The 57,671-nt window shown below is 33.4% G+C and carries 56 protein-coding genes, 3 tRNA genes and 1 pseudogene (1 of these 60 running past the window's edge); 34 read left to right on the forward strand and 26 right to left on the reverse strand.

Annotated features, from left to right (window positions below):
* The first annotated feature begins 195 nt into the window (after positions 1 to 195).
* Positions 196 to 627: a GNAT family N-acetyltransferase gene (locus R6X41_RS16560; RefSeq protein WP_318501475.1), complete on the forward strand. Its 432-nt coding sequence runs from the start codon at positions 196 to 198 to the stop codon at positions 625 to 627.
* A gap of 50 nt (positions 628 to 677) precedes the next feature.
* Positions 678 to 750: transfer RNA gene (locus tag R6X41_RS16565), tRNA-Gly, on the forward strand.
* Positions 751 to 784: 34 nt separating this feature from the next.
* Here R6X41_RS16565 and pepE read toward each other — a convergent pair.
* Positions 785 to 1,492 (reverse strand): dipeptidase PepE, encoded by a 708-nt coding sequence (pepE, locus tag R6X41_RS16570; RefSeq protein ID WP_318501476.1) that lies wholly within the window; start codon positions 1,490 to 1,492, stop codon positions 785 to 787.
* Between the two features lie 111 nt (positions 1,493 to 1,603).
* Here pepE and R6X41_RS16575 point away from each other — a divergent pair, with 111 nt between their 5' ends.
* The 7 genes from R6X41_RS16575 to R6X41_RS16605 all read left to right on the forward strand — a co-directional run bounded on the left by R6X41_RS16575 (position 1,604) and on the right by R6X41_RS16605 (position 8,023).
* The gene (locus tag R6X41_RS16575; RefSeq protein ID WP_318501477.1) at positions 1,604 to 2,395 is read left to right on the forward strand and encodes a carboxypeptidase-like regulatory domain-containing protein; all 792 of its coding nucleotides are present in this window, start codon (positions 1,604 to 1,606) and stop codon (positions 2,393 to 2,395) included.
* Position 2,396: 1 nt separating this feature from the next.
* Positions 2,397 to 3,170: a peptidase associated/transthyretin-like domain-containing protein gene (locus tag R6X41_RS16580; protein ID WP_318501478.1), complete on the forward strand. Its 774-nt coding sequence runs from the start codon at positions 2,397 to 2,399 to the stop codon at positions 3,168 to 3,170.
* Between the two features lies 1 nt (position 3,171).
* Complete coding sequence (locus R6X41_RS16585; protein WP_318501479.1) at positions 3,172 to 3,972, forward strand: carboxypeptidase-like regulatory domain-containing protein; 801 nt, start codon at positions 3,172 to 3,174, stop codon at positions 3,970 to 3,972.
* A 1-nt stretch (position 3,973) separates the two neighbouring features.
* Positions 3,974 to 4,726, forward strand: a complete 753-nt coding sequence (locus tag R6X41_RS16590; protein WP_318501480.1) for a carboxypeptidase-like regulatory domain-containing protein — start codon at positions 3,974 to 3,976, stop codon at positions 4,724 to 4,726.
* 59 nt (positions 4,727 to 4,785) lie between these two features.
* The gene (locus tag R6X41_RS16595) at positions 4,786 to 5,289 is read left to right on the forward strand and encodes a DUF6702 family protein (RefSeq protein WP_318501481.1); all 504 of its coding nucleotides are present in this window, start codon (positions 4,786 to 4,788) and stop codon (positions 5,287 to 5,289) included.
* 59 nt (positions 5,290 to 5,348) lie between these two features.
* A complete protein-coding gene (locus tag R6X41_RS16600; protein ID WP_318501482.1) occupies positions 5,349 to 7,655 on the forward strand; it encodes a M1 family metallopeptidase in 2,307 nt (768 codons plus the stop codon).
* 80 nt (positions 7,656 to 7,735) lie between these two features.
* Positions 7,736 to 8,023, forward strand: a complete 288-nt coding sequence (locus R6X41_RS16605; protein ID WP_318501483.1) for a Sec-independent protein translocase subunit TatA/TatB — start codon at positions 7,736 to 7,738, stop codon at positions 8,021 to 8,023.
* On the opposite strand, the gene R6X41_RS16610 is transcribed toward R6X41_RS16605, so the two are convergent.
* The 5 genes from R6X41_RS16610 to R6X41_RS16630 form a co-directional block, all read right to left on the reverse strand.
* Positions 8,024 to 8,665: an O-methyltransferase gene (locus R6X41_RS16610; RefSeq protein ID WP_318501484.1), complete on the reverse strand. Its 642-nt coding sequence runs from the start codon at positions 8,663 to 8,665 to the stop codon at positions 8,024 to 8,026.
* 196 nt (positions 8,666 to 8,861) lie between these two features.
* Complete coding sequence (locus R6X41_RS16615; protein ID WP_318501485.1) at positions 8,862 to 9,311, reverse strand: hypothetical protein; 450 nt, start codon at positions 9,309 to 9,311, stop codon at positions 8,862 to 8,864.
* 1 nt (position 9,312) lies between these two features.
* A complete protein-coding gene (locus R6X41_RS16620; protein WP_318501486.1) occupies positions 9,313 to 10,095 on the reverse strand; it encodes an SDR family oxidoreductase in 783 nt (260 codons plus the stop codon).
* 246 nt (positions 10,096 to 10,341) lie between these two features.
* Positions 10,342 to 11,007 carry a peptide-methionine (S)-S-oxide reductase MsrA gene (gene msrA / locus R6X41_RS16625; protein WP_318501487.1) on the reverse strand — a complete coding sequence of 222 codons (666 nt, stop codon included), beginning with the start codon at positions 11,005 to 11,007 and terminating at the stop codon, positions 10,342 to 10,344.
* A 112-nt stretch (positions 11,008 to 11,119) separates the two neighbouring features.
* Positions 11,120 to 12,262, reverse strand: a complete 1,143-nt coding sequence (locus tag R6X41_RS16630; RefSeq protein WP_318501488.1) for an acyl-CoA dehydrogenase — start codon at positions 12,260 to 12,262, stop codon at positions 11,120 to 11,122.
* Between the two features lie 94 nt (positions 12,263 to 12,356).
* Between R6X41_RS16630 and R6X41_RS16635 the strand changes: the two genes are divergently transcribed.
* From R6X41_RS16635 to R6X41_RS16670, 8 genes are all read left to right on the forward strand, one after another.
* Complete coding sequence (locus R6X41_RS16635; protein ID WP_318501489.1) at positions 12,357 to 13,427, forward strand: anhydro-N-acetylmuramic acid kinase; 1,071 nt, start codon at positions 12,357 to 12,359, stop codon at positions 13,425 to 13,427.
* A gap of 64 nt (positions 13,428 to 13,491) precedes the next feature.
* A complete protein-coding gene (locus R6X41_RS16640; RefSeq protein WP_318501490.1) occupies positions 13,492 to 14,718 on the forward strand; it encodes a Glu/Leu/Phe/Val dehydrogenase dimerization domain-containing protein in 1,227 nt (408 codons plus the stop codon).
* Positions 14,719 to 14,959: 241 nt separating this feature from the next.
* Positions 14,960 to 15,661: a MotA/TolQ/ExbB proton channel family protein gene (locus R6X41_RS16645; RefSeq protein ID WP_318501491.1), complete on the forward strand. Its 702-nt coding sequence runs from the start codon at positions 14,960 to 14,962 to the stop codon at positions 15,659 to 15,661.
* Position 15,662: 1 nt separating this feature from the next.
* The gene (locus R6X41_RS16650; RefSeq protein ID WP_318501492.1) at positions 15,663 to 16,058 is read left to right on the forward strand and encodes an ExbD/TolR family protein; all 396 of its coding nucleotides are present in this window, start codon (positions 15,663 to 15,665) and stop codon (positions 16,056 to 16,058) included.
* Between the two features lies 1 nt (position 16,059).
* Positions 16,060 to 16,944, forward strand: coding sequence for an energy transducer TonB (locus tag R6X41_RS16655; RefSeq protein ID WP_318501493.1), 885 nt, complete (start codon positions 16,060 to 16,062; stop codon positions 16,942 to 16,944).
* Between the two features lie 3 nt (positions 16,945 to 16,947).
* On the forward strand, positions 16,948 to 18,165 hold the full coding sequence (locus R6X41_RS16660; protein WP_318501494.1) for a bifunctional folylpolyglutamate synthase/dihydrofolate synthase: 1,218 nt from the start codon (positions 16,948 to 16,950) through the stop codon (positions 18,163 to 18,165).
* A 64-nt stretch (positions 18,166 to 18,229) separates the two neighbouring features.
* Positions 18,230 to 18,304, forward strand: a tRNA-Val gene (locus R6X41_RS16665).
* Between the two features lie 86 nt (positions 18,305 to 18,390).
* A tRNA-Val gene (locus tag R6X41_RS16670) sits at positions 18,391 to 18,465 on the forward strand.
* Between the two features lie 67 nt (positions 18,466 to 18,532).
* Here the strand turns inward: R6X41_RS16670 and R6X41_RS16675 are convergent.
* Entirely contained in the window at positions 18,533 to 19,816 is a 1,284-nt protein-coding gene (locus R6X41_RS16675) for a UDP-N-acetylmuramoyl-tripeptide--D-alanyl-D-alanine ligase (protein WP_318501495.1), read from the reverse strand.
* A 67-nt stretch (positions 19,817 to 19,883) separates the two neighbouring features.
* Positions 19,884 to 21,560, reverse strand: a complete 1,677-nt coding sequence (gldJ, locus tag R6X41_RS16680) for a gliding motility lipoprotein GldJ (protein WP_318501496.1) — start codon at positions 21,558 to 21,560, stop codon at positions 19,884 to 19,886.
* Between the two features lie 264 nt (positions 21,561 to 21,824).
* On the opposite strand from gldJ, the gene porU reads away from it, so the two are divergent.
* The 8 genes from porU (at position 21,825) to ctlX (ending at position 32,782) form a co-directional block, all read left to right on the forward strand.
* Positions 21,825 to 25,700, forward strand: coding sequence for a type IX secretion system sortase PorU (gene porU / locus R6X41_RS16685; protein ID WP_318501497.1), 3,876 nt, complete (start codon positions 21,825 to 21,827; stop codon positions 25,698 to 25,700).
* A 33-nt stretch (positions 25,701 to 25,733) separates the two neighbouring features.
* Positions 25,734 to 26,993 carry a type IX secretion system outer membrane channel protein PorV gene (gene porV, locus R6X41_RS16690; RefSeq protein ID WP_318501498.1) on the forward strand — a complete coding sequence of 420 codons (1,260 nt, stop codon included), beginning with the start codon at positions 25,734 to 25,736 and terminating at the stop codon, positions 26,991 to 26,993.
* A 108-nt stretch (positions 26,994 to 27,101) separates the two neighbouring features.
* Positions 27,102 to 27,584 (forward strand): cytidine deaminase, encoded by a 483-nt coding sequence (gene cdd / locus R6X41_RS16695; protein ID WP_318501499.1) that lies wholly within the window; start codon positions 27,102 to 27,104, stop codon positions 27,582 to 27,584.
* An 88-nt stretch (positions 27,585 to 27,672) separates the two neighbouring features.
* Positions 27,673 to 28,671 (forward strand): pyruvate dehydrogenase (acetyl-transferring) E1 component subunit alpha, encoded by a 999-nt coding sequence (gene pdhA, locus R6X41_RS16700; RefSeq protein WP_318501500.1) that lies wholly within the window; start codon positions 27,673 to 27,675, stop codon positions 28,669 to 28,671.
* 3 nt (positions 28,672 to 28,674) lie between these two features.
* The gene (locus R6X41_RS16705) at positions 28,675 to 30,291 is read left to right on the forward strand and encodes a dihydrolipoyl dehydrogenase family protein (protein WP_318501501.1); all 1,617 of its coding nucleotides are present in this window, start codon (positions 28,675 to 28,677) and stop codon (positions 30,289 to 30,291) included.
* Positions 30,292 to 30,458: 167 nt separating this feature from the next.
* Complete coding sequence (locus R6X41_RS16710) at positions 30,459 to 31,139, forward strand: SDR family NAD(P)-dependent oxidoreductase (RefSeq protein ID WP_318501502.1); 681 nt, start codon at positions 30,459 to 30,461, stop codon at positions 31,137 to 31,139.
* 2 nt (positions 31,140 to 31,141) lie between these two features.
* Complete coding sequence (locus R6X41_RS16715) at positions 31,142 to 31,789, forward strand: HAD family hydrolase (protein ID WP_318501503.1); 648 nt, start codon at positions 31,142 to 31,144, stop codon at positions 31,787 to 31,789.
* 57 nt (positions 31,790 to 31,846) lie between these two features.
* Positions 31,847 to 32,782: a citrulline utilization hydrolase CtlX gene (gene ctlX, locus R6X41_RS16720; RefSeq protein WP_318501504.1), complete on the forward strand. Its 936-nt coding sequence runs from the start codon at positions 31,847 to 31,849 to the stop codon at positions 32,780 to 32,782.
* Here ctlX and R6X41_RS16725 read toward each other — a convergent pair.
* On the reverse strand, positions 32,768 to 34,861 hold the full coding sequence (locus R6X41_RS16725) for a tetratricopeptide repeat-containing sensor histidine kinase (protein ID WP_318501505.1): 2,094 nt from the start codon (positions 34,859 to 34,861) through the stop codon (positions 32,768 to 32,770). The two genes, ctlX and R6X41_RS16725, sit on opposite strands and share 15 nt — an antisense overlap.
* A 488-nt stretch (positions 34,862 to 35,349) precedes the next feature.
* On the opposite strand from R6X41_RS16725, the gene argS reads away from it, so the two are divergent.
* Both argS and R6X41_RS16735 read left to right on the forward strand, forming a co-directional pair.
* Complete coding sequence (gene argS / locus R6X41_RS16730; protein ID WP_318501506.1) at positions 35,350 to 37,128, forward strand: arginine--tRNA ligase; 1,779 nt, start codon at positions 35,350 to 35,352, stop codon at positions 37,126 to 37,128.
* Between the two features lie 32 nt (positions 37,129 to 37,160).
* Positions 37,161 to 37,886 (forward strand): ion transporter, encoded by a 726-nt coding sequence (locus R6X41_RS16735; protein WP_318501507.1) that lies wholly within the window; start codon positions 37,161 to 37,163, stop codon positions 37,884 to 37,886.
* Here R6X41_RS16735 and R6X41_RS16740 read toward each other — a convergent pair.
* From R6X41_RS16740 to R6X41_RS16800, 13 genes and pseudogenes are all read right to left on the reverse strand, one after another.
* Positions 37,883 to 38,932, reverse strand: coding sequence for a DUF481 domain-containing protein (locus R6X41_RS16740; RefSeq protein ID WP_318501508.1), 1,050 nt, complete (start codon positions 38,930 to 38,932; stop codon positions 37,883 to 37,885). The two genes, R6X41_RS16735 and R6X41_RS16740, sit on opposite strands and share 4 nt — an antisense overlap.
* A 578-nt stretch (positions 38,933 to 39,510) precedes the next feature.
* Positions 39,511 to 41,034, reverse strand: a complete 1,524-nt coding sequence (locus tag R6X41_RS16745) for a carbon-nitrogen hydrolase family protein (RefSeq protein ID WP_318501509.1) — start codon at positions 41,032 to 41,034, stop codon at positions 39,511 to 39,513.
* 76 nt (positions 41,035 to 41,110) lie between these two features.
* Positions 41,111 to 41,563 carry a tRNA (cytidine(34)-2'-O)-methyltransferase gene (locus R6X41_RS16750; RefSeq protein WP_318501510.1) on the reverse strand — a complete coding sequence of 151 codons (453 nt, stop codon included), beginning with the start codon at positions 41,561 to 41,563 and terminating at the stop codon, positions 41,111 to 41,113.
* A 309-nt stretch (positions 41,564 to 41,872) separates the two neighbouring features.
* Positions 41,873 to 42,637, reverse strand: coding sequence for a tryptophan synthase subunit alpha (gene trpA, locus R6X41_RS16755; protein WP_318501511.1), 765 nt, complete (start codon positions 42,635 to 42,637; stop codon positions 41,873 to 41,875).
* 53 nt (positions 42,638 to 42,690) lie between these two features.
* On the reverse strand, positions 42,691 to 42,975 hold the full coding sequence (locus R6X41_RS16760) for a GIY-YIG nuclease family protein (RefSeq protein WP_318501512.1): 285 nt from the start codon (positions 42,973 to 42,975) through the stop codon (positions 42,691 to 42,693).
* 44 nt (positions 42,976 to 43,019) lie between these two features.
* Positions 43,020 to 44,201, reverse strand: coding sequence for a tryptophan synthase subunit beta (gene trpB, locus R6X41_RS16765; protein ID WP_318501536.1), 1,182 nt, complete (start codon positions 44,199 to 44,201; stop codon positions 43,020 to 43,022).
* A 42-nt stretch (positions 44,202 to 44,243) separates the two neighbouring features.
* Positions 44,244 to 44,843: pseudogene (locus R6X41_RS16770) on the reverse strand (phosphoribosylanthranilate isomerase); the annotation flags it as partial.
* A 2-nt stretch (positions 44,844 to 44,845) separates the two neighbouring features.
* Positions 44,846 to 45,631 carry an indole-3-glycerol phosphate synthase TrpC gene (gene trpC, locus R6X41_RS16775; RefSeq protein WP_318501513.1) on the reverse strand — a complete coding sequence of 262 codons (786 nt, stop codon included), beginning with the start codon at positions 45,629 to 45,631 and terminating at the stop codon, positions 44,846 to 44,848.
* Between the two features lie 4 nt (positions 45,632 to 45,635).
* Entirely contained in the window at positions 45,636 to 46,628 is a 993-nt protein-coding gene (trpD, locus tag R6X41_RS16780; protein WP_318501514.1) for an anthranilate phosphoribosyltransferase, read from the reverse strand.
* A gap of 2 nt (positions 46,629 to 46,630) precedes the next feature.
* Positions 46,631 to 47,197: an anthranilate synthase component II gene (locus R6X41_RS16785; protein WP_318501515.1), complete on the reverse strand. Its 567-nt coding sequence runs from the start codon at positions 47,195 to 47,197 to the stop codon at positions 46,631 to 46,633.
* Between the two features lie 23 nt (positions 47,198 to 47,220).
* A complete protein-coding gene (locus tag R6X41_RS16790; RefSeq protein WP_318501516.1) occupies positions 47,221 to 48,624 on the reverse strand; it encodes an anthranilate synthase component I family protein in 1,404 nt (467 codons plus the stop codon).
* A gap of 296 nt (positions 48,625 to 48,920) precedes the next feature.
* Positions 48,921 to 49,487, reverse strand: coding sequence for a YceI family protein (locus R6X41_RS16795; protein WP_318501517.1), 567 nt, complete (start codon positions 49,485 to 49,487; stop codon positions 48,921 to 48,923).
* Positions 49,488 to 49,614: 127 nt separating this feature from the next.
* The gene (locus R6X41_RS16800) at positions 49,615 to 50,070 is read right to left on the reverse strand and encodes a MarR family winged helix-turn-helix transcriptional regulator (RefSeq protein ID WP_318501518.1); all 456 of its coding nucleotides are present in this window, start codon (positions 50,068 to 50,070) and stop codon (positions 49,615 to 49,617) included.
* A gap of 113 nt (positions 50,071 to 50,183) precedes the next feature.
* Here R6X41_RS16800 and R6X41_RS16805 point away from each other — a divergent pair, with 113 nt between their 5' ends.
* The 7 genes from R6X41_RS16805 (at position 50,184) to R6X41_RS16835 (ending at position 54,694) form a co-directional block, all read left to right on the forward strand.
* Positions 50,184 to 50,720 carry a TlpA family protein disulfide reductase gene (locus R6X41_RS16805; protein WP_318501519.1) on the forward strand — a complete coding sequence of 179 codons (537 nt, stop codon included), beginning with the start codon at positions 50,184 to 50,186 and terminating at the stop codon, positions 50,718 to 50,720.
* Between the two features lie 298 nt (positions 50,721 to 51,018).
* On the forward strand, positions 51,019 to 51,333 hold the full coding sequence (locus R6X41_RS16810) for a rhodanese-like domain-containing protein (RefSeq protein WP_318501520.1): 315 nt from the start codon (positions 51,019 to 51,021) through the stop codon (positions 51,331 to 51,333).
* A gap of 10 nt (positions 51,334 to 51,343) precedes the next feature.
* Positions 51,344 to 51,736: a rhodanese-like domain-containing protein gene (locus tag R6X41_RS16815; protein WP_318501521.1), complete on the forward strand. Its 393-nt coding sequence runs from the start codon at positions 51,344 to 51,346 to the stop codon at positions 51,734 to 51,736.
* Between the two features lie 163 nt (positions 51,737 to 51,899).
* Positions 51,900 to 52,463, forward strand: coding sequence for a TetR/AcrR family transcriptional regulator (locus R6X41_RS16820; protein ID WP_318501522.1), 564 nt, complete (start codon positions 51,900 to 51,902; stop codon positions 52,461 to 52,463).
* Positions 52,464 to 52,522: 59 nt separating this feature from the next.
* Positions 52,523 to 53,086 carry a carboxymuconolactone decarboxylase family protein gene (locus R6X41_RS16825; protein WP_318501523.1) on the forward strand — a complete coding sequence of 188 codons (564 nt, stop codon included), beginning with the start codon at positions 52,523 to 52,525 and terminating at the stop codon, positions 53,084 to 53,086.
* Positions 53,087 to 53,154: 68 nt separating this feature from the next.
* Positions 53,155 to 53,814 (forward strand): DsbA family oxidoreductase, encoded by a 660-nt coding sequence (locus R6X41_RS16830; RefSeq protein ID WP_318501524.1) that lies wholly within the window; start codon positions 53,155 to 53,157, stop codon positions 53,812 to 53,814.
* 184 nt (positions 53,815 to 53,998) lie between these two features.
* Positions 53,999 to 54,694, forward strand: coding sequence for a haloacid dehalogenase type II (locus R6X41_RS16835; RefSeq protein ID WP_318501525.1), 696 nt, complete (start codon positions 53,999 to 54,001; stop codon positions 54,692 to 54,694).
* A 138-nt stretch (positions 54,695 to 54,832) separates the two neighbouring features.
* On the opposite strand, the gene R6X41_RS16840 is transcribed toward R6X41_RS16835, so the two are convergent.
* The 4 genes from R6X41_RS16840 to cysS all read right to left on the reverse strand — a co-directional run.
* A complete protein-coding gene (locus R6X41_RS16840; protein WP_318501526.1) occupies positions 54,833 to 55,324 on the reverse strand; it encodes a DUF192 domain-containing protein in 492 nt (163 codons plus the stop codon).
* A 12-nt stretch (positions 55,325 to 55,336) separates the two neighbouring features.
* The gene (gene lgt / locus R6X41_RS16845; protein ID WP_318501527.1) at positions 55,337 to 56,263 is read right to left on the reverse strand and encodes a prolipoprotein diacylglyceryl transferase; all 927 of its coding nucleotides are present in this window, start codon (positions 56,261 to 56,263) and stop codon (positions 55,337 to 55,339) included.
* A 102-nt stretch (positions 56,264 to 56,365) separates the two neighbouring features.
* Positions 56,366 to 56,587: a membrane protein insertion efficiency factor YidD gene (yidD, locus tag R6X41_RS16850; protein WP_318501528.1), complete on the reverse strand. Its 222-nt coding sequence runs from the start codon at positions 56,585 to 56,587 to the stop codon at positions 56,366 to 56,368.
* Positions 56,588 to 56,635: 48 nt separating this feature from the next.
* Positions 56,636 to 57,671, reverse strand: the 3' portion of a protein-coding gene (cysS, locus tag R6X41_RS16855; RefSeq protein WP_318501529.1) for a cysteine--tRNA ligase. The gene runs 449 nt beyond the window's last position; only the last 1,036 of its 1,485 coding nucleotides appear in the window; the start codon falls outside the window, past its right edge; it ends in the stop codon at positions 56,636 to 56,638.

The raw sequence follows: 57,671 nt of genomic DNA on the forward strand, positions 1-57,671 counted from the left end.
AGGTAAACCCCCTGCAAATAATTATATGCAAGGGGTTCTATTTTGAAAAAACACAAAAATTAATGGTTAAACCAGTAAAATGGTTAAAATTAGTGCGCCTTAATTTTATTTAGGACAGGATTGGTTTCAGTTATTAGATTCATAATTCAAACTTAATTATTTTTGCGCATCATTTTAAAAACTCAATAATAAAAAATGGATATTGAACTAAGTTTTCGACAACTTCAGAGGGATGAATTATCAGAAATTATTCCATTAATGCAAAAATTCACACAAAATAAACATTCAGATGAACTTTTATTTGAACGTTTTTCAGAAATGTTTGAACAAAATTATGAGTGTATTGGGGTATTTGATATGGATATTTTGATAGGAATTTGTGGCTTATGGTTCTCTACTAGACATTATGTAGGAAAAAGTGTGGAAATAGATCATGTATTTATTGATGATACGTATAGAAGTAAAGGTGTTGGTAAACAGTTTTTTACATGGATTTATGACTATGCCAAGAGTAAAGGTTGCGAAGCAGCGGAGCTTAATACCTATGTTCAAAACCATCCTTCACACAAATTTTACTACAATGAAGGCTTCAATATATTGGGATATCATTTTTTAAAAAAAATGTAAATTTTTCTTGGATACTATTAATTAATATCTGTATATTTGCACCCGGTAATGCGAGAGTAGCTCAGTTGGTAGAGCGTCAGCCTTCCAAGCTGAATGTCGCCGGTTCGAACCCGGTCTCTCGCTCAAAGAGCTTCATAGAAATATGAAGCTCTTTTTTTTATCTTAAATTTTGTAATTCACTTCCGGTTTCCAATTCATAAGGCGCAAGATTATGTTTAAATATTCTAGCCGATAATTTCCCCTTTAAGATAATAGAATCCCCTTTTACTTGTAGCCAACTTCCTTCTCTTATTCCTACAACAGGTTGTGTATTATAGCACATAAATTCTTTTATTCTAGTTTCCCGTGTTTCTCCCATATGTTCACTACTGTTATCCGGATCTAAATAATGCGGATTTAGATTAAATGGCACTAATCCTAAAGTTTTAAAACTTGGTGGGTATACAATAGGCATGTCGTTAGTTGTATTCATGGTTAAACCGCAAATATTACTTCCTGCACTTGTTCCTAAATATGGAGTTCCGTTCTTAACCGCTTCTGTAATTGCTTGTATGCCTTTAATTTTGTATAGTTTATTTACTAATACAAAAGTATTGCCACCACCCACAAAAATAGCTTCAGCTTGCGCTATGGCTTCTGTTGGGTTTTTAAAGTTATGTATGCCTTCAACCTTTATATTAATTTTAGAAAAAGCATCTTTGGCCTTATTGGTATATTCGTCATGCGATATTCCGCTAGGTCTTGCGTATGGAATAAATAACACTGTTTTTACATCTTTAAAATGCAATTGTAATTCTTCTAAAATATACTCTAAGTAGCCACTACCAAAAATAGTAGATGTACTTGCTATAATCATATTTTTCATCGTCGGTAATTTATTGTAAATTTAGGTAATAGATGGTTTTAACAAAAATTTAAATGCCATGAATAAATTCATAAGTAGATAAGTCGTTAACTTTAATAAAAATTCACCTATATGAAAAAACTATTACTATTTCTTTTCCTAATAACTACTGTAGCGACATTAAAAGCTCAAAGTATTAATCGTGTAGAAATTTCTGGACGTATAATAGTGGTCGACACAGATGAAATTGAAGGCGTTACTGTTTATAATACATCGTCTAATATCGGAACGATAACAGACGAAAATGGAGAGTTTAAAATCAAAGCGGCTTTATTAGATGTTATTGAGATTTCTGCACTTCAATTTAATACTATTCAAGTTAAAATTGATTTAGAAATTATAAACTCGAAACAAGTTACTGTGTTTTTAGTAGAACATATTAATCGCTTAAATGAGGTTGTAATTATGCCTTACGGGTTAACAGGAGTTTTACATAAAGATTTAGATAAAATACAAACGTTCACTCCAGATATGGATGGCTTAATTATGGGGGTTGACGATATTTCTACATATGAATTTGCGGCCGATTATCATACTGCTGCAGATATGAATATTTTAAATCAAGGTGAATATTATAATGGTATGGACATGGTAGCGATTACGAATACCTTTTTAAAACCATTATTTAAAAAGAAAGTATCTAAAACCGATAAAATTATTAAAGATACAGATACCAATCTCGGACTCCGTGGTATTTATTCGCATGGCTTCCTATCTGATAATTTTAATATTCCTGGACCTCAAGTCGATGCGTTTATTAATTATATAGATCTAGAAATGGATTCTAAATTTCTGGATGAAGGACAAGAAATAGAATTATTAGAATATCTTTCAAAACAAAGCTCAGTCTTTTTAGCTAAATAAAGTGCAGTATTTAAAGTGGATATTATTTGTGACATGTAATGTGCTTTTATATGCGAAAGTAAATGCGCAAACCGTTACAATAAAAGGAGAAGTTACAGGCGCAGACGACATAGAGAATATTCACGTTATAAATAAAACATCCAAAACGTTTACAATAACAAACAATGTTGGCCAATTCGAAATTTCCGCAAAACTAAAAGATACTTTAGTATTTTCTTCAATTCAATACACAGGATTAGAAGTTATTATAGATGCTACTGTTATTATAAATAAAACAATTACGGTAAACCTCGAAGAATACGTAAATACTCTAGACGAAGTTATTGTAGGGAAGGTATTAACCGGAAATTTAATGCTAGATATAGGAAGTAATGAGATTACACCAGATATTAATTTTTACGATGTTGGTATAAGTGGTTTTACAGGAACAAGGAAAACTCAGACAGAACGGCGTCTGCAAGAGGCTACAGGAGGTGGTTTACTGGCTATAAATCCAATTATTAATGCTATTTCTGGTCGTTCAAAAATGATGAAAATGCATGTGGAGTTAGAACGTAACGACCAACTTATAACTAAAATAAGACCTAATCTTTCTGAGGATTTTTTTAGCGACCACCCTTTAAGTGAATTTAAACAGATGGATTTTTGGTATTTCTGTTCTGAAGACCAAAATTTTAAAATACGCTGTGAAAATAAGGGTAATATTGAAATTTTAAATTTTCTTAATGAAAAGTATGCTGAATACATTAAGAGTTCAAATATTACACCAAATTAAAATGAAAATAGAATTCATGATATGCTGTTGTATTGTAGGTTGTGTCTCTCAAGTAAAAGCTCAAAATCTTGAACTCATTTCTGGGGTCATATCAGGAGATGATGACGTTGAAAACATTCACGTTATAAATAAAACATCTAAGCGCTTTACTGTTACAAATGCTAAAGGAGCATTCTTTATAGAAGCCAAACTTAATGACACCATTGTATTTACAGCTGTTCAATATACAACTAAAGAGATTATTGTAAAGGCACCTAACCTTTTAAGCAAAACGATGTATGTTTTTTTAAGTGAAGACATTAATGTGCTAAGTGAAGTGGTTGTAGGCAAGGTTTTAACCGGAGACTTATTACTGGATATAGGAAATTTCGAAACCACTCGGGACATTAATTTTTACGATGTTGGTATTCCTGGATATACTGGGAAAAGAAAAACTCAAGAAGAACGACGCCTATTTACAGCTGGGGAATTTAAGCCAATCATGTTATTAGGACTGCTTGGAGGTTCACTTCCAATAGATCCAATATTAAATGCAATTTCTGGACGGACTAAAATGTTAAAGTCGCGTATAGAGTTAGAAGAAAACGAAGCGCTTGTAAAAAAAATAAAACATAACCTTTCAGATGATTTTTTTAGCGACCACCCTTTAAGTGAATTTAAACAGATGGATTTCTGGTATTTCTGTATAGATGATCCTGATTTTAAGGTTCGTTGTTATAGAAAAAGTGATATTGAAATTCTAGCGTTTCTAAAAGAAAAGTATCTTCAGTATATAGATAACTCAAATTCGACTTCAAATTAAAATGAAAATACATTTCATATTATGTTGTTTTTTAGGTAGTGTGTCACTCGTTAAGGCTCAAACCCTTGAAACCATTTCGGGAACGGTAACGGGAGAAGATGATATTGAAAACATTCACGTTATAAATAAAACATCTAAGCGGTTTACAATTACGGATGCAAAAGGTGTATTCTCCATAGAAGCTAAGATTAAAGACACCATTGCGTTTACAGCTATTCAATATACAACTACAGAAGTTGTTGTAGATGCTACTATACTTTTAAATAAAACTATTCATGTTTTTTTAAATGAAGAAATTAATGAGCTAAGCGAAGTGATTGTTGGTAATATTTTAACCGGAAATCTAATGATGGATATTGGTAATACGACAGTAATTCCTGATATTAATTTTTACGATGTTGGCATTCCTGGTTATATGGGAAAAAGGAAAACCCAAGCAGAACGCCGTTTAAGTGAAGCTAAATCTGGACTTTTAAACACGGTAGTAAATGGAATATCTGGACGGACTAAAATACTCAAAGTACATGTTGAATTAGAACGTAACGACAAATTCATCAATGAGATAAGACAACGTCTTTCCGACGATTTTTTTAGCGAACATGATTTGGTAGACTCTAAACGAAAAGATTTTTTTTATTTCTGTTCTGAAGCTCCAGAATTTAAAGACCGATGTGAAGGAAAAAATGATGTAGAGATTTTAGACTTCTTAAATGAAAAGTACGTGCAATACATAAAGAATTTAAATTCAGAATAAATCTTATAATGTATAAGAAAGCGGCTAATTTAATTACATTTATCACCTAAATTACGAAGATGAAAGCCCTTAATTATTATTTCTTAATGTTTTTAGTGCCATTATTGGCCTTTACCACAGTCCATAAATATTACGTTAGTATTACAGAAATACATTACGTTAAAGAGAAGCAATCTGTGCAAATTATAACTCGGATCTTTATTGACGATATAGAAAAACTAATGCGTCAACGTTTTGATGAATCTATAACCTTAGCAGGGAAAAACGAATCCGAAAAAGCAGATTTCTATTTAGAGAAATATCTCAAAGAAAAGATTCAAATTAAAATAAATGGAGAGAATGTAAATATACAATTTATAGGAAAAGAGTACGACGACGATATTGCTGTGTGTTATATTGAAATTCCTAATGTAGATAATATATCAGAATTCGAAATTAAAAATCATGTGTTGTACGATGTTTTCGAAGAACAACAAAATGTAGTGAGATTGGATATAAATGGTAAGAAAAAAACTTTTATTCTCATAGCTGAGAACGATAAAGGATTGTTAAAATTAGATTAAACTTCGGTATAAAGTTTAAAAGTATTATTTTTCAAACAAAAATTACCAAACTATACCCTATGAGAAAACTAAAGTACCTATTCCTTTCGGTTGTATTTCTATCTGCAAGCGTCATGGCACAAGACCAAAAACAACCAGAACGTAAGCCTGGGCATGTTAACACTAATAAGTTCAGACAGTTAAACGAAGAGTTTGCTACGCCTAATATGTTTAGAACAGCATCTGGAGCACCAGGTCCATCTTATTATCAGCAACAAGCCGATTATAAAATGGATATTACGCTAGATGATGAGAACGCAAAATTATCGGGTTTTGAAACTATTACGTATTCAAACAACTCTCCAGACGTTTTAAATTATTTATGGGTACAATTAGATCAAAATGTACGTGCTAAAGATTCAAAATCGCCATTAATTGAAGGAGGAGGCTATTCGTCGGCTCAACAACCTGAAAGTTTTGTTTCTAATTATATGAAAGAATCTTTTGATGGAGGTTTTAATATTGAAGAAATAAAAGATACAAATGGTAAAGCATTACCGCACATGATTAATAGAACGATGATGCGTGTAGAGTTAACCGAACCTTTAAAACCTGGAGAGAAATTTTCATTCTCTATTAAATGGTGGTACAATATAAACGATCACGTAGATGGTCGTGGACGTTCTGGATATGAGTATTTTCCTGAAGATGGAAACAGAGCTTATGTAATTGCTCAATTTTATCCAAGAATGGCCGTTTATAACGATGTTGAAGGATGGCAAAATTCTCAATTCTGGGGACGTGATGAATTCGCATTACCTTTCGGAAATTTTGAAGTGAACATTACAGTTCCTGCAGATCATATTTTAGATGGTACAGGAGTGTTAGTAAATAGAAAAGAAGTGTTTTCTAAAGATATGATGAAGCGTTACGAAAAGGCTGAAAAATCTTACGACAAACCTGTTATAATTGTTACACAAGAAGAAGCTGAAGCTGCAGAAAAACAGTTTAGTAAAGACACAAAAACATGGAAGTTACATGCAGAGAATGTACGTGACTTTGGTTTTGCAACGTCAAGAAAATTTATTTGGGATATGATGGCTGTTAAAATTGGTGATAAAAACATCATGGCAGTGTCAATGTATCCAAAAGAAGGAAATCCTTTATGGGAACAATGGTCTACAAGAACTGTTGCAAGTACATTAAAATCGTACTCAAGAATGACTTTCGATTACCCTTACCCTAAAGCAATTTCTGTGCATGCAAAAAATCAAGGTATGGAATACCCAATGATTTGCTGGAATTATGGACGTCCAGATAAAAACGGAAAATATAGCGATAGAGTAAAATTTGGAATGATGAGTGTTATTATTCACGAAGTAGGACACAACTTCTTTCCTATGATTGTAAATAGTGACGAACGCCAATGGACTTGGATGGACGAAGGTTTAAATACATTTACACAATATGTTGCAGAGCAAGATTTTGGTAAAGAATACCCAAGTGCATTATCCCCAGGACAAACAGCATATCCTTCTAGAAGAGGCCCTGCAGCTAAAATAGTACCTTATATGGGAGGAGATCAAGATTTTATTGCTCCAATCATGACTAAAGGTTTAAATACATACCAGTTTGGTAACAATGCATATGGAAAACCAGCAACGGCGCTGAATATTTTAAGAGAAACCGTTATGGGACCCGAGCTTTTCGATTATTCGTATAGAGAATATGCAAACAGATGGATGTTTAAACACCCAACTCCAGAAGATTTCTTTAGAACTATGGAAGATGCTTCTGCATTCGACTTAGATTGGTTTTGGAGAGGTTGGTTTTACACTACAGATTATGTAGATATAGGAGTGAAAAGTGTTAAAAAATACTATGTATCTTCAGAGATTAATGAAGAAACAAAAGAACAGGCAAAACGCTACGGTATAGAAGTTAGCGATTTACCACCATTAGTATATATGGTTGAAGAAGGAAGCGACGAATTTAATGAATCGCTTAAAAAAGGAAGTTCTGTAGATAACTCTACGACATTAAAAGAATATATTATGGATAACTTTACGCCAGAAGAGCGTAAGAAATTAAAAGAACCAAAGTATTTTTATAATGTTACTTTCGATAAGCCAGGTGGATTGGTAATGCCTATTATCGTTGAATATAAATATGCAGACGGCACGTCTAAGACAGAAACATATCCAGCACAAATTTGGAGATTAAACGATAAAGAAGTTAGCAAATCTGTAGCTTCAGATAAGGAAATAGTTGGAATAACTGTCGATCCAAATCTAGAAACTGCCGATGTAGATACATCAAATAATTCTTGGCCAAAAGAAACTAAGCCAAGTGATTTTGAGGCTTTTAAATCAAAATCTAAAAATTAACTAAAACAAAATGTTAAAGCCAACTTTTTATAAGTTGGCTTTTTTTAATTTTGTAACCAAACACTTAGTATATTTGCATCGTGATACAACATCCTACATTTTTATTTATTAGTGGCGCAGAAATAATGTTCGTATTATTTATTGTGATCATGGTTTTTGGTGCCGATAAGGTGCCTGATATCGCACGTGGTTTAGGTAAAGGCATAAAAGAAATTAAAAATGCCACGAACGATATTAAATCAGAAATATCTAAAACAGCCAGTAAAAACGGCATAGATACTTCTGTGACTAAAGACGTGCAAGATCAATTAAATAAAGTAAAAGACGATTTACAAGACTTTACAGGCTCTGTACGCCGTAAAATGTAACTATTTTTTTCTGCTAATCGTTAAGCCATCGCGTACCGAAAGTAAAACCGTTTCAATTCTAGAATCTTCTTTTAAAAGTGTATTATATTCTAAAACGGCTATTGTCGACAGGTCTTTTGGGTTTAAAGGTTCAATCACTTTTCCACTCCAAAGCACATTGTCAGATAAAATAACTCCACCAGGTTTTAGTTTGTCAATAATCAGACGAAAGTAATTGGGATAATTTTCCTTGTCCGCATCAATAAATACCAAATCGAAAGTATCTTCAAGCTCAGGAATAATGTCTATAGCACTTCCTAAATGCTGATGAATTTGCGAACCATATTCAGAAGCATCAAAATATTTACGCTGAAAATCTGATAATTCCTCATTCACATCAATAGTATGCAAAGCACCTCCGCTTTGTAACCCTTCGGCCAAACTTAAAGCAGAATATCCAGTATATGTACCAATTTCTAAGATGTTTTTTGGATGTATTAATTTAGAAATCATACTTAGAATTCGGCCTTGATAATGTCCGCTTAACATACGCGGTTGTAGTATTTTCTGGTACGTTTCCCGCGTTAGTTGTTTTAATAATTCGGGTTCGTCTTCCGTATGTTTTACCACATAATCGTCAAGTTCTTGAGGTATAAAATGCATATTTTTAAATTATAAGCGTTACGTTTAATATGTTTTGGGCGTTACTTTTGTTTATTTAGAAAAGATAATAAACAAAAGTCGGGCTTTTCGCTATATCTTTTTTAACCCGAAAAAGGTTAAAAAAGGATGCCGCTACAATCCCTAACGCAAAATTACTATTGTTTTAATAACTTAAAGGTGTCTTCAAAAAATATAATTATTCATTTTTATAATCTACTACTCTAACTTTTTTTCCATGTCTTAAAAACAAATCTAGGATCTCATAGGGAGATTTAGTCACATCTATACCCACATAAATTTGGTAAACGGGTTTTAGTTCGTTTTTACGTTCCTTGTAAATCGTACGCTCGTACCAAACTATTGGAGATTTGTCTGTAATGGTGGTTAAGTTTTGTTTCGAAATTTTAGCTCGAGGATAGGTTTTATAAATAGACGTAGATTCAATATTTAAATACGTTTTATCAATAACATCATCATTATATAAATTTGGAAGCACTTGGTCTGGTTGGTTAAAATGAATCCAGTTTACAACTTGTTCTATAGTTTGAAGTTCATCTATTTCAGCATTTGTATTATTTTCGACTTGAAATTGTGCTTGTATTTGTAAGGCTATCAGAAAGATAAAACCACTTAAAAAATATTTCATATTATAAACTTTTAGTTCGGCCACCATCTATAGGAAGGTTAATGCCGTTAATATAACTCGCTTGTTCACTTGCTAAAAAAACAATAGCATTTGCAATTTCTTCAGGTTTTGCAAATCGATTTGCAGGAATAGATTGTTTTAAAGCTCTAGCAACTTCAGCTTCAGATTGTCCTGTTTTTGTAGCTGTGTTTTTAAGAATATCAAACAAGCGGTCTGTTGCTGTTGCTCCAGGAAGTATGTTATTTACTGTAATACCAAAACCCCCCAATTCGTTTGCCAAAGTTTTACTCCAACTCGCCACTGCGCCTCTAATGGTATTGCTCACGCCAAGTCCATCTAAAGGTTGCTTTACAGAGGTCGAGATTATATTTATAATTCTTCCAAACTCCTTGTCTTTCATAAAAGGTACTACGGTTTGCGCTAAAATATGATTGCATTTTAAATGTTGAGTAAAAGCTTTTTCAAAAGCATCAAGTGAAGCCGAAAAAACAGGTCCGGCTGCTGGACCGCCAGTATTATTTACTAGTATATGAAAGCCATGGTATTCAGACATAAATACATCTAACTTTGTTTTTAAGTCTAAAGGGTTAGAAAAATCTGCAACAATATAACTGTGCAATTCAGGGTTGGGTAGTTCTGAACATACCTGTTTTAATTTATCCGCGTTTCTTGCAACTAAGGTTACTATTGCACCTTCTTCTGCAAGGAGAAACGCTGTAGCTTTTCCAATCCCAGCGGTGCTTCCGCAAACCAAAGCATTTTTATTTTTTAAGTTGAAATTCATTATTAATTGACGTGAATTTTAAGATTTATCTTATAAAAATGCAAAAATAAGCATTATAAAATTCAAGGTATACTTACAGTGTCATAATAAAAACTTATAAAAACAAAAACGCTTCAGTTGTCAATTACAACTGAAGCGTTCATCATATATATAGACGCGTATCGCGGAATGGTTACACTTTATATACGTTTGAATTAGGGGGTGTAGATGTTAATAAAATATTAAAATCTAAATTTATTATGAATATTATTGGTTTTTCTTAAGTAATTGAGGTGATTTGGCTTTGAATGCATTTGATCTTGGGATAGATACATTTTGAATATAGCCATTTTCTGGATGATGTTTTTTATAATCTTGGTGATAGTCTTCTGCTATCCAAAATTTTTGAAATGGATACACTTCTGCGGCTACTTTTTTATTTAATGAGTTTTCTAAATCAGATTTCTTTTGAGTTACAATCTGTTTTTGTACCTCGTTCTGATAAAAAATAATAGAGCGGTATTGCGATCCGTGATCTGGCCCCTGTCCATTAACTTGTGTTGGGTTTTGTGATGCGAAATAGATATCTACTAAAGTTGCAAAATCTATTACGGTAGGATCGTAAATCACTTCTACAGCTTCGGCATGTCCCGTTCTACCGGTATTACTAGCCTCGTAAGTTGGGTTTTCTGAATGTCCACCAGAATATCCGGAAATCACTTCTTTAACACCAATTACACTTTCGTAAATAGCTTCTACACACCAAAAGCAACCACTAGCAAAGTAAGCACGTGCTTCATGTTTACTTGAAGCTACTTCTATAGGTTCAGCGTTTGTAATAGCATCTTGTTCTGAGTTTGTTTGCGCTTCGTTTTTACAACTAAAAGCGAAGACTGTGATAAGTGTAAGTATGGAAATTTTTATAGATTGCATATGTTTTTTTATAGTAAGTCGGACTTTTTAATTAATCCTTAAATAATTAACCATAAAAAAAGTCTAACCGTTAAGTTAGACTTTAATTTATACACATATTGAGGCATATTAATTAAGCATCAATTATACTTCTTGAAATTATAATTTTCTGAATCTCGGAAGTACCTTCGTAAATCTGAGTAATTTTGGCATCACGCATTAAACGTTCTACGTGGTAATCTTTAACAAATCCATTTCCACCATGAATTTGAACAGCTTCCACTGTTGTATCCATTGCCACTTGCGAGGCATAAAGTTTGGCCATAGCTCCAGAAACGGTATAGTCCTTTTTATTGTCTTTATCCCAGGCAGCTTTCATGCATAAATAGCGGGCAGCTTCAATTTGAGTTGCCATATCTGCTAATTTAAAGGCAATTGCTTGATGGTTACAAATTTGAGTTCCAAATGTTTTACGTTGTTTAGAATATTTTAAAGCCAATTCGTAAGCTCCAGATGCAATTCCTAATGCTTGAGAAGCAATCCCAATACGGCCACCAGCAAGGGTTTTCATTGCAAACTTAAATCCGAAACCATCTGCTCCAATTCTATTTTCTTTAGGTATTTTAACATCATTAAATAATAAGGAGTGGGTGTCACTACCACGAATACCAAGTTTATCTTCTTTAGGTCCAATATCGAAACCTTTCCAGCCTTTTTCAACTATAAAAGCATTAATACCTTTATGTTTCTTTTCGACATGAGTTTGCGCTATAACAATATAGAAATCGGCAGTGTTTCCGTTTGTAATCCAGTTTTTCGTACCATTTAAAAGATAATAATCGTCATGTTCTATTGCTGTTGTTTGCTGTGACGTTGCATCGCTACCAGCTTCTGGTTCGCTTAAACAAAAAGCACCAATAGATTGACCAGTAGCTAGTTTTGTAAGATATTTTTGTTTTTGCTCTTCATTTGCTAAATGTTCTAAACCCCAGCAAACTAAAGAGTTGTTTACAGACATTACTACAGACGCAGAAGCATCTATTTTAGAGATTTCTTCCATCGCTAAAATATAAGAAATCGTATCTAAACCGCTACCACCATATTTAGGATCGACCATCATGCCTAAAAAACCGAGTTCTCCCATTTTTTTTATTTGTTCTTTTGGGAATTCTTGTTTATTATCGCGTTCTATTACACCAGGTAATAATTCGGTTTGAGCAAAATCGCGAGCGGCATCGCGAATCATGATGTGTTCTTCAGTAAGGTTGAAATCCATATAACTTACAATTAATTGTTGATTTGTTAAAAAGCGTCCTCAAATATATATTATTAATGGTAATTACATAATAAAAGCTATTAAATTTTGAAATATGATAAAAAATAATTTTAAAGTGATAGGAGTTATGTCGGGAACATCTTTAGATGGTGTCGATATTATTTATGCGCATTTTAAATGTTCAACTGTCTGGGAGTTTTCTATAATAGAATCAGAGACTATTCCTTATGAAGAGGATTGGTTAACGCGACTAAAGCAATTAGTTACGTTAACAAAAGAAGAGCTTTCTAAAATTGATGAAGATTATACACTTTATTTAGCAAATCTAATTCAGCAATTTATAGAGAAATATAATATTAAAGATATTGATGCTGTCTGTTCACATGGACATACCGCTCAGCACGATCCAGAACACGGTTTTACATATCAAATTGGGAATTTACCTAAATTAGCTACGACTTTAAAGCAAGATGTAATTTGCGATTTTCGAGTTCAAGACGTGGCACTTGGAGGGCAAGGCGCGCCTTTAGTCCCAATAGGAGATGCGTTATTGTTTTCTGATTACGATTTCTGTTTAAACTTGGGAGGGTTCGCAAATGTGTCTACAGAAATTGCGGGTAAACGTATTGCTTTCGATGTATGTCCCGTGAATATTGTTTTAAATCATTACACACAAACTATAGGATTTGATTACGATGATGGCGGAAAGTTAGCTGCAACAGGATTAGTAAACCCAGAATTACTTCACCAATTAAATGCTTTACCATTTTATAAAGCCAATTATCCGAAATCGTTAGGTTTAGAATGGGTGGTTAAATCTGTTTTTCCTTTAATAGATAGTCAGGAATTAGAGGTGCAAGATATTTTGAGAACTTTTGTCGAGCATGTTGCGATTCAAATAGCAACAATTTTACCAGTTTCAAAACCAGCTACTTTGCTTATAACTGGAGGTGGAGCTTATAATTCTTTTTTAATTGAACGCTTAAAAACCTTATCGACTTGCGAGATTACAATTCCAAATGCTGCCCTAATAGAATATAAGGAAGCACTAATTTTTGGATTATTAGGTGTGTTGAAGTTAAAAGGCGAGATTAATTGTCTAAAAAGTGTGACGGGTGCAAGCAAAGATCATTCTACAGGAGTAATTTATTCGCATTCAAAATAAATGAGAAATTAATCATAAGGGCTGTTTAGTTGATTATATTTGTTAGTGTAATATAATCAGCGTAATGAAAGATTTACTTCAGAAATACGAAAATAAAAGTCCGGAAATTGTGTTTCATTGGAAAGATCCTGAAACAGAAGCCGAAGGTTGGACTGTTATTAATTCGCTTAGAGGCGGTGCTGCTGGAGGAGGAACTAGAATGCGAAAGGGGTTAGATATGAATGAAGTGCTTTCGTTAGCGAAAACCATGGAAATTAAATTTACCGTTTCTGGACCTGCTATTGGTGGAGCTAAATCTGGTATTAATTTCGACCCTAAAGATCCTCGAAAAAAAGGCGTGCTCGAGCGTTGGTATAGAGTGGTTTCTCCCCTTTTAAAAAGTTACTACGGAACTGGTGGAGATTTAAATGTAGATGAGATTCACGAAGTTATTCCTATTACAGAAGAGAGTGGTGTTTGGCATCCGCAAGAAGGTGTTTTTAATGGACATTTTAAACCGACAGAAGCCGACAAGATTAATCGAATTGGACAATTACGTCAAGGCGTAATTAAAGTGATAGAAAATCCCAATTACTCACCAAGTGTTTCTAAAAAATATACGATAGCCGATATGATTACTGGTTATGGTGTTGCAGAAGCAGCTAAACATTTTTATAACATTCAAAAATCATCGATTGTAGGGAAGCGTGTTGTTGTTCAGGGGTTTGGTAATGTTGGAGCAGCCGCAGCTTTTTACTTTGCAAAAATGGGAGCTAAAGTTGTTGGAATAATTGATATTTCTGGAGGTGTAATTAACGAAAATGGTTTTTCTTTTGAGGCGATTCGAGATTTGTATGTTAACAAAACTGGGAATGCCATACAAAGTTCAGAGTTAATTCCTTTTGAAGAAATAAATGAAAAAATATGGTCTATAAAAACTGAAGTGTTTGCACCCTGTGCCGCGTCTCGTTTAATAACCAAAGACCAAATAGATAAAATGATTGACAGTGGGTTAGAAGTTATTACTTGTGGTGCGAATGTGCCATTTGCCGATAGCGAAATCTTTTTCGGTCCAATTATGGAATATACAGATAATAAAATAAGTTTAATTCCCGATTTTATTTCCAATTGCGGAATGGCGCGTGTATTTGCTTATTTTATGGAGCGTAAAGTGCAAATGACCGATGAAGCCATTTTTAATGATACGTCTGTTATTATAGAAAATGCATTGAAACGTATTTACCAAAAAAATCAAACCAAAACTAAGATTAGCGAAACCGCATTTCAAATCGCTTTAAGTCAACTTATCTAATTAAATACGAATAGAAAATGCAATTATTAAATGATAATAGTTCTCGACTTAACTTGTTTTTATAAGCTGTTAAGCCGAATCTGAATATAGTTGTATTGTTATATTATGTGGGATGAATAAAATTGATATTTTTGTCTAATATTTAGGTAAAGACGAAGGTTAAAAAGATCCTTATTTTAAATATACTTAAGCAAAGAATTAAACGTTATATAAATTATCAAGTAAACTATTAAATAAACTTATGTTATACGCCCTTTTTCAAAACCCTACAGAAGGAGTTGAAGTTTTAACAGATGCAGAACCTGTTAAAAAAACACTTTCAATTATTGAATTAATTAGCAGCGGAGGAGTCGCTGGACAATTTATTATTGGAATACTTTTTATTCTATTAATTGTAGCACTCTATATCTATTTTGAACGCTTATTTGCTATTAAAGCCGCCTCGCAAATAGATAGGAACTTTATGAACGAAATCAAAGATCATGTTACCAATGGTAAGATAGATTCTGCTCAAACCTTATGTGCTCAACAAAATACTCCGGTATCTCGATTAATCGGAAAAGGAATTTCTAGAATAGGAAAGCCTTTAGAAGATATAAATACTGCAATTGAAAATGCTGGCCGTTTAGAAGTTTATGGTTTAGAACGGAATGTAAGTGTTCTCGCTACAATTTCTGGTGCAGCACCTATGATTGGGTTCTTAGGAACCGTAATCGGGATGATTCTTTCTATTTTTGAAATTGCCAATTCTGGTGGACAAATCGATATTAAATTATTAGCCGACGGACTTTATACTGCCATGACAACAACAGTAGGAGGTCTAATTGTTGGTATTGTGGCTTATGTTACTTATAACCATTTGGTGGTAAGAACGGATAAAGTAGTCTATCAAATGGAATCTAATTCTTTAGAATTTTTAGATCACTTAAACGAGCCAATTTAATATGAATCTAAGAGGACGAAATAAAGTAACACCAGAATTCAATATGTCGTCTATGACAGATATTGTATTCTTGCTACTTATCTTTTTTATGTTAGCATCGACTTTGGTTACTACAAGTGCAATCGATATTTTACTTCCAAAAGCGAGTGGTACTACAGAAAATAAGCAAACTATAGCCATTAGCATTAAAAAGGATTTAACGTTTTATATCGATCAAAAACGTGTTGGTGAAAGTGTTTTGGAATACGAAATTAAAAATGCTTTGGCTAATCAAGATAAACCTACAATCGTATTACGTGCAGAGCAGTCTGTTCCTGTAGAATATGTTGTGAAAGTTATGGATATAGCGAATAGAAATAAATTTAAAGTGATTTTGGCAGTGCGTCCAAATGACTAATATGAAGTATTTAGAAACAAAACATGAACGTAATTCTGCAACAATCACGCTATTAATTAGTTTGATTATAGTGTTGTTGATGTTTGTTATGGGACCTCCCTATATGGATCCTCCTGAAGAATATGGTGTTGCAGTAAATTTTGGAACTACAGATTTTGGAAGCGGAAATGTGCAACCTAACGAACCTATAAAGTCAGAACCCGTTAATGTAAATAAAGTGCCCGAAGAAGTTACAGAACCAGAACCGGTTAAACCTGCTCCTGCAGAAGCGTCTCAGGTAAAAGAAAATGTACTTAGCGAAGATAATTCTGAAGCTGTAGCCATAAAAAAACAAAAAGAAGCAGAATCAAAAGCTAAGAAAGACTCCGAAAATAAAGCAAAAGCTCAGGCAGATGCTAAAGCCAAAGCAGAAGCAGAACAGGTTGCTAAAGAACAACGTGAGAAAGCTGAGAAGAAAAAGGTTTTAGATGGCATAATGGCAGGTGTAATTAAATCTGAAGGAACAGCAAAAGGCAGTGAAGGTAACGATGATAAAGCAGGAGATAAAGGTCAGCCAGATGGGGATCCATACGCAGCTAGTTATTTTGGTGGTTCAGGATCGGGTAGTGGAGGTGTTGGATATGGATTAAACGGAAGAGGAAAAGCAACTTTTGATACGGTAAAGCAGAATTGTAACGAATCTGGTTTGGTTGTTGTTCGTATTGAAGTTAACCAACAGGGGCAAGTCACTAAAGCAGAGCCAGGAGTAAAAGGTACAGAAAATAATAGTCCATGTTTATTAGAACCTGCAAAAAAAATAGCAATGTCTCACCATTGGAGACCAGATCCCAATGCACCTACAAGACAAATAGGGTTTGTAAGTATCAATTTTAGTTTAGGTCAGTAAATTATGACGTATCAAGAAACTGTTGATTGGATGTTTTCTCAACTTCCTATGTATCAGCGCCAAGGGCAATCGGCGTTTAAAAAAGATCTTACCAATACCATAGAATTAGCCGAATATTTAAATCATCCTGAAAAAGGCTTTAAATCTATTCATGTTGCAGGAACCAATGGTAAAGGGTCTACTAGCCATATGTTGGCCTCCATTCTTCAAGAATCAGGTTATAAAGTGGGGTTGTACACATCACCACATTTAAAAGATTTTCGAGAACGTATTCGTATTAACGGGAAAGAGATTTCAGAAGCATTCGTTGTCGATTTTATCACTTCAAATAAATCATTTCTAACTCAGAAGAAACTGTCTTTTTTTGAAATGACAGTCGGTATGGCCTTCGATTACTTCAATAAAGAACAAGTGGATATCGCTGTAATTGAAGTTGGTTTAGGAGGTCGGTTAGATTCTACAAATATAATAACCCCAGAAGTTTCCGTAATTACAAATATTGGATTAGATCATACTCAGTTTTTAGGAACGACATTGGCTGAGATTGCTTCAGAAAAAGGTGGAATTATCAAGGTTGAAGTTCCTGTTGTCATTGGTGAAACTCAAAAGGAAACTGAAGTGATTTTTAATACTATTGCTGAAAAACTAAATTCTAAAATTACGTTTGCAGATCAAACGATTCGTGAAACTTTTCCAAGTGATTTAAAAGGGATTTATCAAACAAAGAATATTAAGACGGTATTGCAAACGGCTAAGGAATTAAAACTTTTAGGCTATTCTATTTCAGAAACACAAGTCAAAACCGGATTGCTAAACGTAATGAAAAATACAGGATTACAAGGGCGTTGGCAAATTTTACAAGAACATCCGAAGGTGGTTTGCGATACAGGTCATAATAAAGAAGGGTTGCTAGAGGTTATGAAACAGTTGCAATTAGAAACTTTTAAACGTTTACATATGGTCTTTGGAGTTGTAAATGATAAGGATGTTTCCTCTATTTTACCATTATTACCTAAAAACGCAACGTATTATTTTTGTAAACCCGATGTGCCTAGAGGTATGCCTGCAGAAGATTTGCAAGCTTATTTTAGTGCCGATGGATTTATAGGGGCTGTTTATGAATCTGTAAATGAGGCGTATAAAAATGCGTTAAATAATGCCGAGGCCGATGACTTTATTTATATTGGAGGTAGTACTTTTGTTGTCGCAGAAATAATTTGAAAAAAAATAAAAAAAAGTTTTTGTAGTATCAAAAACAGGTGTATATTTGCACACCTAATAATTAGGGCGCATAGCTCAGTTGGTTCAGAGCACTTGGTTTACACCCAAGGGGTCGGGGGTTCGAATCCCTCTGCGCCCACAACAGCTTCTAGATTTGAGAAGTTTTTTTATGATTTTTTAGGGTAGTAAAAAATCAAATGTATTGGAATACCTAATAAAATATTAGGGCGCATAGCTCAGTTGGTTCAGAGCACTTGGTTTACACCCAAGGGGTCGGGGGTTCGAATCCCTCTGCGCCCACAAGCAAATAAAAAAGCTTCTCAAATTTTGAGAAGCTTTTTTCGTTTGCAATCATTTTAAAGTAATTCTATATTAAATCGAGGATGCGCTCTAATTTCATACCTCGTGAGGCTTTTATAAGCAAAGTAGCATGGCTAATGTTAAGTTGATTTAAAGTCTCCTTAAAAGTTTCAAAAGAGTCGAAAGATTTTATGTGTTCAGATACCGTTTTAGTAGTTTTAAATAATTTTCCAATAAGAATAACTTGATTTATATTTAAAGTTGATACTAAGTCAACAATAGATTGATGTTCTTTTAATGCATCTTCGCCTAATTCAAACATATCACCAATAATCGCTATTTTATTAGAGTCTTTCAGTACATGAAAACTTTCTAAAGCCGCTTTCATACTTGTAGGATTTGCATTATAAGCATCTAAAATAATTTTATGACTTCCTTTCGTAATGATTTGTGAACGGTTATTTGTTGGCGTATAGCCTTCAATAGCTATTTTAATGTTTTTATCTTCTACTTCAAAATAGGTTCCAATAGTAATGGCAGCAGAAATATTTGTAAAATTATAAGTTCCTATTAGTTGACTTTGTATGTGCATTGTGTTGAACTCAACACTAACAAAAGGATCTGCATCTTCTAAGTTTATAGTCGTTTTTGCTTCTACAGTATGATCTCCAAAAGCAATAGTTATCAGATCTGAAGTTAAATCTATTTGTTTGCTGTCCTTGTTGTTTATAAAAGCAAGTCCTTGCGTTTCTTTAAGAAAGGTATATAATTCTGATTTGCCTTGTATAACACCTTGAATGCTTCCAAAACCTTCTAAATGTGCTTTGCCGAAGTTGGTAATGTATCCAAAATTAGGTTTTGCTATAGCGCAAAGGAATTCAATTTCTTTTAAATGATTTGCACCCATTTCAACAATACCAATTTCTGTATTAGAATTCATGGTAAGTAATGTTAACGGGACACCAATATGATTGTTAAAATTCCCGACAGTTGCTGTGGTTGCATATTTTTGTGATAATACAGCGTTTATAAGTTCTTTGGTTGTTGTTTTTCCGTTACTACCTGTAAGTGCGATTATGGGGATGTTTAAATAGTCGCGATGATATCCGGCTAGACTTTGAAGTGTTTCCAGAACATCTTTCACTAGAAGGGTTTTGCCTTCAATATGATAATCTTGTTCGTCTATTACAGCATATTTTGCTCCTGACTCTAAAGCTTTTGCAACAAATACGTTTCCGTTAAACTGGTCGCCTTTTAAAGCAAAAAACAAATCATTTTCCTTTACCGATCTTGTATCTGTACATATGGTATTACAGTTTAAAAATAGAGTGTGTAAATCTGATATTTTCATAATATAAATGTATAAAAAAAGTCCTAACGCGAGGTTAGGACTTTTTTAAAAATAATATATTTTTTTGTTAATTTCTTGTCTTGGCGTTCGTTTTTGTTTTAGAACCTACTCTAGACATTGCACATCTAAAGCCAATAAAATCTGTTGCCATATCTTGAGGGAAATAACGTCTTTGTGCTGGGTCTAACCAGTATTCTCTATCTTTCCAAGATCCACCTTTGTAAACACGAACTTCGTCGCTAATTAAAGATGTTTTGTTGTTAGATTTGTCATATTCTCTAATGATATTACCAGCAGAGTCTCTAGTAATTGTGTTTTTAGGAGAATGATACATTTTATCTTTTGTAGTAGCATCTTCTCCATTATCGTCAAAGTTGTCTGCGTAATAACGTGAAGAACGTTTGTCTCCATCTCTAAAGTCACGGTTGTCACTAGAATCGAAATTAGATCTTAAATACGTTTCGTTTTCATCGATAGGAACTTGTAAAATATCACCAGGTAAATTTCTAGCTACAATTTTTCCGTTACTTAAAGTGTCGTAAACAATATCGTCTGTAGTTACAATTTTTACAGTACCATCTTCGTTTATTGCATTTTTAGTGTAAACGTTACCACGGTAGTAGTTAAAGTCGTTAAAATCGTCGTCTACAATTGGGCGATATACATCTGCAACCCATTCTGCAACGTTTCCAGCCATATCATAAAGACCATTCGCGTTCGGTTTGTAAGATTTTACTTCGGCAGTAATATCTGCATTATCGTCAGACCATCCTGCGATTCCACCGTAATCTCCTTTTCCTTGTTTGAAGTTGGCTTTTTGGTCACCTAAAGTTCTACGGTTAGTAGAGCGTGTGTATTGGCCATCCCAAGGGTATTTTTTTCTACCTCTATATACGTTAAATTCTCTTACTTCTGAAAGACCTAGAGCTGCATATTCCCATTCTGTTTCAGTAGGAAGTCTGTATTGTGGTGAAAGTACACCTGTTTCTCTAGTGGCATAAATATTTGTTTCGTTACCATCGGCATCTGTTCTAGTAGCGCCGTTTTTACTGTTTGTTTTAATCTCTTCGTTACCAGAGAAAGTTTGCGATGGTGCATTAATATAGGCATCGGTACTAAAGTTTGAAGAAGCAGTAACGTCAGAAAGAAGTCCTTTTTTGTCTAAGTAACCTGCTTTTACAAGGTTGTGTTCATTTACACGGTCTGTTCTCCATTTTGAGAATTCAACAGCTTGAATCCAGCTTACACCAACAACAGGGTATTCTGCATACGCTGGGTGACGTAAATAATTATCAGTCATAACTTCGTTATAACCTAAACGGTTTCTCCAAACTAAAGTGTCTGGTAGAGCACCGTTATAAATAGCTCTAAATCCATCTTGCGACGGTGGGTATGTGCTTTTTATGTAATCTAAATATTCTAGATACATAATATTTGTTACTTCGGTTTCGTCCATATAAAAAGACTGTACGTGCTGTTGTGTTGGAGCATTATTCCAATCGTGCATAACATCGTCTTGAACTTGACCTTTTGTGAAAGTTCCTCCTTCAATAAACACCAGACCCGGTGCTGTTTCTTGTTCCGTGTATTGAGTGTTGTATTGGAAACCTCCTTCTTTTGAATTTATTTCCCATCCGGTTGCTTTCGAACTATTTTTCGAACCAGAATTTTTACAGCTAATAGCGGCTAAAGCGAGTGTTACTATTAACAGGCCTTTTACAGTTACTATGTTTTTCATATCCATACTTTTAAGTAAGCAAATGTTATATTTGGTGCCGCAATATAAGAATTTAACCTTATACTACAAGTGATTTTATCAAATTTGAATTAAAAAAATGTGTATTTCACCCTATTTTTTATTCATTATACCGATGATTTACCCAATTTCTCTCATAATTTGATGTTTGTAATAACGGTATTATTCATAAAATATTATCGTACTTTTGACTCAATTGTGAAAAAAACTTGGTTTTTATACTAAGATCCTATGTTAAACGTTATTCTAATAATGAAAAAAACAGTCGTTTTACTACTTTTATTACTCTCGTTTGTAGGGTATTCTCAGCAAAAACAATTTCAAATTAATTGGGATGGTTCTCAGACTATTTCTACAGGGAGTTTTTCTATACAAGTGCCTAGTTTTAACTCAGACAACTTTAGTTATGACTCAGAAACAGGTTTAAAATTTGTTTCGCAATGGGAATTAAATTCGTCTTTAAATGAAGAATCTGCGCGATTAGAGAATGTTACATATGCTTCAATTTCGAAATCAGAATTAAAGGGGTTAGATGTTTCTACAATTCCAAATCAATTACAATTTCAGCTTCATAAATCTGTTGCAAGATCTAAAACTTATGGGTTTTTAGAAGTGTCTCCTATTATTAAGGACAGTGAAAATTCATTTAAAAAAATAACGTCTTTTAATTTGGTGTATTCAACGTCTGTTGTTGGACGTGCTAATAATCGCGTGTCTTTATCGGATAGTGGCATATATAGTTCTGCATTAAAAACTGGAGAGTGGTTTCAGTTTTATATAGATACAACAGGAGTTTATAAATTATCGAAGTCGTTTTTAGAAGGATTAGGTGTAAATGTAAATAGTGTAAATCCGAAACAACTTAAGGTTTTTGGAAATGGAGGAAGTATGATTCCTTATAGTAATGATGCTACTCAATATTATGATATTCAGGAAAACGCAATAAAAGTGGTTGGCGAAGAAGATGGCTCTTTTGATGACAATGATTATATTTTGTTTTATGGTATTGGTCCGAATGAATATAATGCAGAGAGTAATACCAACATAAATTGTTATACCACGCAAACATCTTATTTTTTACAAGTTAGTGGTAGTGACGGAAAACGTATTCAGCCTTTTGTGAGTTTAGAAAGTCCTGCAAATTTGGTTATAGATACACATCAAACCTATTTATTTCATGAGACAGACGAGTATAATTTGGTGCAAGTAGGTAGGCGTTGGTTTGGAGATCGGTTTGATGTGTCCTTACAAAAGTCGTTTAAATTTGAAGTGCCAGACATTATTACTACAGAACCTATGGCATTTAGAGCAATCGCTGCTTCAACTTCAGATAGTTCTTCAGCTTTCGATGTCTCGGTTAATGGTGTTTCTCAGGGTGTTTTAAACTTATCTGGTGTAAGTGGAGAGACATTAGCGCGTGATGCTTTTATGAATAAAAGTGTTCTGAGTAATAGTTCAGAAATCACGGTAAGTTTAACGTACAATAAACAGGGTAATCCGAGTGCTTTGGGATATATAGATTATATATCTCTAGAAGCTACACGTGCATTGCGCTTTTATGGAGACCAGTTTGGCTTCTATAATAATAAGGTAGGATCAAGTAGTGGGATTGTAGAATATCGCGTTTCAGAAACATCAAAAGTTTCAGAAATATGGAATGTTAGTAATCCTTTTTCTGTTTCAAATTTATTAAACTCAACTTCCGAATCTAATATTAGTTTTAAGCGTCCAGCAGGGCAAATAGAAACTTTTGTAGCTGTAACGTCTTCAGATTACTATACGCCTAAACGTGAATCAAACACAAGAATAGAAAATCAAGATTTAAAAGGAACTATTTTTTTAGATGAAAATGGTGAGTTTCAAGATGTAGACTATGTAATTGTAACTCCAACTAATTTTTATGCTCAGGCTGTTCGCTTGGCAGAAATTAATAAAGTACAATATGGGCTAAATGTAAAAGTGGTAACCTTAAATGCTATTTATAATGAGTTTAGTACAGGGAATCAAGATATAGCGGCCATTCGTAATTTTGTGAAATATGTTTACGATAATGCAAGTACAACAGATAAGCAGATAAAATATTTATGCATGTTTGGAGATTGCTCCTACGATTATAAAAATAGAATTTCTAATAATACAAATTATGTGCCTTCATGGAATGCATATAATAGTTTTAGCTTAACGAACTCTTATGTGTCTGACGACTTTTATGGTATGATGGGAGACAATGAGGGGGATATGAGTACTTCAAATTTGTTAGATATCGCAATAGGACGAATTGTAGCAGATAATCCTAGTCAGGTAGCGCAAATGGTTGATAAAATTGAGCGTTATTATGATGATAAATCTTATGGAAGTTGGAGAAATAGCGTGGTTATGGTTTCTGATGATGTAGATGAATCTTGGGAAGTGATTTTAGAACAAACTACAGATAAAATTGCCGATTCAATTTCAGCAGAAAACCTTTTTATTAATGTTACAAAAATACATTCCGATGCCTATAAACAAGAGTCGTCTGCAGGGGGGAATCGTTATCCAGAAGTTAACGAATCTATGGTTACTGCTATGCAAACGGGAGCTTTATTAGTTAATTATTTTGGACATGGTGGTGAAGATGGTTTGGCGCACGAACGTATTTATGTAAAAACAGATGCCTCGGGGTTAACAAATGAATATAAAATGAATTGCTTTGTTACAGTAACATGCGAGTTTACACGTTTCGATAATCCTGCACGAGAAACAGCAGGAGAAGTAACGTTTTGGAATCCAAACGGAGGGGCTATCAGTTTACTTACAACTACCAGAGAAATTTATGTTAATAATGGGATCGCTTTTAATACCGTTCTGAGTGAATATTTATTTTCTTATAATACAGGAAGTACTAATAACGAATATCCATCAATGGCTGAAGCTTTACGTTTAACAAAAATCAAGCCGGGAACGACTTCTACCAGTTCACAAAAGTATTTGGTGTTTTATATAGGAGATCCAGCTATGAAGTTAGCAATTCCGAAACCTAATATTATACTTACAGGAGCTACAGACTTCAGTACGGGAGAACCTATAGATCAATTAAAGGCATTAGGTCATGTTTCTTTATCTGGCGAAGTTGTAAATGAACTGGGTAATCTGATAACAGATTATAATGGTATTTTAGCTTCGACCATATATGATAAAGAAATTGAAAGAACAACACTTGGAAACGATGGAACTGTAGTTGGAAATGAAGTGTATAGGATGGATTTTACTACTTTAGGCGAAATTATTTTTAGAGGCCAAGCTACGGTTAGCGCTGGAAAATTTAAATTCGATTTTGTGGTACCTAGGGATATAGGAATTCCTGTAGGTGATGGTCGTGTTAGTTTTTATTCGAAATCAGAAAACCCGTTGGAAGATCAAACGGGGGCAAATAATTTAATAAAAGTTGGTGGAATAAATGAGAATGCTGCTGAAGATAATATTGGACCTGTGGTAAATTTATTTATGAACGATGAAAATTTTGTTACAGGTGGTATTACAAACGAATCACCATCATTATTAGTAAAATTAGAAGATGAAAATGGTATAAATACAGCTAGTGGGATCGGTCATGATATTGTCGCGATTATAGATGGAGACGAAACTAATCCGTATGTTTTAAACGATTATTATCAGACAGAAATAGATGATTATCAGCGAGGTGTAGTAACATATCCTTTCAGAGATTTAGAGCCAGGATTACATACATTAAGTGTTAAAGCTTGGGATGTATATAATAATTCATCAGTTTCCGAAATTCAGTTTGTAGTATATGACGAAAATGAAAGTTTAGTGATTTCAAATGTTTTAAATTACCCAAATCCGTTTGTAAATTACACAGAATTTTGGTTTAACCACAATAGTTCGGGTCCTTTAGACGTTTCTATACAAATCTTTACCGTCTCGGGTAAGTTGGTAAGAACAATTAATGGGCAAACAAATGTGTTAGCTAATGGTGGATCATCATCGTTGTCTAGAGATATAGTTTGGGACGGAAGAGATGATTTTGGTGATAAAATAGGAAAAGGCGTTTATGTTTATAAACTTAAAGTGAAGTCTGTATCACTCAATAAAACGGTTGAAGAAATTGAGAAACTTGTTATCCTATAATAAACATATATATTTGTAAAATAAATTAATTAGATGAAAAAATCAATATTAGCAATACTTTTGGCGTTACTGGCCATTAATACTTATGCTCAAGATAATCCTACAACCATAATTGCAAACCCGCAAGATTCAAGAGTTATTACAACAGGAATGCCATTTTTACAAATCGCAGCAGATGCCAGAGCTGGTTCTTTGGGAGATATGGGGGTTGCAACCTCTGTAGATGGATTTTCACAACAGTGGAACTCTGCTAAATATGCGTTTTCAGAGACTAAACAAGGTATAGCCATGAGTTATACCCCATATTTAAGCGGATTAGTGAATGATATCTTCTTAGGGGGTTTAACATATTTTAACCGTTTAAACGAAAGAAGTGCGTTTGCAGCAAGTTTTAGATATTTTTCTTTAGGAGAGATAGAATTTGTTGAAGATGAATACCAAGATCCATTTACCGTAAAACCATATGAGTTAGCGGTAGACGTATCTTATAACCTAAGACTGGGTGATCATTTTTCAATGGGTGTAGCAGGGAGATATAACCGTTCAGATTTAAGATTAAATGTAGGTAATGTAGATGCTTCTGCAGCAAGTACCTTCGGAGTTGATATTGGTGGGTATTACCAAAGTGAAGAGGAGGCCTATAGCGATTTTAACGGTCGTTGGAGAGGTGGATTTGCCATTCAAAACATTGGGCCTAAATTTAAATATGATGAAGCAGGAGTAGAAAATTTTCAACCAACAACGTTACGTTTAGGAGGAGGTTTCGATTTTATATTAGATGAATATAATAAAATAGCTATTACTGGAGAAGTGACTAAATTATTAGTGCCAACACCGCCAGTTATGGGGAGAGAAACAGAATATGAGGACGTTAATGGTAATGGTGTATATGACGAAGATATTGATGTCTTAGGAGATTATACAAATGGAACTGGAGATTATGATCTTATTTACGAAGGACAATCGGATGATGTTGCTTTCTTATCAGGAATGTTTCAATCGTTTGGAGATGCTCCAGGAGGTTTTTCAGAAGAAATGCAAGAATTTACTTGGGCTTTAGGTGCAGAATATATGTATCAGGATTCTTTTGGTTTTAGAGTTGGGTATTTTCACGAGAGTGAAGAGAAAGGTGCAAGACAGTTTATGGCTCTAGGTGCAGGATTTAAATATAATGTTATAGCTATCGATTTATCATATTTATTCTCAACATCAAAAGTACAGAGTCCTTTAGAAAATACATTGCGTTTTTCTTTAACGTTTAACTTAGGAGCAGGAACGTATACAGAATACTAGAATTGCATTTTAAATAAAATATTATAAAAAACTATTGCACATCGCAATAGTTTTTTTGTTTTAAATAGTTTTATATCTTTAGAAAGAAGAACTTAATATGTTTTTTTAATGAAAACAATAAAAACAGAAGCACACTTTGAGGTTTACGAAGATGTAAACGAACTACCAAAAGATGTTTCAGAATTAATGACACATGCTGTCAAAGCGCGCTTGCGTGCTTATGCTCCGTATTCAAATTTTTTAGTTGGCGCAGCTATTTTATTAGACAATGGCGAGATTGTTACTGGTAATAATCAGGAAAATGCATCCTATCCATCTGGCTTATGTGCAGAACGTACAGCAATTTATTATGCTGGGTCTCAGTTTCCAGACGCTAAAATCGTGCGCATGGCATTAATTGCAGGCTCTATAAAAAATAAAACAACTTCGCCTATACCACCTTGTGGAGCGTGTAGGCAAGCGATAGCAGAATACGAGGTGAAACAAGATTGTCCTATAGATATTTATTTTATGGGAGAGTTTGGGGAGGTCATGCGATCTAAATCATTGTCAAATTTATTGCCTTTCGTCTTTGAAAAAACAGTATTATAAATATTTTATATAATTTTTACGAGAATCAGCTTTTTGGTTAACCACGAATGTGTTACTTTTGTTTCTCGTTTTTAAATTAACGCTACTCATGCAAAAAATCACAAAGGAAACATACATTAAATGGTATGAAGACATGTTGTTTTGGAGAAAGTTTGAAGATAAACTTGCTGCAGTATACATTCAACAAAAAGTAAGAGGATTTCTACATTTATACAATGGTCAAGAAGCCATATTAGCAGGTGCTTTACATGCTATGGACTTGACTAAGGATAAAATGATAACCGCATATCGAAATCACGTACAGCCAATAGGTATGGGCGTGGATCCTAAGCGTGTTATGGCAGAATTGTTCGGAAAAGCAACAGGGACTTCTCAAGGACTTGGTGGTTCAATGCACATTTTTTCTAAAGAGCACCGTTTTTATGGTGGTCATGGTATTGTAGGAGGTCAAATTCCTTTAGGTGCTGGTCTTGCTTTTGGTGATAAATATCACGGTAGCGATGCGGTTACACTTTGTTGTTTTGGAGATGGTGCTGCTCGTCAAGGGTCACTTCACGAAACATTCAATTTAGCTATGTTATGGAATTTACCAGTTGTTTTCGTTTGTGAAAACAATGGTTATGCTATGGGAACTTCAGTTAAGCGTACAGCTAACCACGAAGAACTTTGGAAACTAGGTTTAGGTTACGAAATGCCTTGTGGACCTGTAGATGGAATGAATCCTGTAAAAGTTGCTGAAGCTTTCGAAGAAGCTATTCAGAGAGCTCGTAAAGGAGGTGGACCAACATTCTTAGAATTAAAAACGTACCGCTATAGAGGTCACTCAATGAGTGATGCACAACATTACCGTACAAAAGCTGAAGTAGAAGAATACAAGAAAATTGATCCTATTACACAAGTAAAAGACATTATTCTTGACAAAAAATACGCTTCAGAAGCAGATCTTAAAAAGATTGATGCAGATATTAAAAAACGTGTTCTTGAATGCGAAAAATTTGCAGACGAATCTCCATACCCAGATAAGAGCGTGATGTACGACGTTGTATACGAACAAGAAGATTACCCATTTTTACAACATAAATTATAAGCTATGGCTGAAATTATTAATATGCCTCGTTTAAGCGATACCATGGAAGAGGGTACCGTTGCAGCGTGGTTGAAAAAAGTTGGAGATAAAATAACTGAAGGTGATATCCTTGCTGAAATCGAAACAGATAAAGCAACTATGGAATTTGAATCATTCCATGAGGGTACTTTACTTTACATCGGTGTACAAGAAGGTGAAACTACAAAAGTAGACGAATTACTTGCTATCATTGGTGAAGAAGGTGAAGATATTTCTGCACTAGTTAGTGGAGGAGGAGCACCTGCTGCTGAAGAAACTACAACTGAAGCTCCAGTTGCCGAAGCTCCTGCTGAGGCCGCTGCAAGTGCTGAAATTCCAGAAGGTGTTATCGTGGTTACTATGCCACGTTTAAGTGATACTATGGAAGAAGGTACTGTTGCTACCTGGTTGAAAAAAATTGGTGATAATATAGAAGAAGGAGATATCCTTGCTGAAATTGAGACGGATAAAGCCACTATGGAGTTCGAATCATTCAATGCAGGAACTTTATTATATATTGGATTAAAAGAAGGTGAATCTGCTAAAGTAGATGCATTATTAGCAATTATTGGCCCTGCAGGAACAGATGTATCTGCTATCGCTAGTAATTTTGGTGCTGCTGCAGCTCCTGCCGCTAAGGCAGAAGCACCTAAGGCTGCCGCTCCAAAAGCAGAGGCTCCAAAAGCCGCTCCTGCTGCTAAAGCTGCTGCACCTGTAGCAACTCCTAAAGTAACAAGCGATGGTGGACGTTTATTCGTGTCTCCATTAGCTAAGAAAATTGCAGACGAAAAAGGATTTAATATCGCAGATATTCCTGGATCAGGAGAAAGCGGACGTGTTATTAAACGTGATGTTGAAAACTTTGTACCTAAAGCTGCTGCACCTGCCGCCGCTGCCGGAACTGCTGCACCAGCATCAGAAGAGAGTTTTGAAGAAATTAAAAACTCTAACATGCGTAAAGCGATTGCTAAAAATTTAGCAAAATCTAAATTTACTGCACCTCACTATTACTTAAATGTTGAGTTTGATATGGATAATGCGATTGCATTCCGTAAGGAAGTAAACGCTGTTCCTGATACTAAAGTTTCTTTTAACGATATCGTTGTTAAAGCTTGTGCAATGGCCTTAAAGTTACATCCTCAAGTAAATTCTCAATGGTTTGACGACAAAATGAGATTAAACAACCACGTACACATTGGTGTAGCGGTTGCTGTTGAAGATGGTCTTCTAGTACCAGTTGTTAAATTTGCAGATCAACGCAAGTTGACTCAAATCGGTGCTGCTGTTAAAGATTACGCTATCAAAGCTAAAACTAAGAAATTATCACTTGAAGAAATGGAAGGTAGTACATTTACTATCTCTAACTTAGGTATGTTTGGAATAGAGACATTTACATCTATTATTAACCAACCTAACTCAGCAATTCTTTCTGTGGGAGCAATTGTTCAAAAGCCAGTTGTTAAAGATGGTGCGATTGTAGTTGGTAATACTATGAAGCTTTGTTTAGCTGCCGATCACAGAACGATTGATGGTGCTACTGGAGCGCAATTCCTTCAAACATTAAAAGGATTTATTGAAAACCCAATTTCGATGTTATTATAATCGAAATTAAAACATATTCAAAAAAAGCCATCCTTGTGATGGCTTTTTTTATGCGCTAAAATTTCATTTTAAAACAGATAAAGTCTTATTAAAACTGATGTCAATTCAATAGGGTCAAGTATATTTGTTATTCAAATTATTTTGAAAATAAAATTTACGCTTACATTATGAAAAATGTTATTATAACAGGAACAAGTCGTGGAATTGGTATAGAATTAGTGAAATGTTTTGCAGAAGCAGGACATCAAGTTTTAGCTTTATCAAGAAACAACAAACCAGTTTCCGATTTAAAATTAAAAAACGTCACTACTTTTTGTTTCAACTTAGAAGAAGATACAGATTTTGAAAAAGTGAATGCTTTTGTAAAAGCAAATTGGAGACAGGTCGATATTTTAATTCATAATGCAGGATCACTTGTTAATAAGCCTTTTTCAGAATTAACAAAAGCCGATTTTCAAACAGTATATAATACTAATGTTTTTGGGGTAGCCCAATTAACCCAAACGGTGCTTCCGTTTATGATAAAAGGTAGCCATATGGTCTCAATTAGTTCTATGGGTGGTATTCAAGGCAGTATGAAATTCCCAGGCCTAGCTGCTTATAGTTCTAGCAAAGGCGCTGTAATCACATTGTCGGAATTACTTGCTGAAGAATATAAAGAATCTGGAATAGCCTTCAATGTGTTGGCTTTAGGAGCTGTACAAACAGAAATGCTGGAAGAAGCTTTTCCGGGCTATATAGCCCCAACTACTGCAGAAGCGATGGCAAATTATATTTTCAATTTTTCATTAACAAGTAATGCGTTTTACAACGGAAAAGTATTACAAGTATCATCTACTACACCTTAATTATGAGTAAATATAAATGTGTGATTTTCGATTGCGATGGCGTACTCGTAGATAGTGAAGCGTTAAGCAACGGAGTTTTGACAGATTTAGCCAATCAAAATGGTGCAAATTTGGATCTAAATTCAGCTATAAAAATATTTAAAGGATGTTCTATGACTACTTGTATAGAAAAAATAGAATCTTTAATAGATAAGTCCTTACCTGATAATTTTGAAACAGAATATAGAAGATTAAGTTTCGAAGCTTTTAAAGCTCATATAAAGCCTATTAATGGTGTGAAAGAGATGCTCGAGCAATTAGATTTACCGTTTTGTGTCGCATCAAGTGCTCTTGAATCTAAAATGCGATTAAATTTAGAATTAACCGGTTTGTTGGATATGTTTGAAGGTAGATTGTTTAGTTGTTATACTATCCAGAAATGGAAACCAGATCCAGCCGTTTTTTTATGGGCAGCAGAAACTATGGGATTTAAACCTGAAGAATGTCTCGTAATAGAAGATAGTTATTCTGGTGTTACAGCAGCATTGGCTGGCGGATTTGATGTGTTTGGTTATACCGCAGACGATATCCATAATCAATTAAAAGGTTACCCAACTTTAGAATTTGATAATATGAATCAGTTAATTTCATTAATTCAAGACTCGAAATAAAATTCAAGTTTTTCATATTATAAAAAAGATTAATTTTACTCGAAATTTTCTTCAACCATGCAGCAAACTACAAATACCATTTTAATGATTCGTCCAATTAATTTCAGGATGAACGAACAGACAGCAGTTAATAATTATTATCAAAGAGCAATAGAAGGTGTTTTGCCACAAACGGTAAATGCAAAAGCCCAACAGGAATTTGATGCTTATGTCGAGAAATTAAGAACTATTGGTGTGCAGGTTATTGTAGTTAATGATTCTGAAGATGCAGATACTCCAGATTCGATTTTTCCAAATAACTGGATTTCTTTTCATGAAAATGGAACTGTGGGGTTATATCCTATGTTTGCAGAAAATAGACGTTTTGAGCGTCGTGAAGATGTTTTGGATGTGTTAGAAGATGAAGGTTTTGTTATTAGCGATGTTTTAGATTACACCAGTGCAGAAGACGAAGGTGTATTTCTAGAAGGTACAGGAAGTGTATTGTTAGACCGCGTAAATGGGAAAGCATATTGTGCTTTATCTGCTAGAGCAGACGAAGATTTGTTTATAGAATTCTGCGAAGATTTTGATTGTTTTCCTGTCGTTTTTACAGCTAATCAAACAGTAGATGGTGAAAGAAAAGCCATTTATCATACTAATGTTATGATGTGTTTGGCTGAGACTTTTGCTGTTATTTGTTTAGACTGTATAGATGATAAAAAAGAACGTAAACAAGTTGTACAGCATTTAAAGGAAAGCGGAAAAATGGTTATTTCAATTACAGAATCTCAAGTGCAGTATTTTGCAGGAAATATGCTTCAGGTAAAAGGCGCTAACGACGAATTGTTTTTAATTATGAGTAGTTCTGCATATCAATCTTTAACAGTATCACAAATTGAGAGTATTACTAAACATTGCAAAATTGTGCATAGTTCTTTAGATACCATTGAAGCTTGTGGTGGTGGAAGTGCCCGATGTATGATGGCTGAGGTGTTTTTACCCCAAAGTTAATTCTGGTCTAGCTAATTTTGATTTTGGTAATTCTACGTAAAAGGTACTACCCGAATTTACAATGCTTTCTACCCAAATCTTACCATGATTTAAATCGACTAATTCTTTGCAAATGGAAAGACCTAAACCGGTTCCTTTTTCATTTTTTGTGCCGATGGTAGTGAAAGAGTTACAGTGAAATAATTTTTCTAAGTTTTCTTTAGTAATTCCAACACCAGTGTCTTTAATACTAATTATTGTATTGCCATTATTTATATGATTTGAGATGGTAATACTATCGCCTGCTTTACTAAATTTTACGGCGTTTGTAAGTAGGTTCTGTATGATTATTTCTACCATACTATAATCGGCATAGACAAAATCACGAAGCGTATTGTCTATAAGCTCTATATGTTTATCTATGAGTTTGTGTTCTATTAATTTTATTTTATCAAGAACAACATCGCGAATATCAAATAGACTCGCATTAGGCTCTAAAGCATCCATTTGGGATTTAGACCAATTTAAAAGATTGAATAATAACAAAGATGCATTGTTTGCGTTTTCGCTTAATTCGGGGATTAGTCTGTCGAATTCTTGACGTGTTAATGAACCGTCTTTTAATAAATCGATAAAACCATTTATAGATGTTAATGAATCTTTTAAGTCGTGAGAGACTATAGAAAATAATTTGTCTTTAGCGTGATTAATTTTTTCTAAATGTACCGATTGCTCTAATATAGCTTCATTTTGAAGTTCAATTTTTTTGTTTTTAGCTTCTAGTTCTTGCGTGTATTTTACTCGCCTGTCTCGGTTTAAATAAATTAGAACTAAAAAGGTAGATACAATTACAAAAGCAGTTAACAAAGCGTAATTTATAATTTTAAGCTTGTCGAATTTTTTCTTTGTTTCCCCTAACATTGCCATTTTTGAATAAGAACCTAGGGAAATATTATCTTTTGAAATTTCTTGAATTGTATCAAAGTTTTCAAGGCTTTGTATCTGATTTCGTTTCTCTAAAGCGCTTGCTTTTTCTACGAGTTGCAGGCTGTCTTTTAAAGCGTGAAATTTATTTTGCCACATAAATGCACGTTGGTAATTTCTTTGTGTAGAATCTACTATTTTTAATAGCCAGTAATTTTTAAGTTCGTTAGCCTTATTGGTATTTGTTTTTAAAAGGGAAAAAGCCTCAAGCAATTGCTTTTCGGCTAAACGGTTTTTATTTTGTTTTTGATTTAATTCTCCACTAGCATTTAAACTTTCAATTAAACCCAGGGTGTTATTATTGTTTCTATTTAAAATTAGACTTTCAGAAAGATATGTATCTGCCTTTTCAAAATCTCTAAATTGTAAATATTCTTGACCTAATTTCGGTAAAATTTCAGAGCGTATTGAGTCTTGATTCTCATTTTTAAACATTAAAATTCGTTCGTAATATTCAATGGCCTTTCGGTGTTCTTTTTCAATAGAATAAAGACTTGCTAAGTTTTTATTGATTTGAATAATGGTGTTTGTATCACCGTTTAATTCTTCTAGCTTTAAATGTTTCAGATTGAATTCTATAGCTTTGTCATATTTTTTATTATTTAAATATGCTGTAGCCAAACCAGAATAAGTTTCTTTTAATTCCCTTTCCAAATGGCGTTTCTCAAGCTCTTGTATTGCAGATAGCGTATGTTCTAATCCTTGTTTGTAATAGCCACGTGAAATTTCAATTAACCCTACCTGATTATTTATTCGAGCAATAGCCAGTGTGTCCTGCAATGTTTTAAAAATAATCTTGGCATCAGAAAAATAATTTATCGCATTAATATAATCTTCTCTCTTGACGTAGATTAATGCTTTTAAATATGCAATTTGGCTTAAACCCGTAGTATAATTTAATTTCGAAGCTAATTTGTCTGCTTCATGAATATATTTTAAAGCCAGGTTATAATCTTTGTATTCGTATAATTCGCCAACAAGTTTTATAGATGTTGAAATTTTTGAAGTATCTGTTTTCTGAAACGCTAGTTCAACAGTTAAACTATCTATACTCTTGGTTTGTGCATAACCAGAAGAGACAAATAAAAGAATAATTAGCAAAATTATCTTATTCATACAGGTACAGTCGTAACCTTATTGTATGGTATACTATTGCTAAAAAATAGCCCATATAATAGGAAATACGTAATTTAGGTTTGTTAGATAAATCTCCTCCCTCACAAAGAAGATGTATTGAAATAATAGCATTACAATATCAAAGTTATTAAATGTGTTTTATTAATCTAATTTAAGCGCCTTAATACCAAATTATTAGTTAAAATGTTGACGCAGTTGTCGCATTATATTTAAGTTCTCGACTAACGACAGAAATCATAGGAAAACTACAATATTGATTATTTGGGTACTATTTACATTTAACGCCCAAATCTGAAATTATTGGTTGAGTTTTCGTGTTAATAGGAGAAATGACTTGACTCTTATTATTTTGAAAGATTAATGTAAACTCAACCTTTAACCGACCTTAATTGAAGTATCCCTATTGCAATCCGTCCTATTAATGTGATAAAAATAGTATCTTTGGCCTCTTAATAAAATCAATTGTAATGAGTATACAAGAGTCTTTGTCGCAACACGTCAAACAAGCCGTAAAATCCATTTATAATGCGGAGTTAGAAACCGTAGAATTCCAGTCTACTCGTAAAGAGTTTGAAGGCGATATTACTGTGGTCGTTTTTCCTATGTTACGCGTTGTAAAAGGAAATCCAGTGCAAATTGGTGAAGCTGTTGGTGCGTATTTACTTAAAGAAGTTGAAGATGTTACTGGATATAATGTAGTTAAAGGCTTCCTAAATATTGTGATTTCAGATTCTTATTATCAGAATTGGTTTAATAGTATCAAGTCCGATGCTACTTTTGGCTATGTAAAACCAAATGAAAAAGCTAAAGCTGTTATGGTAGAATATTCTTCGCCAAACACGAATAAACCATTACATCTTGGCCATGTTAGAAATAATTTATTAGGATATAGTGTTGCTGAAATTTTAAAAGCTTCCGGAAAGAATGTCTACAAAACACAGATAATAAACGACCGTGGTATTCATATTTGTAAAAGTATGCTGGCTTGGAAACGTTTTGGTAATGATGAAACTCCAGAAAGTACAGGTTTAAAAGGAGATAAATTAGTCGGTAATTATTACGTAAAATTCGATCAAGAATATAAGAAGGAAATAGAAGCTTTAAAAGCTGAAGGACTTTCTGAAGACGATGCTAAAAAACAGGCGCCAATTCTTTTAGAAGCTCAGGCCATGTTGCTAAAGTGGGAAGCTGGAGATGAAGACGTCGTGTCTTTATGGAAAATGATGAACCAATGGGTTTACGATGGTTTTGAAGTGTCTTATAAGAACTTAGGAGTCGATTTTGATTGTTATTATTACGAAAGTGATACGTATTTATTAGGAAAAGAGTTTGTTGCCGAAGGTTTAAAAATAGGTGTTTTCTTTCAAAAAGAAGATAGTTCTGTTTGGTGCGATTTAACAGAAGAAGGTTTAGACGAGAAAATCGTTTTACGTTCTGATGGAACTGCGGTTTACATGACGCAAGATATTGGAACTGCCATCCAGCGTATAAAGGACTATCCTAATGTTGGTGGTTTAGTTTATACAGTAGGTAATGAGCAGGATTATCATTTTAAAGTTTTGTTTTTAATTCTTCAAAAATTAGGATTCGAATGGTCTAAAAACTTATTTCATTTAAGTTATGGAATGGTGGATTTACCTAGCGGAAAAATGAAGAGTAGAGAAGGAACTGTTGTAGATGCCGACGATTTAATTTTGGAAATGGCTGAAACAGCGGGAGAGATTTCTGAAGAATTAGGGAAATTGGATGGGTATTCTCAAGACGAAAAAGAAGTGCTGTATAGTACAATTGGTCTGGGAGCTTTAAAGTATTATATTTTAAAAGTAGATCCTAAAAAACGAATTTTATTCGATCCAAAAGAATCTATAGATTTTCAAGGAAATACAGGACCTTTTATTCAGTATACATATGCCAGAATTCAATCTATAATTAGAAAAGCAGATTTCGATTATAGTGTTACTACTCCAAAAATTGACTTACATGATAAAGAAAAATCGCTATTAAAACAATTGCAATTATTTCCAGAAACAATTCAATTAGCTGCATTACAATACAGTCCTGCAATAATCGCTAATTATACTTACGATTTAGTAAAAGAGTTTAATTCTTTCTACCAAAATGTTTCTATTTTAGGTGCAGACGAATTAAATGAAAAAATATTAAGAGTACAATTGTCTCAAACAGTGGCGTTAACAATAAAAAATGCATTTAGTTTATTAGGTATTAGTGTTCCAGAACGTATGTAATATTAAAAGAGGACAATCGTTTAAAAGTAAATATGAGAGAAAAATTAAAATTAATTATTGAGGATAATTCTTCTAAAAAGGGAAAATTATTTGATTATCTGATACAAATTTTAATTTTGTTTTCTCTTGTTGCTTTTTCAATAGAAACCTTGCCTAATATTTCAGCAGAAACAAAACAATATCTAGACTTTTTTGAAACCTTTTGTGTTATTGTTTTTTCAATTGAATATGTATTAAGGATTTATGTTGCCGAAAAGCCCCTGAAATACATTTTTAGTTTTTATGGAATTATAGATTTAATGGCAATCTTACCATTTTATCTAAAAGGTACTTTAGATTTTAGGGCTTTAAGAGCTTTCCGAGTGTTTAGAATATTTAGAGCATTAAAGCTTATTAGGTATAACAAAGCACTACATAGATTTCATTTAGCCGCAAAAATTGTACGCGAAGAAATTATACTGTTTTTAATTGTTACGGGGATATTTGTTTTTTTAGCATCTGCAGGAATATATTACTTTGAAAATGAAGCTCAGCCAGAGGTGTTTACTTCTGTTTTTCATAGTGCATGGTGGGCGATAGTAACCCTAACAACAGTTGGTTATGGCGATGTTTACCCAATAACAACTGGAGGAAAAATATTTACATTTTGTATTTTAGTTATCGGGGTAGGTATTGTTACCATTCCAGCTGGATTAGTAGCAACAGCATTATCTAAAGCACGTGAAATTGAAGAAAAAGAAGATGATTTACTACATTAATCTAGAGACCAACCTAAGGTTGTTTGAAATATATAATCAACTTTAGCAGCACTTTCTATAGGTTTACTATCAAAGTTGTGTGTTAAGCCAATTTGTATAAAGAAATCCATTGGTAAATCGTATTTTACGTTAAGATTTAAATCTGTTCTGATACGATCTTTTTCCGTTAAACTAGGGTAAACAATAAAAGTAGAATACAGACTTAAATCATCGAAATCGAACATATTTAAGCCTAAAGAGAAAAAGGCTTCTAAACTGTTTTTTGTAGGAAGTGTCGGTTCTGTATAATTCTCGTTCGTCCATGCGAAACCTGTACCTGCTGAAAAATAGATACGATTAGAATGTACAAAATATTTACCTATACCTCCTTGAGTAGAAGATCTTAGTTGCAATAATTGCTCGTCGTTTGAAAGAAACGTAGCATTTGCAATTGCAAACCAATCGTGACGCATAAAATATTTAGCACCAACATTTCCATCCGTACGTTTGGTTTCATCTACATCGTCTTGGTTACTTCTTACCGAGTTAATACCGGCGGTAAATCCCCATTTATTTGCGGTATAGCCTACATTACTTAATACAGAAAATTGTACTAAATTATTAGTTTTTGTAATGTTGAAACCTATTGATAAACTAGCGTCTAATCTAGATAAAAAACTATTTTCAATCGCCTTAATGTAAACGACATCTTCAATTTTGGTCTCTATTTCATTACCATTTTGACTTAAAGTCACCATGTTTTCTTTACCTTGTTTAGAGTGTAATGTACTATTTATACGTCTACCGTCTGAAAGTGATAATAAATAAGTTTGTTCACTACTAATATAGATTACATCTTTCCATTTAATTTTAAAATCACTATCGCTATAATCGGTTTCTATAGTTAAAACACCTTTATTCATTTCTTTAATATCTCCAATAAGTTTATCCTTATTATTCAAGACTAAGGTGTCTTTTTGGGCATAAGTATTGGAAGTTGAAAAAAAGGATAGGCTTAAAAGTATTGCAAAAGCATACCATTTTAAAGATTTGTATGTTTCCATCATAAGCTATTTTTGTAAGAATTTGAACCTTAATATTAATCGTGTCCTAAATAATATTATATGTTCATTTTTTTCATTGATAAAAAGATCCTTCGACTACGCTCTGGATAAACCAAGCTAAAAAAATCTAGGCTTACGAACTTTTATCTAAATTTTTTGTTCAGTATCTAAATTTAAAGAACTCGCTACTAAAAATCAACAATATAGAAACATACGTTTAGCTCAAACAGCTTTAAATTTCGCGATACTTTCTCTTCAAATTTTACGATAAATTTTCGATAGGCCAACCAAAAAAACAAAATTCAACTTATGTAGAAAAAGTACCTCCCTCAGCGCAAGCAATTCAATAAAGTCAGCACCTGTCAATCTTTTTTAAAAAAGAGATTAATCGTTTAGGACGCTATTGGCTTAATATTAATAATCGAGGTGCAAGATAATAAACTTTATTAAAAATTAAATCATTCCTATTTCAATCTTAAAGTAATGTTAATAGATTTTAATGTAAAACTTAAGTAGTCTAATAAAAAAAGCACCATATATTTTTAACATATGATGCTTAGGTATTTATAATGTATTTAAGATTATTTTAATCTCAATTCGAAAAGGTCTTTTCGCCTGTCTCTTAGGTTTTTAACACTACCAAATTGGTTGAGATTTCTGAGTAAATCGATATCCACATCAGCAATTAATATCATTTCTGTATTAGGTGTTGCTTCTGCTTTTATACCGTTAGCTGGAAAAGCAAAATCGCAAGGCGTAAACACCATAGATTGTGCAAATTGAATATCCATGTTATGCACTTTAGGTAAATTCCCTACACTTCCGGCAATAGCAACGTAACATTCGTTTTCTATAGCACGGGCTTGAGCACAATGTCTTACACGCGAATATCCGTTTTGAGTATCTGTTAAAAACGGAACAAATAGTATATCCATTCCTTGGTCGGCCAACAATCTACTTAACTCTGGAAACTCAGAATCATAACAAATAAGTATTCCAACTTTACCACAGTCAGTATCGAATACTTTTAGTTTGTTACCACCTTCCATACCCCAAACTTTCGCTTCGTCTGGCGTTACATGAAGTTTTTCGTAACGTTCTGTTGTTCCATCACGACGACATAAATATCCTACATTATATAGACGATTATCTTCAGCGATTTCAGGCATACTTCCTGTTATAATATTAATATTATAAGAAATAGCCAGTTTAGAGAAACGTAGTACAATTTCAGCAGTGTGTTCTGCTAAATTTCTAATTGCATCAGATTCCGATAAATGGTTATCGTCTGCCATTAATGGTGCATTGAAGAATTCTGGGAATAACGCAAAATCACTTCTGTAACCAGAAACAGCATCAACAAAATATTCGGCTTGTTGCATCAATTCATCTAAATCGTTATAAGGACGCATTTGCCATTGGATTAATCCTAAACGGACAATCTTTTTTGTAGTTGCAGCTTTCGTTTCTTTCTTTTCGTAATAGATATTATCCCATTCTAAAAGCACTGCATAATCTTCAGAATTGCTATCGCCTTCTAAATAATTTTTAAGTACACGAGTAGGATGGAAGTCGTTAGAAATCTGGAAGTTTAAAACCGGATCGTGAATTTCTTTACGTTTTACTTTATCAATGTATTGTTTCGGCGTAAGCTCGTTAGAATATTTATGAAAATTTGGAATACGACCACCAAAGGCTAAGCCTCTTAAATTAAGGCGTTCGCATAATTCTTTTCTATAGTCGTAAAGACGTCTACCCAAACGTAAACCTCTAAATTCTGGTTTAATAAAAACATCTACTCCGTAAATAACATCACCATCTTTATTGTGTGTGTTAAAGGTGTAATTACCGGTAATGTCTTTATAGGTGTGTGCATCATCAAACTTTTTATAATCTACAATTATAGAGAGTGCACAACCTGCAATCTGGTTATTTATTTTAATCACAACTTGCCCTTCAGGAAATTGTGTAATTAAGGTTTCGATTTGGTGTTCACGCCAATAAGAATCGGGCATGCTACTATACGATTCAATCATTGCAGCTTTAAGTTCTTGATAATCGTTAAGACTTAAATACGCTAATTCAATATTTTCAATATCTTCCATGAAAAATCTGTTTACTAGAATTTTAGGGGCGAAATGTACAAATTAATTTGTCAACATTTTAAAATAAATTTATATGCTATTTTAAGTTTTTTAAGCCCTCGTAAACAACGATTCCAACAGCATTTGCCAAGTTTAAACTGCGTACATGTTCGGAATACAAAGGGATTTTGAATAATTGATCTTTATGTGATTCGATAAGCTGTTTTGGAAGCCCAACAGATTCTTTTCCGAAGATGAGAAACATGTCATCTTCAAAATCGATATCCCAATGATTTTTTTCGCCATGACTTGATAAAAAAGCCAATTTTTTATTTGCGTTTACACTGAAAAATTCATCTATAGATTCGTAGTAGGTTACATTAAGATGTTGCCAATAATCCAGCCCAGCACGTTTTAAACGTTTGTCGTCTATTTCGAAACCAAAAGGTTTTACTAAATGCAGGTTTGAACCAGAGGCTAAACTTAAACGACCAATATTTCCCGTGTTATTAGGAATTTCAGGTTCGAAAAGGACAATATTTAAAGGCATAATAATAGTTGTGTTGAAATAGAAAAAAGACTTTTCGATCTATGAAAAGTCTTTTTCTGTTTGATTTATTTCTTTGTCTGTTGTTCTTTTATCGTTTTCTTATCGATATCGAACGTATTTGTATCCTGATTGGTATTAGCCGTAGGATTTCTTGGATTTGATTGCGCTGTTCTAGGTGTAAATTTCTTTTAATCTTTAATAATTCCCATGATTTTCATTTTTATTGATTCATCTATAAGATAAAAAAGCATGTGTTTTATAGTGTCAAAATCCCATTAAACCTTTGTTAATAACTGTTAAGCCTACTTGTTAGGGCTTTATTTTTGAGGTAAATGCTCCGATATTTTCAATTCCGTTTTCGGTAATATATTTAATAAAAGCACTACCAATAATTGCTCCTTTTGTATAGGTTGCAGCTTGATTAAATGTTTCTTCACTATTAATTCCAAACCCGATAATTTGTGGCGTTTTCAGGTTCATATCAGATATACGTTTGAAGTATGTTGTTTGCTCGTCTCCAAATCCTGACTGGCTACCTGTAACGCTTGCACTACTTACCATGTAAATAAATCCGTTTGAGATTTCATCTATAAAAGCGATACGTTCGTTAGAGGTTTGAGGTGTGATTAAAAACACATTCACAAGCCCATACTTTTCAAAGGTTTCTTGATAGTGTTCTTTGTATTCGTTTACGGGTAAATCAGGAATAATAAAGCCGTCAATACCAATTTCTTGACATTTTTTACAGAAGGCTTCTACACCATATTGTAAGATGGGATTGAAGTAGCCCATGATAACTAAAGGAATGGATACTGTTTTTCGAATGTCTTTTAATTGCTCGAATAATTTGGCCGTTGTCATTCCATTTTTTAAGGCCTGCGTCGAACTTGCTTGAATGGTTGGACCATCGGCTAAAGGGTCGCTAAACGGTAGTCCGATTTCAATCATATCTACACCATTTTTTTCTAGGTCTTCAATGATGGTTGCCGTATCGTTTAGATTAGGATATCCAGCGGTAAAATAGATAGACAATAATTTTTTGTCTTCTTGGAGTTTTTGGTTTATTCTGTTCATTGTAAATGAATAGTTTATATTCCCTCGAAGGAGGGAATCTTTTAATATTTAATTTAGATATATTCTGAAAGATCTTTCCAATCCGGATTCAATCCTTTAATTAAATTTATTTTCCATTCTCGATTCCACTTTTTTAATTGGCGTTCTCTTTTTATGGCGTTATTTATATATTTCGTAGTTTCAAAATAGACTAACTTATGTACATTATATCTTCCCGTAAAGGTTTTTATACTGTTGTTTTTATGTTGAGTTAATCTTACTTTTAATTGTTTTGTACGGCCTATATATAGAACGGTATGGTTTTTATTGGTTAATATGTAAACGTAATAAACATCCATAAAAAGATTGATGAGATTTCCGCCTACGCGGAAATGAAAAAAAACTATATTTTAAAATAATCGATATAATTCTGTAAATCCTTATCGCCACGTCCAGATAAACTTAACACGACAACGTCTTCAGGTTTAAATTTTCTGTTCTTAAATACAGCTAATGCATGCGCACTTTCAATAGCAGGAATAATACCTTCTAATTTACAAAGTTCCATTCCGGCTTGCATAGCTTCATCATCGGTGATTGAAATAAATTCTGCACGGCCAGTAGCAAATAAATTTGCGTGCATTGGGCCAACTCCAGGATAATCAAGTCCTGCCGAAATTGAATAAGGCTCAGTTATTTGTCCGTCGTCAGTTTGCATTAATAAGGTTTTACTTCCGTGAATAATACCTTCTCTTCCAAGCGCAGAAGTTGCAGCACTTTCTCCTGAATTCACACCTAATCCAGCTGCTTCTACAGCGATTAAATTCACATCTATTTCATCTAAATATTGATAAAAGGCACCTGCAGCATTACTACCTCCACCAACACATGCAATTACATGGTCTGGTTTTGTTCGGCCTTCTTTTTCTTGTAACTGCCATTCCATTTCTTGAGAAACCACAGATTGGAAACGTGCTACCATATCTGGATACGGATGAGGCCCAACCACACTACCAATAATGTAATGTGTATCCACAGGATTGTTTATCCAATCGCGAATCGCCTCATTTGTGGCATCTTTTAATGTACGACTTCCCGATAATGCAGGAATTACTGTCGCGCCTAACATCTTCATACGTGCCACGTTTGGTGCTTGTCGAGCGATATCAATTTCGCCCATATACACAATACATTCTAAGCCCATAAGTGCACAAACTGTAGCCGTAGCAACACCATGTTGTCCAGCTCCTGTTTCTGCTATAATTCGTTTTTTACCTAAGCGATTGGCCATTAAAATCTGACCAATAGTATTGTTTATTTTATGTGCTCCTGTATGGTTTAAATCTTCACGTTTTAAATAAATTTTAGTGTTGTATTTCTCGCTTAATCGCTTTGCGAAATAGAGCGGAGAAGGACGACCTACATAATCTTTTAGTAATTGGTCGAACTCTTCTTTAAATGAAGGTTCTGCCATGATTTTTAAATAGTTTTGGCGTAATTCCTCAACGTTAGGATATAGCATTTCTGGGATATAAGCACCACCAAAATCGCCATAATAGCCTTTGTCGTTTATGTTATAACTCATAGTGTGTTGTATTTTGGTTACAGCAAATTGCTGTTTAAATTGTTTAACAAGTTCAAAATCTTTTAAACCTGGCTGAGTTTCAAATTTACTATTTACATCGATGGCATAACAGTAATTTGAGGCTTTACTTTTGAAAAAATCGGATATGTTTTCTAATTCTGAAATTCCTAAACCACCACTTAAAAAATAGGGTTTTGTTGACGGGTAATTTTCTAGAATATTCCAATTAAAAGTATATCCGTTTCCGCCTGGTAATTTTCCTTTGGTATCAAATAGGAAGAAATTGCAAACCGATTCGAAAGGTGATAAAATATCAAAATTGAATTCATCCTTGATGGAAAATACTTTGATGATTTCAATATTAGGAAGTTGCGTTTTTATGGAATTACAGAAATCAACTGATTCTTCACCATGTAATTGCACAGCTTGTAAATTGTGTTTTAAAACAGTTGTAACGACTGTGTTTTCGGTAGCATTTACAAAAACACCAACTTTCTTAATCTCTTTTGGAAGGTTAGGGATTTCTGAGGACATAAATCGTGCTGATTTATCATAAAAAATAAACCCGAGGTAATCTGGATGCAGACTCGCTATAGCTTCAATGTTTTCGGGAAATTTCATACCGCAAACTTTTAGTTTCATAACTATTGGTTTAACGCGTTTATAAATTGTGTAGCACTCGCTCCAGCATCATCTGTTTTCATAAAGTTTTCACCAATTAGAAACCCTTTATAACCATAAGGTTGGAGTGTTTTAATGGCTTCTATATTACTAATTCCGCTTTCTGATACTTTTACAAAATCGTTCGGAATTAATGCACTTAATTCTTTACTGATGTCTAGCGATACTTCAAAAGTTTTTAAGTTTCTGTTATTTACACCAAGCATATCTAAACTTGGCATAAGTGATTTCTGAAGCTCTTCTTCGTTATGTACTTCTAAAAGCACATCTAGATTTAAGCTTTTTGCTAACTCTGAAAAGGTTTTAATTTCTTCACGCGTTAAAATCGCAGCGATTAATAAGATCACATCGGCGCCATATGCTTTGGCTTCTATAATCTGATAAGAATCTATAATGAATTCTTTGCGAAGTAAAGGCAAATTACAACTTGCACGAGCCGTTAGTAAATCGTCTAAACTTCCTCCAAAATATTTACCATCTGTTAATACAGACATACCGCAAACTCCTGCATCCTCGTAACCTTTAGAAACATCAAATACATTTAGATTTTGGTTTATTACAGATTTTGAAGGTGAGCGACGTTTATGCTCGGCTATAATTCCGCTTGTACTTGCTTTTAAAGCTGAAGCTAAAGAATGTGTAGCTCTAGAAAATAATATGGATTGTTCTAATTGTTTTATAGGAATAAGTGATTTTCTAAAATCGACTTCCTTACGTTTATCAGCTACAATTTTATCTAAAATATTCATATGACTATGCGCTTAAATCTACTAAAATTTGAAAACGTTTTAATGCTTCTCCAGAATGTAAAGATTCCTTTGCTGCGGCAAAACTATCTGTTAACGAGGTGTTTTGTACTGTTTTTATTGCCATGGCTGCATTTGCACAAACAGCATTGTTTTGGGCTTCTGTACCTTGACCTTGTAAAATATTTACAAAAATATCTGCAGCATCTTTAATTGTATCTCCACCAAAAATATCTGATTGTTTTATCTTTTGAACTCCAAAATCTTCTGGAGATAACATGGTTTCAGAATAATTTGAAATTACTTTAGTGTCACTTGTTAATGAAATTTCATCATAACCATCAAGCGCATGTAAAATCGTAAAGTTCTTATCTGTTTTCTGATATAAATACCCGTATAATCTGGCTAATTCTAAGTTGAAAACACCAACCAATTGATTTTTTGGAAATGCAGGATTTACCATTGGACCTAACATATTAAAGAATGTTTTTACTCCTAATTCTCTACGAATAGGCGCTACATTTTTCATTGCTGGGTGAAACAGTGGCGCGTGTAACACACAAATCCCGGCTTTTTCTAAACAGTTTTCTAAGAAACCTGCATCGTTGGTAAATTTAACTCCCAAATGTTCCATAACGTTACTAGAACCCGAAATGGAAGACACTCCGTAATTCCCATGTTTGGTCACATGTACACCGGCACCTGCTGTAATAAAAGATGCCAATGTAGAAATGTTGAAGGTGTTTTTCCCATCTCCACCAGTTCCACATAAATCGATGGTGTTATATCCTGATAAATCTACTGCGACACACAATTCTAAAAGGGCATCTCTAAACCCTTCCAACTCGTCTGTGGTGATGCTACGCATCATATATACCGTTAAAAATGAAGCAATCTGACTTTGGTTATATTCCCCTTGAGAAATATTTACTAACACACGTTTAGCTTCTGCTTTAGAGATGTGTTCGTCGTTTATAAGTCTGTTAAGTATTTGTTTCATAATTAACTATTTATCCAGTTTTTAAGCATTTGTTTTCCGTTAGGTGTCAACACCGATTCTGGGTGATATTGTACTCCACGAACATCGTAAACTCTGTGGCGTAATGACATAATCTGTCCGTTTTCATCGAAAGATGTAGCTTCTAAAACATCTGGTAATTCATTTGAAACTACCCAAGAATGATAACGACCTACAGGGAATGTTTTGTCGAAACCATCAAATAATTTTTCATCATCTACAGATAAGGTAACGTCTGTTGCAACGCCGTGGTAAACGTTGTCCAAGTTTTCTATGCTTCCGCCAAATACTTCAGCAATGGCTTGTTGCCCTAAACACACGCCCAAAATACTTTTTGTAGGTGCGTATGTTCTAATAATTTCTTTTAATAATCCAGCTTCATCAGGTATTCCAGGACCAGGAGACAATACAATCTTATCGAATGCTTTAACGTCTTCTAAATCTAGTTTGTCGTTTCGTTTTACGGTTACTTGGCATCCTAAATCTTCTAAATAGTGCACTAAATTGTAAGTGAAACTATCGTAATTATCTATAACTAGTATGTTTTTCATAGTGTGTTGTTGTGTTGTCACTATTAAATGTTTTTTGCTAATTCTATGGCTTTGGTTAACGCACCAAGTTTATTGTAAACTTCTTGTAGCTCGTCTTCTGGTTTCGATTTTGAAACAATTCCAGCACCAGCTTGCCAATGTAATTTGTGATCTTTACTTAAGAACGTTCTTATCATAATCGCATGATTAAAGTTGCCTTTAAAATCCATAAAACCAATAGCTCCACCATAAAATTCACGACTTGTTTTTTCGTATTTTTCAATTAGTTGCATAGCTTTATGTTTAGGCGCTCCACTTAACGTTCCTGCGGGAAAAGTGTCTGCTACCACTTGCATGGTAATGGTATCGGCGTGTTTTTTACCAGTCACTTTACTCACCAAATGAATAACATGAGAAAAGAATTGAACTTCGCGATAGGTGTCGACAGTAACTTGACTTCCGTGACGACTTAAATCGTTTCTTGCCAAATCTACAAGCATGACGTGCTCTGCATTTTCTTTATCGTCTTTAGCTAATTTTTTAGCAAGTTCGGCATCTTGTTCATCATTTCCGGTACGTTTAAAGGTTCCGGCAATGGGATGAATTTCTGCATTATCATCTTTTACAACCAATTGTGCTTCTGGTGAACTTCCGAAGATTTTAAAAGTTCCATAATCGAAATAGAATAGGTAAGGGGAGGGGTTGATACTTCTTAATGCACGATATACATTAAAATCGTCTCCCTTAAATTCTTGTGAGAATTTTTTAGATAATACCAACTGAAAAACATCGCCTCTAGCACAGTGTTGTTTGGCTAAAGAGACATTGTTTTTATATTCTTCATCTGTTAAGTTTGAAGTAATTTTGTCTTCAGGAGTAAACTGATACGTTGCGAATTGATTAGATTTTATAAGTTGATTTATATCATCAATATTATTTTCACCATCGTAACAATGTGCAAAAATATAAGCTTCATTATTAAAATGATTAATCGCGATTATGTTCTGGTAAACGGCATAATAAATATCAGGAATACCTAAAACTTCTTCTTTTTTAGTGATATCAATGTCCTCAAAATAACGAACGGCATCATAACCAATATATCCAAAAATTCCGTTATTTATAAATTTAAACTCTTCATTGTCATCTGTTTTAAAACGTTTTGTAAAGTTGTGAATTTCTTCAGTAACCATACCACGTTCTGTAATAGGTTTAGAATTGATTTCACCATTCGGATACTCTTGAGTAATCGTTTCGTTTTGGACCTTTATAGAGGCGATTGGATTACAACAAATGTAAGAGAAACTGTTGTCGTTAGCGTGGTAATCACTACTTTCTAGTAACAGACTATTTGGAAAACGATCTCTAATTTTTAAATAAATGCTTACCGGTGTAATCGTGTCGGCAAGTATTTTTTTGTAATGCGTTGTGAGTTTAAATTGTTTCATTTTTTTGTAATAAAAAAAGGCTTGTCGTGAATGACAAGCCTTGTTATTTTGAGTTTAAAATATACAATAGGTTTAGTTCACGAAGATTGAAATCCGAGAGCTCCACCACCAAGTAATATTTAAATTTGTATTCAATTCTTAAATTATTTGATTCAAATATAGGAATGTAAATTTAGTTATCAAATTTTTTTCGAAGAAATTTAAAAGAGAATTCCTGTAGGTCAGTAAAGTAATACATAACGCTACAGGAATTTAACTTAATCACACATGGATACTAACATATGAATTAGGCTATGTTAGAATTTTAAAGACACATTTAAGTCGAAATCATCATAAATTGCCTTGTCTTTTAGATCGTCGAAGAAGCTAGCCGAGCCATATTTAATGTCGTATTTTGTTCTATCTATTTTAAAAGCCGTTGTTGCTGTGTCTTCTGTCACATTCATTTTGAAGGTAACAGGATTCGTTTTTCCTTTAATTGTTAAGTTTCCAGTAACAGTATAATTTGGAGCTTCACCTTCAACTTTTGTAAATATTAAAGTTGCTGTTGGGAATTTTTCAGCACCAAAAAAATCATCTGATTTTAAGTGATTATCTAATTTAGTTTTGTATTCCCCTTCAAGATCTGTGGCGTTAATGGTAGTCATATCCATAGTGAATGTTCCACCAGTTAATACATTGCCATTAAACTCTAAAGTACCTTTTTTAAGTGTAATTGTTCCGTCGTGTTGTCCTGTAACTTTATGTCCAATCCAGTTTACTTGACTTTTGTTTACGTTTACGTTCTTCGTTTTTAAAATAGTGAACGATGCAAATGTGATTGCTAATACTAAAAACGCTGCGATTTTTACTGTGTTTTTCATTTTTGATTTATTGTTTGGTGATTATTTATGTAATTGAATTTAATTCGTTTTTCAGGTTCACTTACTTTCTATTAATTTTATATAAGTAAAATGTGAACTTTTTTAATCTATGTTGTGTATACAATACTTAAGATCTTAATTTAGTGAGTAAAAAGTTTAAAGTTTCTAATTCCTCTTTCGTAAGATTTGCAGTAATATCATCTTCAGATTTATCGATATTTGGATCTATTTCTTTTAAAACCTTTAGACCTTCTTTTGTAATAAAAATCTCAACTTTTCTTCTGTTTTTCTCGCAAGTAAAACGTTCTACATAGCCTTTTAAGATAAGCTTATCAACCAACCGTGTGGTGTTACTCATCTTATTTATCATGCGATCTTGAATATCTTGAAGATTTGCAGGACTCCCTTTTTTACCTCTTAATATCCGTAATACATTAAATTGTTCGGTAGAAATGTCGAAGCGTTTTAAAACAGGATTCGTCATATCTTTTATCCAAATAGCCGTGTACGAAATATTAAGCACGGTCTTTCTATTTAAAGGAATAGGAGCGTTTGTTTTTAATATATCTTCTAACTGTTTCATGTACAATAATTGTATATACAAATGTATGTGAAAATTTCAATTAAATGATTATGATTAGTATAATTTTTTGTTAAAGTTAGTTAGCAGATTTAAGTGTTGCTTATTTTTATAAGATGAAGAATATATTGTTGTTACTATTATTATGCTGTTTTGCATGTAAAAATCAAACGAAACAGAATGTTGTAGAAGCGGACGCTAATCCGATAGAGTCAGCTGTAAAATCTGTAGATACCATCGATTTAATGGTTTATAATTTTGATGAATTAGAACCCTTTTTTTATCAAGACGATGATAAAGTTCATGTTATTAACTTTTGGGCCACTTGGTGTGCGCCTTGTGTAAAGGAATTACCTCATTTTGAAAAATTAAAAACAGAATATGCTTCCAAAAATTTGGACGTATTATTGGTGAGTTTAGATTTTGAGCAAGCATACGAAACCAAATTGAAACCTTTTATTGTAGAACATAATATACAGTCTAAAGTTGTTGTTTTAAACGACCCAGATTCTAATTCGTGGATTCCTAAAATAAGCGATTCATGGTCTGGATCCATTCCTGCAACTATTATATATAATAAAGACAAACGTCAGTTTTACGAACAAACGTTTACTTACGACGAATTAGAAGCTGAAGTCAATAAATTCTTATAATAAAAATTTATAAAAACAATTAGCATATTAGCTTTGTAAATTGGTGTTACTACATTTGTTGTTGAGAATGATTTTCAAGATTCAATAGCTGTTTAAAATAAATATATTGAAAATGCTGTAGCTGTTTCTAAGGGGAATAGTCGTTAAGACTACAGAAACTAAATCATTGGTTATTCCGTTAACACTTGCTACTGCTTCATTTAAAAAATAAAAGAATCCGAAATTGTAAGACTTCGGATTTTTTTTCGTTTATATATTAAAGAAATTATAAATTTGTAATTAAAAGATTTATACAATTATGGCAGATTTAACACAAGAAGAATGGGTAGAGCAGTTAGCTAGCGATAGCAATGCTGTGATTTTAGATGTACGTACCGATGATGAAGTAGACCAAGGATTTATAGCAAATTCTAAACATATTGATTTTTATTTAGGTCAAGAATTCGTAAATCAAGTTGATGAATTAGATAAAACTAAAAATTATTACGTGTATTGCAGATCGGGAGTAAGAAGTGGTAAAGCTTGCGATATTCTTGATCAATTAGGAATAGAAAATTCGTATAATTTACTTGGCGGATTTAATGAGTGGGCCGGAGAGGTTGAAGAGAGGTAACAAAATTTAGATGAAAAAAATAAATATACTATACTGTTTTATAATTTTATTATGCTCGGCATGTAACGACTATAAAACAGGTGTTATTGAAGTCGTTTCTCCCGAAGAAATGCAATCCCTTATAAGTATAGAAGACGTGCAGTTGGTAGATTTAAGATCGCAGGAAGATCGTCTGAAACAGGGTTATATTGCAAATTCACAACATGTAGATTTTAACTCTGATACTTTTGAAGAGGATATACAAAACTTAGATAAAACCAAGCCTGTTGCATTATATTGTAACTCAGGAAAAAGAAGTGCAGAATGTGCTCAAAAACTTAAGGATGCAGGTTTTGTGAAGATTTTTGATTTGAAAGGTGGACTTTCAGAATGGAAACATCAAGGAAATGAGGTTATAAGATAATCGTGTTTTAGAACCCTTTTAACATATAGAAAAGCAGACTTGAATTAGAAATAATTTTAGCCTGCTTTTCTTTTTTATACGTGGAAACTTAGAATGTTATATGTCCACTTTAATTTTTTTAATTCAAAGCATCTGCTTAGTTTTACAATGTATTTCCGATTTTATGTCTAGAAAAAAGCAATATAACGAAGAAGAAGTGATAGAAAAAGCCATGGACTTATTTTGGAGAAATGGCTATGAAAAGACTTCTGTACGTATGTTAGAAAAGGAAATGGGCATAAATCAGTTTTCTATGTATTCTAGTTTTGTAAATAAACAAGGCGTTTTTGTTGGAAGCATTACATGTTATCGGTCTAAAATAAAAGTGTTAACAGATGCCCTTAAAAACTCGAATAACGGGAAAGAAGGTATTAAAAAATTCTTTTATGATTTTGTTGAATTTTCAAAAGAAAACACGCTTAGCAAAGGCTGTTTAATTACAAACACAGTCAACGAATTAGGAGAAAATGCCGACCCTATAATACGAACGGAAATCGAAAAATTTGCATCAGATATAAGAGCTTTATTTTATAATAACTTAAAGCAGGATGCGAGTAAAGACGAAGAAACATTAGAAAAACAATCTAATTTTTTAATCATTTGTAAGCAAGGGCTTTCTAATGCGACAAAAGTATTCACTAAGCCACAGCTAGTTGATTTTATTGAAATTACCTTTAAAATGATATAAGCTTTTTTTTAATTCAAAACTAAGCGTTTGCTTAGTTAAGTAAACTAAAATAGAACATTATGAGTACATTAAAAATACATACTTTAGAATCTGCACCTCAAGAGAGTAAACCTTTTTTAGAAAAATCTAAAAAAGCAAATGGTTATATTCCTAACCTACATGGGGTATTAGCAGGGTCTCCAGGTTTACTAGAAGCATATCAAAATTTACATGAATTATTTTCAAATTCATCTTTTAACAAGGATGAGTTAACGGTGGTTTGGCAAACTATTAACGTAGAACACGAGTGTCACTATTGTGTGCCGGCACATACTGCAATTGCAAAAATGATGAAAGTAGATGATGCCATTACAGATGCATTAAGAAATGGTACTAAATTGCCAAATGATAAATTACAAACGTTACGTGATACCACTTTAACAATTGTAAAAAACCGCGGATATATTAGTAATGAAGAGATTCAAGCTTTTTATGAGGTTGGTTATACCGAAAGACAACTTTTAGAAATTGTGCTTGGGTTATCTCAAAAAGTAATAAGCAACTATGTTAATCATATTGCAGAAACGCCTTTAGACGAAGGATTTAAAAAGTTCGATTGGAAAAAAGATGTAGTACTATCTTAAATTTCCTAATTGATTAATAGCTGTAGGCCTTCTGCTCCCGTAGAAGGCTTATTTAAAACATTAAAATTATGAATACTAAAATAAAAATAGATATTGTTTCAGATGTTGTGTGTCCATGGTGCACGATAGGATTTAAACGTTTAGAAAAAGCAATTTCAGAATTGGGAATTCAAGATCAAGTAGAGATTGAATGGCAACCATTTGAATTAAATCCGAATATGCCAGTTGAAGGTCAAAACGTTCAAGAACATATTTCGGAAAAATATGGTTCTACATTGGAGCAGCAAAAAGAATCGCAACAAAATATGACTGATATAGGAAACGATCTTGGTTTTAAGTTCGATTATTTTGATGATATGCGAATGGTTAATACGTTCGAAGCTCATATTTTATTAGAATATGCAAAAGCATTTAATAAACAAACCGAATTAAAAATGCGTTTAACTTCTGCATTTTTTGGTGAACGTAAAGATGTGTCTGATCGTGATGTTTTAAAACAGGAACTATTAGAAGTAGGATTAAATGCAGATGAAGCTTTAGGGCTTTTAGATAATGATGAAGCGAGAAACCATATAAAAACGGAAGAAGCATATTGGAAAAATCTAGGAGTGAATTCTGTTCCAACTGTAGTTTTTAATAGAAAAAGTGCTGTTACAGGAGCGCAACCTTTAGATGTGTTTAAGCAAGTGCTTACAGAACTAATTAACGAAAGAGTATCTTCAAATTAATCATGATGCCTTTTAGAAATAGTGATCAGCATGTTTGTTTTAAAATGATATGTTAATCAGGTTATTATGATTTTAAATCAATCAAAAATAGGCAGCAAGCACTTTTTTAGAACAGCCTTTTGTAAGGATTTCTAATGTAACTATTTACAGAATTATTATAGGAGCAGAACAAAAAACTAATCATATGGTATTAAAAGAAAAACAAATAGTGCGACCGAAAGTATTATTTTTCGATGTTAATGAATCTCTATTGGATTTAGATAATATGAAAGAAAGTGTAGGGGAAGCGCTAAATGGAAGAACAGATTTATCGACTTTATGGTTTACTACCATGCTACACTATTCGCTAGTAACAACCGCAAGCAGACAATACGAAGATTTTGGAACAATAGGAGCTGCTACATTAAGAATGGTTGCTGCTAATAACGGAATAGAATTATCTGAGCATGCTTCAAAAGAGGCATTAAAACCACTAACATCTCTTCCGCCACACCCAGAAGTTATCGAAGCTCTTACAGCAATAAAGGCTGCGGGCTTTATAATGGTGTCCTTAACAAACTCATCTAATAAAGGTGTTGAAACTCAGTTTGAAAATGCTGGACTGACTGAATTTTTTGATGAACGGTTAAGTATTGAAGATATCGGGAAGTATAAACCCGATGCAGATGTTTACGATTGGGCTGCTCGTAAAATGGGTGTTAAACCTAATGAATGCATGATGATTGCAGCACACGGTTGGGATATAGCTGGAGCTCTTTGGGCAGGTTGGAGAGGCGCTTTTATAAGCAGACCAGGAAAACAATTGTATCCTTTGGCTCCTTTACCTGAAATAAATGAACCCGATTTACTCGAGATTTCAAAAACATTGATTGCTATTTAATTCAAAGTCTATAATTATAGACATCTGCAATATATAACCGCATAAACATATTTATATGCCGAGAATTTTTCAACTTAAAGTCGTAGAATTAATAGGTCATTTTTTTGTCTATTAATACGGTCGCTCTAGTCTTAAATATTACTTTGTAAACGAAATAGAATCTCCTTCTTTTAGTTGCCATTTATCAGATAAACCAGCATTCACTTCCAAAACATACATCGCAGGTTTGTAGGATAGTAAAGAGGTTTCATTCATTGGTTGTGCATTCTTTGCAATGCTTACAATAGTATTATCTTCACCAATATAAATAATGTCTAACGGAATTTGAGTGTTTTTCATATAAAATGCACGAGGCATTTCCTCAGGAAAAATAAATAACATCGCGTTCTGATCCTTCATAGAAGACCTGTACATTAAACCGGTTTCTCTGTCGTATTCATTGTCGGCAATTTCAATATCTAAAGCTTTGATTATGGAATCTGTTTTAGACTTGTAAAGCTTTAATTCACCTTCTTTATTAAATGAAATTTCGGTAGGAGCAATGGTTACTTTTTTATCTTCTTTGCAAGACACATTCAGAATGGTGACACCTAAAATTAGTGCTAAAAATGATAATTTAATCAGTCTCATATAAATTAATTTTTAAGCTTTTTTTGAAGTTTCTTTGTAGACAAACATAAAATAAAAGCCTACTAATATAAATGGAATACTTAACCATTGTCCTGTGTTTAATGCCCAAGTTGCGCGTTCGTCTACTTGCGCTTCTTTTACAAATTCCACGAAGAATCTTATCGTCCAAAGTAAAACAAGAAACAACCCAAACAAGTAACCAGGATTGTCTTTTTTAGTTGTTTTTGAATATACAAACCATAGAATTAAAAACACAAATACATAGCATACAGATTCGTATAATTGTGCGGCATGTCTATAAGGAACGGCATCTAATAAGTTCTGAAACTGTGGACTGTTAGCAATTGCATTATAAGCTTCTTTCGGGTTTTGAATACCTGTAAGTTGTACCGCTTCACGTTTACTGTATTCATCTTGAATAAAACGTACACCTAAATTAGAATTGGTTACTTTTCCTATTATTTCTGAATTGATAAAGTTTCCAAATCTAATAAAAATGGCTCCAAGAGATACCGGAATTACGATGCGGTCTAAAATCCACATTAGTGATTTGTAATTGTATTTTCTTCGGTATAAATACATCCCAAAAATAATTCCAATTGCAGCTCCATGACTTGCTAATCCTTGGAATCCTGTAAATTCAACAGTTGGATTTGTTCGGATAGGCAAGAATATACTAAGAAAATCTTGTTGAAATAATTCTGGTTGATAGAAAATAACATGTCCAAGACGCGCCCCAATCATAGTGGCTAAAACGGTATAAATAAAAAGCGGATCTAAATATTCTAAGGATACATTTTCTTTTTCGTAAATACGCTTCATAACGTACCAACCCAATAAAAAGGCAGTAACCCACATTAAGCTATAGAAATGAAGTTGAAAATTACCAATAATTTCAATTCCTGATGTAGGATTCCAATCGAATTTTAAAAAATGCATAGTGTTTAGTTTTCAATGCGTAAATATAGACATTTGCCCAAGGATTAAAAAAGAATAGCGCGTTAACGGACTATTAAAGTTTTTGAGATTTAAAAGTATAAATTAGGGTACAGGGTCGTAGCCCGAACCACCCCATGGATTACAACTAAAAATACGCTTAACGCTTAGCCAGCCTCCTTTTATTAGACCGTGTTTTGTAAGTGCTTCTTTAGTGTATTGTGAGCATGTTGGGTGATACCGACAAGATGCAGGAGTTAATGGAGATATAAGTGTTTGGTATATCTTGATTAGGAATAAAAAAGGTGCGACTAAAATACGTTTCATTAGTATATAAAAAACGGACAAGTGAAAAAGCTTGTCCGTGTTATGTTTTTAATTGGTCGAAAATGAAGTGCCATCCTTACCATCGTTAAGTTGAATGCCAACGGCAGCTAATTCATCTCTGATTTTATCAGATAAAGCGAAATCTTTATTAGCTCTCGCTTCTTGTCTTAGCTTTATTAATAAATCGACAGCTCCAGTTAATTTGTCTTCACCAGTTTCTGCTTGAGATCCGTGTACTAAACCTAAAATGTCGAATATAAACGTATGCATCGTGTCTTTTAATTCTTGCAAATCTGCTTCAGAAAGACTTGATTTTCCTTCTTTTATTTGATTGATGTATTTTACAGCTTCAAACAAATTCGCAATTAGAATTGGAGAATTAAAGTCGTCGTTCATCGCATCATAACATTTCTGTTTCCACTCTGAAATATTGATTGTTGATGTTGCGCTTGCTTTAAGGTTGTCTAAATCGGAAATCGCATCCATTAATCTATTGAATCCTTTTTCGCTTGCTAATAAACCGTTATTTGTGAAGTCTAAAATACTGCGATAATGTGCTTGTAACATGAAAAAACGAGCGACACTAGCGCTAAAAGGTTGTGTAATGTTTTTGTTTTCTCCTGTAAATATTTCTTCTGGAAGAATGTAATTTCCAGTAGATTTTGCCATCTTTTTACCATTCATAATTAACATATTGGCATGCATCCAATAGTTAACAGGTGTTTGATGATTGCACGCTTCTGCTTGTGCAATTTCACATTCGTGATGTGGGAATTTTAAATCCATTCCGCCACCATGAATATCAAAATGTTCGCCAAGATATTTTGTGCTCATAGCTGTACACTCTAAATGCCATCCTGGAAAACCGTCGCTCCAAGGCGATGGCCAACGCATAATATGCTGAGGTTCGGCTTTTTTCCAAAGCGCAAAATCTTGAGGATTTTTCTTATCGCTTTGACCGTCCAAAACACGTGTGTTATGAATTAAATCTTCAACCTTACGCTTACTTAATTTTCCGTAATCGTTAGTTTCATTAAACTTTAAAACATCAAAATATACAGAGCCGTTTACTTGGTAACCAAAA

It is taken from the genome of Formosa sejongensis (assembly GCF_033447105.1).
Lineage (GTDB): Bacteria > Bacteroidota > Bacteroidia > Flavobacteriales > Flavobacteriaceae > Formosa.

Bases quoted from the DNA above. Each gene is read 5' to 3' on its own strand.
- R6X41_RS16560 (WP_318501475.1), top strand. From the start codon at position 196: ATGGATATTGAACTAAGTTTTCGACAACTTCAGAGGGATGAATTATCA.
- pepE (WP_318501476.1), bottom strand. From the start codon at position 1,492: ATGAAAAATATGATTATAGCAAGTACATCTACTATTTTTGGTAGTGGC.
- R6X41_RS16575 (WP_318501477.1), top strand. From the start codon at position 1,604: ATGAAAAAACTATTACTATTTCTTTTCCTAATAACTACTGTAGCGACA.
- R6X41_RS16585 (WP_318501479.1), top strand. From the start codon at position 3,172: ATGAAAATAGAATTCATGATATGCTGTTGTATTGTAGGTTGTGTCTCT.
- R6X41_RS16590 (WP_318501480.1), top strand. From the start codon at position 3,974: ATGAAAATACATTTCATATTATGTTGTTTTTTAGGTAGTGTGTCACTC.
- R6X41_RS16595 (WP_318501481.1), top strand. From the start codon at position 4,786: ATGAAAGCCCTTAATTATTATTTCTTAATGTTTTTAGTGCCATTATTG.
- R6X41_RS16600 (WP_318501482.1), top strand. From the start codon at position 5,349: ATGAGAAAACTAAAGTACCTATTCCTTTCGGTTGTATTTCTATCTGCA.
- R6X41_RS16610 (WP_318501484.1), bottom strand. From the start codon at position 8,665: ATGCATTTTATACCTCAAGAACTTGACGATTATGTGGTAAAACATACG.
- R6X41_RS16615 (WP_318501485.1), bottom strand. From the start codon at position 9,311: ATGAAATATTTTTTAAGTGGTTTTATCTTTCTGATAGCCTTACAAATA.
- R6X41_RS16620 (WP_318501486.1), bottom strand. From the start codon at position 10,095: ATGAATTTCAACTTAAAAAATAAAAATGCTTTGGTTTGCGGAAGCACC.
- msrA (WP_318501487.1), bottom strand. From the start codon at position 11,007: ATGCAATCTATAAAAATTTCCATACTTACACTTATCACAGTCTTCGCT.
- R6X41_RS16630 (WP_318501488.1), bottom strand. From the start codon at position 12,262: ATGGATTTCAACCTTACTGAAGAACACATCATGATTCGCGATGCCGCT.
- R6X41_RS16635 (WP_318501489.1), top strand. From the start codon at position 12,357: ATGATAAAAAATAATTTTAAAGTGATAGGAGTTATGTCGGGAACATCT.
- R6X41_RS16640 (WP_318501490.1), top strand. From the start codon at position 13,492: ATGAAAGATTTACTTCAGAAATACGAAAATAAAAGTCCGGAAATTGTG.
- R6X41_RS16645 (WP_318501491.1), top strand. From the start codon at position 14,960: ATGTTATACGCCCTTTTTCAAAACCCTACAGAAGGAGTTGAAGTTTTA.
- R6X41_RS16650 (WP_318501492.1), top strand. From the start codon at position 15,663: ATGAATCTAAGAGGACGAAATAAAGTAACACCAGAATTCAATATGTCG.
- R6X41_RS16655 (WP_318501493.1), top strand. From the start codon at position 16,060: ATGAAGTATTTAGAAACAAAACATGAACGTAATTCTGCAACAATCACG.
- R6X41_RS16660 (WP_318501494.1), top strand. From the start codon at position 16,948: ATGACGTATCAAGAAACTGTTGATTGGATGTTTTCTCAACTTCCTATG.
- R6X41_RS16675 (WP_318501495.1), bottom strand. From the start codon at position 19,816: ATGAAAATATCAGATTTACACACTCTATTTTTAAACTGTAATACCATA.
- gldJ (WP_318501496.1), bottom strand. From the start codon at position 21,560: ATGGATATGAAAAACATAGTAACTGTAAAAGGCCTGTTAATAGTAACA.
- porU (WP_318501497.1), top strand. From the start codon at position 21,825: ATGAAAAAAACAGTCGTTTTACTACTTTTATTACTCTCGTTTGTAGGG.
- porV (WP_318501498.1), top strand. From the start codon at position 25,734: ATGAAAAAATCAATATTAGCAATACTTTTGGCGTTACTGGCCATTAAT.
- cdd (WP_318501499.1), top strand. From the start codon at position 27,102: ATGAAAACAATAAAAACAGAAGCACACTTTGAGGTTTACGAAGATGTA.
- pdhA (WP_318501500.1), top strand. From the start codon at position 27,673: ATGCAAAAAATCACAAAGGAAACATACATTAAATGGTATGAAGACATG.
- R6X41_RS16705 (WP_318501501.1), top strand. From the start codon at position 28,675: ATGGCTGAAATTATTAATATGCCTCGTTTAAGCGATACCATGGAAGAG.
- R6X41_RS16710 (WP_318501502.1), top strand. From the start codon at position 30,459: ATGAAAAATGTTATTATAACAGGAACAAGTCGTGGAATTGGTATAGAA.
- R6X41_RS16715 (WP_318501503.1), top strand. From the start codon at position 31,142: ATGAGTAAATATAAATGTGTGATTTTCGATTGCGATGGCGTACTCGTA.
- ctlX (WP_318501504.1), top strand. From the start codon at position 31,847: ATGCAGCAAACTACAAATACCATTTTAATGATTCGTCCAATTAATTTC.
- R6X41_RS16725 (WP_318501505.1), bottom strand. From the start codon at position 34,861: ATGAATAAGATAATTTTGCTAATTATTCTTTTATTTGTCTCTTCTGGT.
- argS (WP_318501506.1), top strand. From the start codon at position 35,350: ATGAGTATACAAGAGTCTTTGTCGCAACACGTCAAACAAGCCGTAAAA.
- R6X41_RS16735 (WP_318501507.1), top strand. From the start codon at position 37,161: ATGAGAGAAAAATTAAAATTAATTATTGAGGATAATTCTTCTAAAAAG.
- R6X41_RS16740 (WP_318501508.1), bottom strand. From the start codon at position 38,932: ATGATGGAAACATACAAATCTTTAAAATGGTATGCTTTTGCAATACTT.
- R6X41_RS16745 (WP_318501509.1), bottom strand. From the start codon at position 41,034: ATGGAAGATATTGAAAATATTGAATTAGCGTATTTAAGTCTTAACGAT.
- R6X41_RS16750 (WP_318501510.1), bottom strand. From the start codon at position 41,563: ATGCCTTTAAATATTGTCCTTTTCGAACCTGAAATTCCTAATAACACG.
- trpA (WP_318501511.1), bottom strand. From the start codon at position 42,637: ATGAACAGAATAAACCAAAAACTCCAAGAAGACAAAAAATTATTGTCT.
- R6X41_RS16760 (WP_318501512.1), bottom strand. From the start codon at position 42,975: ATGGATGTTTATTACGTTTACATATTAACCAATAAAAACCATACCGTT.
- trpB (WP_318501536.1), bottom strand. From the start codon at position 44,201: ATGAGTTATAACATAAACGACAAAGGCTATTATGGCGATTTTGGTGGT.
- trpC (WP_318501513.1), bottom strand. From the start codon at position 45,631: ATGAATATTTTAGATAAAATTGTAGCTGATAAACGTAAGGAAGTCGAT.
- trpD (WP_318501514.1), bottom strand. From the start codon at position 46,628: ATGAAACAAATACTTAACAGACTTATAAACGACGAACACATCTCTAAA.
- R6X41_RS16785 (WP_318501515.1), bottom strand. From the start codon at position 47,197: ATGAAAAACATACTAGTTATAGATAATTACGATAGTTTCACTTACAAT.
- R6X41_RS16790 (WP_318501516.1), bottom strand. From the start codon at position 48,624: ATGAAACAATTTAAACTCACAACGCATTACAAAAAAATACTTGCCGAC.
- R6X41_RS16795 (WP_318501517.1), bottom strand. From the start codon at position 49,487: ATGAAAAACACAGTAAAAATCGCAGCGTTTTTAGTATTAGCAATCACA.
- R6X41_RS16800 (WP_318501518.1), bottom strand. From the start codon at position 50,070: ATGAAACAGTTAGAAGATATATTAAAAACAAACGCTCCTATTCCTTTA.
- R6X41_RS16805 (WP_318501519.1), top strand. From the start codon at position 50,184: ATGAAGAATATATTGTTGTTACTATTATTATGCTGTTTTGCATGTAAA.
- R6X41_RS16810 (WP_318501520.1), top strand. From the start codon at position 51,019: ATGGCAGATTTAACACAAGAAGAATGGGTAGAGCAGTTAGCTAGCGAT.
- R6X41_RS16815 (WP_318501521.1), top strand. From the start codon at position 51,344: ATGAAAAAAATAAATATACTATACTGTTTTATAATTTTATTATGCTCG.
- R6X41_RS16820 (WP_318501522.1), top strand. From the start codon at position 51,900: ATGTCTAGAAAAAAGCAATATAACGAAGAAGAAGTGATAGAAAAAGCC.
- R6X41_RS16825 (WP_318501523.1), top strand. From the start codon at position 52,523: ATGAGTACATTAAAAATACATACTTTAGAATCTGCACCTCAAGAGAGT.
- R6X41_RS16830 (WP_318501524.1), top strand. From the start codon at position 53,155: ATGAATACTAAAATAAAAATAGATATTGTTTCAGATGTTGTGTGTCCA.
- R6X41_RS16835 (WP_318501525.1), top strand. From the start codon at position 53,999: ATGGTATTAAAAGAAAAACAAATAGTGCGACCGAAAGTATTATTTTTC.
- R6X41_RS16840 (WP_318501526.1), bottom strand. From the start codon at position 55,324: ATGAGACTGATTAAATTATCATTTTTAGCACTAATTTTAGGTGTCACC.
- lgt (WP_318501527.1), bottom strand. From the start codon at position 56,263: ATGCATTTTTTAAAATTCGATTGGAATCCTACATCAGGAATTGAAATT.
- yidD (WP_318501528.1), bottom strand. From the start codon at position 56,587: ATGAAACGTATTTTAGTCGCACCTTTTTTATTCCTAATCAAGATATAC.